The 57,671-nt window shown below is 43.7% G+C and carries 52 protein-coding genes and 1 pseudogene (1 of these 53 only partly in view); 46 read left to right on the forward strand and 7 right to left on the reverse strand.

Annotated features, from left to right (window positions below; all coding sequences use genetic code 11):
- Nucleotides 1-48 precede the first annotated feature (48 nt).
- A complete protein-coding gene (locus AC0YN7_RS12360; RefSeq protein ID WP_475810304.1) occupies nt 49-399 on the forward strand; it encodes a YmaF family protein in 351 nt (116 codons plus the stop codon).
- A 91-nt stretch (nt 400-490) separates the two neighbouring features.
- Here AC0YN7_RS12360 and AC0YN7_RS12365 read toward each other — a convergent pair whose 3' ends face one another.
- A complete protein-coding gene (locus AC0YN7_RS12365) occupies nt 491-3,832 on the reverse strand; it encodes a DEAD/DEAH box helicase (RefSeq protein WP_475810305.1) in 3,342 nt (1,113 codons plus the stop codon).
- Between the two features lie 196 nt (nt 3,833-4,028).
- Here AC0YN7_RS12365 and AC0YN7_RS12370 point away from each other — a divergent pair, with 196 nt between their 5' ends.
- From AC0YN7_RS12370 to AC0YN7_RS12385, 4 genes are all read left to right on the forward strand, one after another.
- A complete protein-coding gene (locus tag AC0YN7_RS12370; RefSeq protein WP_475810306.1) occupies nt 4,029-4,679 on the forward strand; it encodes a FusB/FusC family EF-G-binding protein in 651 nt (216 codons plus the stop codon).
- 14 nt (nt 4,680-4,693) lie between these two features.
- On the forward strand, nt 4,694-5,608 hold the full coding sequence (locus AC0YN7_RS12375; protein WP_475810307.1) for an aldo/keto reductase: 915 nt from the start codon (nt 4,694-4,696) through the stop codon (nt 5,606-5,608).
- A 107-nt stretch (nt 5,609-5,715) separates the two neighbouring features.
- On the forward strand, nt 5,716-6,162 hold the full coding sequence (locus AC0YN7_RS12380; RefSeq protein WP_475810308.1) for an Rrf2 family transcriptional regulator: 447 nt from the start codon (nt 5,716-5,718) through the stop codon (nt 6,160-6,162).
- 138 nt (nt 6,163-6,300) lie between these two features.
- Nucleotides 6,301-7,296, forward strand: a complete 996-nt coding sequence (locus AC0YN7_RS12385; protein WP_475810309.1) for an LLM class flavin-dependent oxidoreductase — start codon at nt 6,301-6,303, stop codon at nt 7,294-7,296.
- A 217-nt stretch (nt 7,297-7,513) separates the two neighbouring features.
- On the opposite strand, the gene AC0YN7_RS12390 is transcribed toward AC0YN7_RS12385, so the two are convergent.
- A complete protein-coding gene (locus AC0YN7_RS12390; protein WP_475810382.1) occupies nt 7,514-8,023 on the reverse strand; it encodes a M15 family metallopeptidase in 510 nt (169 codons plus the stop codon).
- Between the two features lie 269 nt (nt 8,024-8,292).
- Here AC0YN7_RS12390 and AC0YN7_RS12395 point away from each other — a divergent pair, with 269 nt between their 5' ends.
- Nucleotides 8,293-8,736 (forward strand): MarR family winged helix-turn-helix transcriptional regulator, encoded by a 444-nt coding sequence (locus AC0YN7_RS12395; RefSeq protein ID WP_475810310.1) that lies wholly within the window; start codon nt 8,293-8,295, stop codon nt 8,734-8,736.
- A 1,138-nt stretch (nt 8,737-9,874) separates the two neighbouring features.
- Nucleotides 9,875-10,849: a ring-cleaving dioxygenase gene (locus tag AC0YN7_RS12400; protein WP_475810311.1), complete on the forward strand. Its 975-nt coding sequence runs from the start codon at nt 9,875-9,877 to the stop codon at nt 10,847-10,849.
- A 406-nt stretch (nt 10,850-11,255) separates the two neighbouring features.
- On the opposite strand, the gene AC0YN7_RS12405 is transcribed toward AC0YN7_RS12400, so the two are convergent.
- The gene (locus AC0YN7_RS12405) at nt 11,256-12,194 is read right to left on the reverse strand and encodes an AraC family transcriptional regulator (protein WP_475810312.1); all 939 of its coding nucleotides are present in this window, start codon (nt 12,192-12,194) and stop codon (nt 11,256-11,258) included.
- A gap of 316 nt (nt 12,195-12,510) precedes the next feature.
- Between AC0YN7_RS12405 and AC0YN7_RS12410 the strand changes: the two genes are divergently transcribed.
- The 4 genes from AC0YN7_RS12410 (at nt 12,511) to AC0YN7_RS12425 (ending at nt 17,458) form a co-directional block, all read left to right on the forward strand.
- A complete protein-coding gene (locus AC0YN7_RS12410) occupies nt 12,511-13,527 on the forward strand; it encodes a Gfo/Idh/MocA family protein (protein WP_475810313.1) in 1,017 nt (338 codons plus the stop codon).
- 24 nt (nt 13,528-13,551) lie between these two features.
- Nucleotides 13,552-14,544, forward strand: a complete 993-nt coding sequence (locus AC0YN7_RS12415; RefSeq protein WP_475810314.1) for a Gfo/Idh/MocA family protein — start codon at nt 13,552-13,554, stop codon at nt 14,542-14,544.
- Nucleotides 14,545-14,824: 280 nt separating this feature from the next.
- On the forward strand, nt 14,825-16,477 hold the full coding sequence (locus tag AC0YN7_RS12420; RefSeq protein ID WP_475810315.1) for an S-layer homology domain-containing protein: 1,653 nt from the start codon (nt 14,825-14,827) through the stop codon (nt 16,475-16,477).
- A 129-nt stretch (nt 16,478-16,606) separates the two neighbouring features.
- The gene (locus AC0YN7_RS12425) at nt 16,607-17,458 is read left to right on the forward strand and encodes a pirin family protein (RefSeq protein ID WP_475810316.1); all 852 of its coding nucleotides are present in this window, start codon (nt 16,607-16,609) and stop codon (nt 17,456-17,458) included.
- Nucleotides 17,459-17,510: 52 nt separating this feature from the next.
- Here the strand turns inward: AC0YN7_RS12425 and AC0YN7_RS12430 are convergent, their stop codons facing one another.
- The gene (locus AC0YN7_RS12430) at nt 17,511-18,392 is read right to left on the reverse strand and encodes a DUF6999 family protein (protein WP_475810317.1); all 882 of its coding nucleotides are present in this window, start codon (nt 18,390-18,392) and stop codon (nt 17,511-17,513) included.
- Nucleotides 18,389-20,254, reverse strand: a complete 1,866-nt coding sequence (locus AC0YN7_RS12435; RefSeq protein ID WP_475810318.1) for a 3-oxoacyl-[acyl-carrier-protein] synthase III C-terminal domain-containing protein — start codon at nt 20,252-20,254, stop codon at nt 18,389-18,391. Before AC0YN7_RS12435 ends, AC0YN7_RS12430 begins: the two co-directional genes overlap by 4 nt.
- Nucleotides 20,255-20,362: 108 nt before the next feature.
- Between AC0YN7_RS12435 and AC0YN7_RS12440 the strand changes: the two are divergent.
- The 20 genes and pseudogenes from AC0YN7_RS12440 to AC0YN7_RS12535 all read left to right on the forward strand — a co-directional run.
- Nucleotides 20,363-20,476: pseudogene (locus AC0YN7_RS12440) on the forward strand (ATP-binding cassette domain-containing protein); the annotation flags it as partial.
- Nucleotides 20,477-21,063: 587 nt separating this feature from the next.
- Nucleotides 21,064-21,519: a tellurite resistance TerB family protein gene (locus AC0YN7_RS12445; RefSeq protein ID WP_475810319.1), complete on the forward strand. Its 456-nt coding sequence runs from the start codon at nt 21,064-21,066 to the stop codon at nt 21,517-21,519.
- Nucleotides 21,520-21,735: 216 nt separating this feature from the next.
- A complete protein-coding gene (locus tag AC0YN7_RS12450) occupies nt 21,736-22,329 on the forward strand; it encodes a TerD family protein (RefSeq protein WP_475810320.1) in 594 nt (197 codons plus the stop codon).
- Between the two features lie 28 nt (nt 22,330-22,357).
- Nucleotides 22,358-22,933, forward strand: a complete 576-nt coding sequence (locus AC0YN7_RS12455; protein WP_475810321.1) for a TerD family protein — start codon at nt 22,358-22,360, stop codon at nt 22,931-22,933.
- Between the two features lie 69 nt (nt 22,934-23,002).
- Nucleotides 23,003-23,581, forward strand: a complete 579-nt coding sequence (locus AC0YN7_RS12460) for a TerD family protein (RefSeq protein WP_475810322.1) — start codon at nt 23,003-23,005, stop codon at nt 23,579-23,581.
- A gap of 33 nt (nt 23,582-23,614) precedes the next feature.
- Nucleotides 23,615-24,193 carry a TerD family protein gene (locus AC0YN7_RS12465; RefSeq protein ID WP_475810323.1) on the forward strand — a complete coding sequence of 193 codons (579 nt, stop codon included), beginning with the start codon at nt 23,615-23,617 and terminating at the stop codon, nt 24,191-24,193.
- 84 nt (nt 24,194-24,277) lie between these two features.
- Nucleotides 24,278-25,555 carry a TerD family protein gene (locus AC0YN7_RS12470; RefSeq protein WP_475810324.1) on the forward strand — a complete coding sequence of 426 codons (1,278 nt, stop codon included), beginning with the start codon at nt 24,278-24,280 and terminating at the stop codon, nt 25,553-25,555.
- A gap of 25 nt (nt 25,556-25,580) precedes the next feature.
- Nucleotides 25,581-26,372: a TerC family protein gene (locus AC0YN7_RS12475; protein WP_475810325.1), complete on the forward strand. Its 792-nt coding sequence runs from the start codon at nt 25,581-25,583 to the stop codon at nt 26,370-26,372.
- Nucleotides 26,373-26,542: 170 nt separating this feature from the next.
- A complete protein-coding gene (locus AC0YN7_RS12480) occupies nt 26,543-27,688 on the forward strand; it encodes an HpcH/HpaI aldolase/citrate lyase family protein (RefSeq protein ID WP_475810383.1) in 1,146 nt (381 codons plus the stop codon).
- The gene (locus AC0YN7_RS12485; RefSeq protein WP_475810326.1) at nt 27,630-28,994 is read left to right on the forward strand and encodes a phosphoribosyltransferase family protein; all 1,365 of its coding nucleotides are present in this window, start codon (nt 27,630-27,632) and stop codon (nt 28,992-28,994) included. Before AC0YN7_RS12480 ends, AC0YN7_RS12485 begins: the two co-directional genes overlap by 59 nt.
- Before the next feature lie 59 nt (nt 28,995-29,053).
- Complete coding sequence (locus tag AC0YN7_RS12490) at nt 29,054-30,151, forward strand: cysteine protease StiP family protein (RefSeq protein WP_475810384.1); 1,098 nt, start codon at nt 29,054-29,056, stop codon at nt 30,149-30,151.
- Nucleotides 30,148-30,984, forward strand: a complete 837-nt coding sequence (locus AC0YN7_RS12495) for an HAD family hydrolase (RefSeq protein WP_475810327.1) — start codon at nt 30,148-30,150, stop codon at nt 30,982-30,984. The genes AC0YN7_RS12490 and AC0YN7_RS12495 overlap by 4 nt, the downstream gene beginning before the upstream one ends.
- 21 nt (nt 30,985-31,005) lie before the next feature.
- Nucleotides 31,006-32,019, forward strand: a complete 1,014-nt coding sequence (locus AC0YN7_RS12500) for an ATP-grasp domain-containing protein (protein ID WP_475810328.1) — start codon at nt 31,006-31,008, stop codon at nt 32,017-32,019.
- 131 nt (nt 32,020-32,150) lie between these two features.
- The gene (locus AC0YN7_RS12505) at nt 32,151-32,891 is read left to right on the forward strand and encodes a hypothetical protein (protein WP_475810329.1); all 741 of its coding nucleotides are present in this window, start codon (nt 32,151-32,153) and stop codon (nt 32,889-32,891) included.
- Nucleotides 32,892-32,908: 17 nt separating this feature from the next.
- On the forward strand, nt 32,909-34,003 hold the full coding sequence (locus AC0YN7_RS12510) for a toxic anion resistance protein (protein WP_475810330.1): 1,095 nt from the start codon (nt 32,909-32,911) through the stop codon (nt 34,001-34,003).
- 327 nt (nt 34,004-34,330) lie between these two features.
- Nucleotides 34,331-34,903, forward strand: a complete 573-nt coding sequence (locus tag AC0YN7_RS12515) for a hypothetical protein (RefSeq protein ID WP_475810331.1) — start codon at nt 34,331-34,333, stop codon at nt 34,901-34,903.
- 103 nt (nt 34,904-35,006) lie between these two features.
- On the forward strand, nt 35,007-35,816 hold the full coding sequence (locus AC0YN7_RS12520) for a DUF4362 domain-containing protein (RefSeq protein ID WP_475810332.1): 810 nt from the start codon (nt 35,007-35,009) through the stop codon (nt 35,814-35,816).
- A gap of 52 nt (nt 35,817-35,868) precedes the next feature.
- On the forward strand, nt 35,869-36,165 hold the full coding sequence (locus AC0YN7_RS12525; RefSeq protein ID WP_475810333.1) for a hypothetical protein: 297 nt from the start codon (nt 35,869-35,871) through the stop codon (nt 36,163-36,165).
- A 167-nt stretch (nt 36,166-36,332) separates the two neighbouring features.
- On the forward strand, nt 36,333-36,740 hold the full coding sequence (locus AC0YN7_RS12530; RefSeq protein ID WP_475810385.1) for a disulfide oxidoreductase: 408 nt from the start codon (nt 36,333-36,335) through the stop codon (nt 36,738-36,740).
- A 43-nt stretch (nt 36,741-36,783) separates the two neighbouring features.
- On the forward strand, nt 36,784-37,662 hold the full coding sequence (locus tag AC0YN7_RS12535; protein ID WP_475810334.1) for a DUF72 domain-containing protein: 879 nt from the start codon (nt 36,784-36,786) through the stop codon (nt 37,660-37,662).
- 49 nt (nt 37,663-37,711) lie between these two features.
- Here the strand turns inward: AC0YN7_RS12535 and AC0YN7_RS12540 are convergent, their stop codons facing one another.
- Nucleotides 37,712-38,716: a DUF3895 domain-containing protein gene (locus tag AC0YN7_RS12540; protein WP_475810335.1), complete on the reverse strand. Its 1,005-nt coding sequence runs from the start codon at nt 38,714-38,716 to the stop codon at nt 37,712-37,714.
- Nucleotides 38,717-38,916: 200 nt separating this feature from the next.
- On the opposite strand from AC0YN7_RS12540, the gene AC0YN7_RS12545 reads away from it, so the two are divergent.
- The 8 genes from AC0YN7_RS12545 (at nt 38,917) to pyrH (ending at nt 49,176) form a co-directional block, all read left to right on the forward strand.
- Complete coding sequence (locus AC0YN7_RS12545) at nt 38,917-39,573, forward strand: pentapeptide repeat-containing protein (RefSeq protein ID WP_475810336.1); 657 nt, start codon at nt 38,917-38,919, stop codon at nt 39,571-39,573.
- A 153-nt stretch (nt 39,574-39,726) separates the two neighbouring features.
- The gene (gene thrC, locus AC0YN7_RS12550) at nt 39,727-41,121 is read left to right on the forward strand and encodes a threonine synthase (protein ID WP_475810337.1); all 1,395 of its coding nucleotides are present in this window, start codon (nt 39,727-39,729) and stop codon (nt 41,119-41,121) included.
- Nucleotides 41,122-41,393: 272 nt separating this feature from the next.
- Complete coding sequence (hisJ, locus tag AC0YN7_RS12555; protein WP_475810338.1) at nt 41,394-42,215, forward strand: histidinol-phosphatase HisJ; 822 nt, start codon at nt 41,394-41,396, stop codon at nt 42,213-42,215.
- A 183-nt stretch (nt 42,216-42,398) separates the two neighbouring features.
- On the forward strand, nt 42,399-44,024 hold the full coding sequence (locus AC0YN7_RS12560; protein WP_475810339.1) for a glycosyl hydrolase family 18 protein: 1,626 nt from the start codon (nt 42,399-42,401) through the stop codon (nt 44,022-44,024).
- 168 nt (nt 44,025-44,192) lie between these two features.
- Nucleotides 44,193-44,684: an RNA polymerase sigma factor gene (locus AC0YN7_RS12565; protein ID WP_475810340.1), complete on the forward strand. Its 492-nt coding sequence runs from the start codon at nt 44,193-44,195 to the stop codon at nt 44,682-44,684.
- Nucleotides 44,681-45,610 carry a hypothetical protein gene (locus AC0YN7_RS12570; protein WP_475810341.1) on the forward strand — a complete coding sequence of 310 codons (930 nt, stop codon included), beginning with the start codon at nt 44,681-44,683 and terminating at the stop codon, nt 45,608-45,610. The genes AC0YN7_RS12565 and AC0YN7_RS12570 overlap by 4 nt, the downstream gene beginning before the upstream one ends.
- A gap of 212 nt (nt 45,611-45,822) precedes the next feature.
- Nucleotides 45,823-48,414, forward strand: coding sequence for a PAS domain-containing sensor histidine kinase (locus tag AC0YN7_RS12575; RefSeq protein WP_475810342.1), 2,592 nt, complete (start codon nt 45,823-45,825; stop codon nt 48,412-48,414).
- Nucleotides 48,415-48,438: 24 nt separating this feature from the next.
- Nucleotides 48,439-49,176 carry a UMP kinase gene (pyrH, locus tag AC0YN7_RS12580; protein WP_475810343.1) on the forward strand — a complete coding sequence of 246 codons (738 nt, stop codon included), beginning with the start codon at nt 48,439-48,441 and terminating at the stop codon, nt 49,174-49,176.
- Here the strand turns inward: pyrH and AC0YN7_RS12585 are convergent.
- Entirely contained in the window at nt 49,173-49,544 is a 372-nt protein-coding gene (locus AC0YN7_RS12585; protein WP_475810386.1) for an ATP-binding cassette domain-containing protein, read from the reverse strand. The two genes, pyrH and AC0YN7_RS12585, sit on opposite strands and share 4 nt — an antisense overlap.
- Nucleotides 49,545-49,706: 162 nt before the next feature.
- Between AC0YN7_RS12585 and AC0YN7_RS12590 the strand changes: the two genes are divergently transcribed.
- From AC0YN7_RS12590 to AC0YN7_RS12620, 7 genes are all read left to right on the forward strand, one after another.
- On the forward strand, nt 49,707-51,152 hold the full coding sequence (locus AC0YN7_RS12590; protein WP_475810344.1) for an FAD-dependent oxidoreductase: 1,446 nt from the start codon (nt 49,707-49,709) through the stop codon (nt 51,150-51,152).
- A gap of 14 nt (nt 51,153-51,166) precedes the next feature.
- Entirely contained in the window at nt 51,167-51,763 is a 597-nt protein-coding gene (locus tag AC0YN7_RS12595) for a TetR/AcrR family transcriptional regulator (protein WP_475810345.1), read from the forward strand.
- A 470-nt stretch (nt 51,764-52,233) separates the two neighbouring features.
- Nucleotides 52,234-52,629, forward strand: a complete 396-nt coding sequence (locus AC0YN7_RS12600) for a hypothetical protein (RefSeq protein WP_475810346.1) — start codon at nt 52,234-52,236, stop codon at nt 52,627-52,629.
- A gap of 84 nt (nt 52,630-52,713) precedes the next feature.
- The gene (locus AC0YN7_RS12605; RefSeq protein ID WP_475810347.1) at nt 52,714-54,084 is read left to right on the forward strand and encodes a VWA domain-containing protein; all 1,371 of its coding nucleotides are present in this window, start codon (nt 52,714-52,716) and stop codon (nt 54,082-54,084) included.
- A gap of 40 nt (nt 54,085-54,124) precedes the next feature.
- On the forward strand, nt 54,125-56,278 hold the full coding sequence (locus tag AC0YN7_RS12610) for a PrsW family glutamic-type intramembrane protease (RefSeq protein WP_475810348.1): 2,154 nt from the start codon (nt 54,125-54,127) through the stop codon (nt 56,276-56,278).
- Nucleotides 56,279-56,295: 17 nt separating this feature from the next.
- Nucleotides 56,296-56,556, forward strand: a complete 261-nt coding sequence (locus AC0YN7_RS12615) for a CPCC family cysteine-rich protein (protein WP_475810349.1) — start codon at nt 56,296-56,298, stop codon at nt 56,554-56,556.
- Between the two features lie 219 nt (nt 56,557-56,775).
- On the forward strand, nt 56,776-57,671 hold the 5' portion of the coding sequence (locus AC0YN7_RS12620; protein ID WP_475810350.1) for a leucine-rich repeat domain-containing protein. The gene runs 124 nt beyond the window's last position; only the first 896 of its 1,020 coding nucleotides appear in the window; the start codon lies at nt 56,776-56,778; its stop codon lies off the right edge, out of view.

A 57,671-nucleotide genomic window follows, 5' to 3' on the forward strand; every position in this document is an offset into this window, starting at 1 on the left:
ATATGATACAGAATCAAGTTTTATCTTGATCCTAGGGGAGGGATTTTTATGAGGAAAAGAGTAATGAAAAGATGCACTAAAATAAGAAGACAGACACATTTACATGAATTTGAAGGCAGCACAAAATTAGCGGAACAAGGTGCAGATAGACATAATCATCGTTTTGCAGGAGTTACTGGTCAAGTGATCCGTGTTGGTAACAGTCATGTCCATGAAATAGACCTCACTCATACTGATTTCTTGAACCATTTTCATAATCTCAAAAAAATAAGAACCGGACTTGCAATCCCTGTCGGTAATGGTAAACATGTGCACTTTGTAAAAGGAATGACTACACTAAACGATGGTCATGTGCATCAGTTCAATTTCGCTACTTTAATTCAAAAGCCTCTTGTATAACGTGTAAGTAATTAACTAAGGTTTTCTATAAAAATAACTACAAATAAGCTACCGCGATAATGCGATAGCTTATTGTAGTTTTATTGGTTCATTAATCGGTAATCATCAGAATCTCTCGAATATCCTGCTCCGATAGGGAGGAAAGCGCCTCCTGGCCAGGCTGGATCACTTCGTCGATGAGGTTCTTTTTTTTCTGTTGGAGCTCGTACATTTTATCCTCCACCGTACCTTGCGCGACGAGGCGGATAACCTGGACGACGTTCTTCTGCCCAATGCGATGTGCGCGGTCGGCTGCTTGCTGTTCAACAGCTGGATTCCACCAAAGATCATAGAGGATAACGGTGTCCGCACCAGTTAGGTTTAATCCGGTTCCGCCAGCCTTTAATGAAATGAGAAACAGATCTCGTTCGCCGTCGTTAAATCGGTTGCATAGCTCTACTCGTTTGGAGCCTGGTGTTTGGCCGTCTAAGTAAAAATGTGAGACACCTTGATAACCGAGCTCCTTGCTGATTAAGCCTAGCATCTGGGTAAACTGCGAGAATACGAGCATCCGTTTTCCAGCGCTGCGGCACTCCTCTACAAGCTCCATCAACTGCTCGAATTTAGCTGAGCTGCCTGTATAGCCTTCGACAAACAGAGATGGATGACAGCAAAGCTGGCGTAGCCTTGTTAGACCGGCTAATATGCGAATGCGATTTTTCTGGAAGTCCTTCGCGTGTAAATGCTTGACTGCTTCGGCTTGAAGCTCAGCTAAATAGGACACGTACAGCTTCTTCTGATCGGGCAGTAGCTCGGAGGCTTGAAGCGATTCGATCTTATCCGGCAGCTCCTTCAGTACATCCTTTTTCAAGCGGCGCAGTAGAAATGGACGAATTCGTTTTGCCACGGTTTCTCTGGAAAGCTCGCCAAATTCCTTTCTTCCAGGGAACAATGCTGGGAATACGGCGTCAAATATCGACCATAGCTCCTCCAGCCGATTCTCAACCGGAGTTCCAGTAAGGGCAAAATGGTAACGAGCTTGAAGCCGTTTGACGGCTTGCGCTGTCTGAGTCGTATGGTTCTTGAAAGTCTGTGCTTCATCCAAAATAAGCGTATGGAAGGATTGCTGCTCATATTGCGCAATATCTCTTCGCAGCAGCGGGTAGGATGTAATAATAACGTCTACTTCTGATCCTCCCTTTAGGACACTGCTGCGTTCTTCTTTACTTCCGTCGGCGATGACAGCCCGGACCTCAGGCGCGAACCGCTTCAACTCATTCAGCCAGTTATAAACGAGTGAAGCAGGGGAAACGATAATAACCGGCAGCTCCTGACTTCTAATCTCAGGCAACACAGACACGATAAACGCGATGCTTTGAATCGTTTTTCCAAGCCCCATGTCATCTGCCAAAATGCCGCCAAATCGGTAATGAGCGAGCGTCTTCATCCATTGGAATCCATATTGCTGGTAATCCCGAAGTACGGTGGCAAGATGCTCCGGCACGGCAAAGTCCAGATTGTCTGGGTTGCGCATGTTTTCCAATAGTCGACGGAACGACTTTCCTAAAGTAACAGCATGACCTTGTCTTTGGGAATCCATCAAGTGAAGTCCGCGAACGACAGGAATGCTGATTTCCGCTCCTTTTATATCCCCTTTACGTATGCCTACCTCGTTTATGAATCGAATGATCTCCTGAAATTCCGCGCTTTCCAGCGGCATTAACGCGCCATTAGGCAGCTTATAATATTTTCGCTTTTCCTCAAGTGATTTAAGCACAGCGCGGACATCCGTATCTGGAATGCCAGCCATATCAAATTTGAATTCGAGCCAATCGGTGCGCTCGTCCACATTTACTGTTATTTGTGGTGGCGCATGTTCGGTGAAAATTCTTATTTTCACGGCTGATGTGGCGTAGACGTCGAGCAGCTTTTCCAACTGCGGAATGACATGGTACAAAAAATCATATTCGCTGTCCTCGTCCTCCATGAAATAGCCGCTCTCTGTTTTGGCGAAGGGGCTTAGCTCCATTAGCTCTAAAATCCGACGTTCCTGCTCCCCATCCCGCATAAGGATACGATCGGAGCCGCGCTTCTGACCGCTTCCTTCTAATGGATTTATAATAATATCACCGTATTGAAAATCTAGACTGGCAAGCAGGCGGTCCTTCAAGCGGTCCAAGTACAGCTTCGCTTTTAAAGGCGTATGCGTAATACGTTCAGAGACGGTCTGGGCAATACGTACACTGCCGAGCTTCATTAAGCCGGGCACGACCTTTTCCATAAAAGGCTCCATTTGCTCTGGCGAGATTTTGATTTGCTGCTTGTTGGTAGCATCGAGCATATACTTCAGCTCGGAGAGGCGCTTGCATTGCTCAGTTTGCAGTTTTAGCAGCCTGCCACCTGAGAGGACAACACCGTATGCTTCCAATATAATTAGATTTTCTATCCCCTCAACTTCTAACTGGTAGCCCTCACTATCTGCTTGGTTGAACTCAAATTGGAGCGGGATCTGTTCATCGGATAATTCTATGCCTGTAAAGCTGCTGTTGTTGTAATCGAGAAATGCGGAAGACGCTGCAGATAGTAAAGGCTGCAAAATCTCCCAAGAGGCCGGAGGAACAAGTAACATACGATCTCCGCTCAAATTTTTGTTGTGATTCTCATATGCGCTGGTCGTTTCACGGTACATTTTTTCATTGTGATAGATGTGAATAAGCTGCCGAATTATGGCGTCATCCTGTACGGAGAAGCTATGCAGCGCGGGATCGAAAGTGAAATGCTTGGAGAAAACATAGCTTTGCCGACGATCGATCCGGTCGAGAAATTCTCTTAGCTTCTGTACGATATATGGTCGTTTCGGTCCGACCTTGAGCTCAATGCCGAACATATATTTCCGATCGCCATAATGAAATGGTTTGCAGGTAAACGCGACATCAAGGACAGTCCTTGTATCAAAAAAAGGCGTAGCATTACTTGGGCGCAGCGGTTTTTCGCTGAATAGTCCCAGCATGCTGCTCGTTAACATAGCGTCATCATCAGAAGAGTTAGAAGAAGACCTTGTCCTCAACGTGCTGGTCCTTGTCTGAAGCTGACCTATTTCCCCTAGAAATGGATCCTCCGGATAAAGGATGGAATTATAGAAACGTGTCGGTTCATTCCCGCCGTCTTGCTTCATATGTTGTATATGCAGCAGCGCGGCAGCAACATGCTTGCAGAGCTTGTCAGATGTATAAAAAGCGAGGCAGGTGCATTCTGCATCCACATCACCGTTATAATCAATTTCGATTGAAATATCGTAATTTTTATCGTCTTTGACGATGGCTTTATAAATAGAAGTTTCGGGATCATTATTGGTAAGAGTCACTTTGTTGTCCAGGAAGTAAGCTTCCCCTCTCTCGTAAGAGAGCTCGCCGCACAGCAGCTTAATGACCCGTTTAGTCAACTGAAAGCTCATGTTTATGATCCTTCCTTATTAACGTAGTGATGAAGAAATGTTTGTCCTTCTATGATACCAGAAATTTAATAATAAATTTGGGAGAGCTGATTATAATTGACTTGTATTTTGCCAAAAAAGGTGACCTTGTGTATGCTTGAATGAAGCTGGAAAAAATGAAGCTGTTACGTGGAGTTATGGAGGTGTTCTTGTTTCTATGATTGAACCTTTTATTTATAACCATCAATTTAATGGGGTCAAGCGTCATACCGATTTCTTGCAGCGTGAATACAATTCTGCTACTGACCGTAAAGTGCTTAATGCTGTCATCCATTCAGCGGAGAGTCATGTGGCTGAGCTTTTTGGCCATTTGACAGAGGAGCAGCATGTATTAATGACGCCGCTTTTCAAGCGTATGAGTAAGGTGGAGTATGAGAACGAGCTTAATGCGCTGTCTCCATATAAGATATCTTTTCCAACGGTGACTGAGGCTGCGATTAAAAAGCTGTTTCCGAAGGCTAAGAAGCTCAAGCTGCCCGATTTATCTGCTGTTGACGTGAATTCGTTAACTTATTTAGGCTGGATTGATATAGCTACAACTAAACTGTATATGGTTTATGTAAGGAATGATAAGCTTGTCGGCATAGAATGTCGGTATACGATAACGAATAAGAAAAGCATATGCTCGCTATGCAACAGCTATGGGAATGTTGCGCTCGTTACAGCAATTGCTAAAACCAAGGGAAGCAGCTCGCCTGATTATTATAAAGCAGTAGGCAATTATATGTGCGTGGATAGTGCACATTGTAATAAACAGATTACGGATATAACGAATTTAGAAGCATTTATCGGACAGATTATTGGCTAAATGGAGGGGTTAAAATGAAATTAAACCGTTTGGGTCAATCCGAGCTTTATGTCAGTGAGATTGGTCTAGGATGTATGTCGCTAGGGACGGATAGGGCGAAGGCCGAAGCACTTATTCATGAAGCATTGGAGCGCGGTGTGAATTTTCTTGATACAGCTGATCTCTATAACGAGGGACTTAATGAGGAGATTATTGGCAGAGCGATTCGCGGCCGCCGCGCTGATATAGTACTGGCGACGAAGGTCGGAAATCGTTGGGAAACGGGCAAGGAAGGCTGGACTTGGGATCCATCAAAAGCTTACATTAAAGAAGCGGTAAAAGATAGCCTTCGCAGACTGCAGACCGATTATATCGATTTATACCAGCTGCATGGCGGTACTCTTGACGATCCGATCGATGAGACAATCGAGGCTTTTGAGGAGCTTAAGCAGGAAGGGTATATTCGTTATTATGGGATATCCTCCATACGTCCGAATGTCATTAGGGAATTTGCGGAGCGTTCTAATATTGTGAGTGTAATGAGCCAGTACAGCATTTTGGATAGACGACCAGAGGAGAGTGTGCTGCCGCTGCTTGCTGATAAAGGAATTAGTCTAATAGCTAGAGGTCCCGTAGCCATAGGGATTTTGACGAATAACGGGCAAGAAAAATCGGCTAAAGGTTACTTGGATTACAGTATGGAGGAACTATTGGCGCTGCGAGAAGGCTTGATGACGCTGGGCGGAGCAAGCGATTCTCGCGAGCTCACGCATTTAGCAATGCGTTATGTGTTGTCTAATCCTGTTGTCGCAACAACGATTCCTGGAGCAAGCTCATTAGAGCAGCTGCTGAGCAATGTTCAGACAGCAGAAGTAGAGGTATTATCGGCGTCAGAGTGTGAAGAAATTCGCAGGATAAGCAAGCTAAGCCGATATGAGCAGCATCGTTAGTTTCGAAAAAACCAAAGGTTCGAAAATGACAAATCTATGAATTGGATTTGACATTATTAACTGTATCTAATAAAATTACAGTAAGCTTCTCGAAAGGGAGTGGAATATTGAATAGTGAATTTACGGTTGCGGTTCATAGTCTAGTGCTGCTCGCTTATACGCCTGATCATATGGCAAGCAGCGAAACGATCGCGCGTAACGTAGCAACCAATCCTACGCGAATACGAAAAATTATGAGCGGCCTTCGAAAGCATGGTTTCGTGAAAACGAAGGAGGGTATCGGCGGCGGATATATTTTGAACTGTGATCCGCAGGAAGTTACGCTTGCTCAAATCTATCGCGCTCTTTCCGGCGGGACGTTAAAGCCGCATTGGTGTTCGGGAAACCCGGATGAGTCTTGTCTTATTTCTGCGAATATCCAAGGTGTGATGGATCATTTCTTCCATGAAGCGGAGCTTTATTATGAAGCTTACTTAGAGCAGAATACGATTCAGACCGTATTGGATAGAATAAAGCAGCAGTGTCAGCAGAAAATGCAGCCGAAACAGCTCTAACGAAATAGAAGTTCGCCTTCTATTTTTGGTTTTAATGTATTTGAAAATCATACAGTTAGAAACAGATACGAACAGAGCGTTTATATTTTTGCAAATATTATAAAGTAGGTGAACGTTATTACAGCGAATACGAAATATATGAATGCATTTAATATTCCTATGTCCGTGCTTGATGTCTCCCCCATCGTCGAAGGCGGATCTGTCTCTGAATCACTAAGCAATACGCTAGACCTAGCTCAGCATGCAGAAAAATGGGGCTACAATCGCTACTGGCTTGCGGAGCATCATAATGCGCCGAGCATTGCGAGCTCAGCAACCTCTATCGTCATTGGTCATGTTGCGGCAGGAACAATATCGATACGAGTGGGCTCAGGCGGCATAATGCTGCCAAACCATGCACCGCTTGTTATTGCGGAGCAATTTGGGACGCTGGAATCGTTGTTCCCAGGCCGCATAGATTTAGGGCTTGGCCGAGCGCCAGGTACAGATGGCCTTACGGCTGCAGCGCTCAGAGGCAGTCGCCATAGCAACGGACAGGATTTTCCGGAGAAGCTAGAGGAATTGCGCGCATTTTTAGACCCGGAAAGATCATCAGTCGGCATTCCTGTTAGAGCTATTCCAGGAGAGGGCTTGAACATCCCGATTTGGCTGCTGGGATCAAGTGATTTCAGTGCGATGCTAGCTGCTAAGCTGGGCCTACCGTTTGCTTTTGCTGGTCATTTCTCGCCCAACTTTACCGTACCGGCTATGAATTTGTATCGCAACAACTTTCAGCCATCAGAGGTGCTGGATAAACCTTATGGCATGGTAGCAGTCAATGTAGTTGCAGCAGATACGGATGGGCAAGCGGCATACTTAGCGACGTCGATGCAGCAGCAATTCCTGTCATTTATTCGCAATAAACGCAGCCCGTTAGCCCCGCCAGTAGATGATATGGACAGAATTTGGAATGAACAGGAAAAAGTTGCTCTACAGCAGCAGTTAGGCTCTACTATTATAGGTGGACCTGAAACGGTGAAAGCTAAGTTGGAGCAATATATAGAAGCTACGCAAGCGGACGAGATTATGGTAGCCGCTCATATTTTTGAGCATAAGGCGCGTTTGCGGTCCTATGAAATTATTGCGGGTTTATAAGGAAGAGAAGGTTACTTAGTATTAAAGCTTCGAATGAAAGCATCGAAAGACAGCATCGAAAGTTGACTTAGAAGGTTGATTTTACACAAATGCTAGTTACGCTGAAGTGCTACAAAGCGCTCGAGTAGTTTAAATAAAAAAACGGGTTTTTCCTAAAAGGTCCATTCGAACCTATTGGAGAAACCCGTTTTTATTTTACTTATTTTACACGTGATAGCTATTCCGTAGGGGGTCTGGCCCCTCTCTGAAGCTGACGGATTGAATAACCAAAATCCATTTGCAGATGCGGATAATCTTTGAAATTTTCCCAGTCGCCTCCCCAAGAGAAGCCAAGCTCCTTCGCTATTGCTACGACTTCCATCCAGTCCGGCTTTCCATTTTTGTTTCCGTCATATTCCATATCCCATATTACCTTGCCCTTAGACGTTCTCAGCGCAAAATCAATCGCAAGCCCGTAATTATGATAGGATTGTCCGCCGCGAGCATGAGTTACCACTGATCCTTCTGCAGTGCGACCTTTTGCGTGCAAAACATCCTGTTCCTCGCTCGATCGAAAGCCGTCCGTAATCAGAATTGTAATACCTATTTTGCTAGTAGCAGTAATTAACTCGGCTTGCTTGGTGGATACGATGGGGTGGAGCTCAGTAACAGGAGGTACAGGATCACTATTAATGTAAGGGATGAATCGATTATCGATAGGGTACACTTTCCATATAATTGCTGCCATAAAAGCAAGGATGATCAGCACAAGCCATCTATTTCGTTTGCGCTTCTTTTGCGTGTTAAAGTTCGGATTTATCCTTCCGACAGGCGGTTGATTCGTCGATAACGAATTGCGCTCGAGCATGCAGGTTCTCCTCTTCCAAGTTATCCGCTTATCTTATCATACTGTGGGCAAGGTTACCCTAGCCTCTGGTAGGGGATTAGTGGAAGACGGTTGACTTTATATTAGTTTATATCTAAACTGATGATATATCGAAGCTGTGAGGTGAATGTATGGAGCATAACGAAACAGATTCCTTCTCAAAAATCCGTGATAAACGATTAGGCTTAAATATATGGTATCGGCTATCACGGGTTTATAATCAAAGCGTTCGCGAGACACATCAACATTTGAAAAGATGGGATCTGACCGTAGCGCAATTTGACCTGCTGGCTCAAATCGGCACGAATGATCGTCTGACGCAGCAGCAGCTGGCTGATAAGCTTTTAGTTACAAAAGGAAATATAACACAGCTGTTGGGTAAACTGGAGGAGCTGGGCTTTGTGAAACGGGAGCAGGAATGGAAAACGAAATTCGTTTCCCTCACAGACAAAGGTAAAGCGTTATTTCACGACGTCGTTCCTGTACAGGAGTATTTTCAGGCGTCGCAATTTAAAGGGCTGAACGAGGAAGAGAAAAAGCAGCTTATCGGTTTGCTAAAAAAAATTCAAAATTAATTTTGGTCTAACCTGAAAGTCAGCGCTTGACAGAAAGTGAGAAAAGCCTATTCTTCATTAGTCGTATTTGACTGTAATTCATATAATCAGCTATGCATCAAAGACGATGTGTTTGTCCCTTTGTCCCAGACTGTATTTCATCCAACCTAATCGTCCGTTCCGCAGAAAAAGAGCTTCAAACTACCAATTTGATTGGATCTTTTCCATTCAAACACATATGGGGATGAAGTATTAGGTGATTGAATGGACAATATCCATTCTAATTGCCGATAACCTTACGATAGTCGAAATAGAACGATAGTAACCGGATGTCCTGACTTGCCCTGCACTGCACTGCCAGATCTGCACTACCAGTTCTGCGCTACCAGTTCTGCACTGCCAGTTCCGCACTGCCAGTTCCGCACTGCCAGACCTACACTGCCAGTTCCGCACTGCCAGTTCCGCACTGCCAGTTCCGCACTGCCAGACCTGCACTGCCAGTTCTGCACTACCAGATCTGCACTGCCAGATCTGCACTGCCAGTTCTGCACTGCCAGTTCTGCGCTGCCGGTTCTGCACTGCCAGTGAAACTCCTTATTATGTGAGACAAATCTCAATAAGTTTAAATTAGTGAGGACATTCATTTATTAGTGAGGTAAATCTCAATAATAGAAGTAATTTGGGACGACTTGGTCGAAACAGTGAGGAAAAGCTCATTCCCCGTGAGGTTAGGTTCATCGCTAGTGAGGTTTTCCTCACTAATTGGTAATAGGTGGTTAAGCTGCTACGAAATTAGTGAGTCTGGTCTCATAATTGGTGAGGTTCCCTCACTAATTGGAAATAGGTGGTTTAGCTGCTACGAAATTAGTGAGTTCGACTTCATAATTGGTGAGGTTTCCTCACTAATAGGATACAGGTGGTTTAGCTGCATCGAGATTAGTGAATCTGAACTCATACTTATTGAGGTTCTCCTAACAATCAGGCGACTATAGGTTCAAAGTTCAGGTTTACGGTTATTGGTCTAGGCTTTTAGGTTCACAGCTATTGGTTTAAGCCTCTAGGCTCAATGCTTAGGTTCATGCCTTTAAGTTGAAACCTCAATTTCACCCATGCAATTAACGAGTTCAGTTACAATAAAACTTTTTAGGAGGTTGTTCATATGCAATTAAAAGGAATTCATCACGTATCAGCCATTACGGGCACAGCATCAGAAAATTTCAGCTTTTACACGCAAATATTAGGCCTTCGCTTGGTCAAGAAAACAGTCAATCAAGATGAAACATCTGTCTATCATCTGTTTTATGGGGACGAGAAAGGTAATCCAGGAACAGAGCTGACCTTCTTCGAATTCCCAATGACCGGAAAAAACCGTGAGGGAACAAGCAGTATTTCCTCTTTGTCGCTTCGCGTGGCCAATGATGATGCGCTTCGCTATTGGAAGGAAAGATTTGTGCAGTTCAGTGTCGATCATGATGATATTATCGAGCGGGCTGGCAGAAACACAATCGCTTTTAGAGACTTCGAGGGACAGCGACTAGTATTGGTATCGGATGAGCATAACGAAGGGGTTAAGGGCGGTAATCCTTGGGATAAAAGTACTGTGCCAACGGAATATGGCATTCTCGGGCTTGGGCCCGTTCAGTTGACCGTGAAAAATCCAGAGCCGACTGTAGTTGTGTTAACGCAGCTAATGGGCTTCCGGCAGAAGGGTCAATACCCATCTACAATATCGGGTCAACCAGATATCGTTGTATTTGAAACAGGCGAAGGCGGAAGTGGAGCAGAGGTTCATATCGAGGAGCGGAATGATCTTCCGCGTGAACAGCAAGGTCACGGCGGGGTTCACCACGTAGCGTTCCGTGTCGATAACGATGAAGAGCTTCATGAATGGATTGAACATATTCGCGGAGTTAGAATTCCGAACTCAGGTTTTGTTGATCGCTACTATTTCCGTTCCCTTTACTTCCGCGAACCGAATGGTATTCTCTTCGAATTGGCAACGGATGGGCCTGGCTTCGATACAGATGAGCATATCGATCACTTAGGCGAGTCGCTCGCTTTGCCTCCATTCCTTGAGTCCCAAAGAGCCCAAATCGAGTCTAGATTGAAACCGCTCAATACTGAGTCGTTATAAAAACTTAAACGTCTGCAATAATGTAACACTAATTGTGTTGCGATAATATCACCCTAATTGTGCTAACAAAATGTCACTGGTTAGAATAGAGGCCTACTTACCAGGAGGTCTCAGCAAAGACGTTTTTGAAATCAGAGGGTGTCTTGGTACGGATTCTATTTTGTGCTAAGGTTGGTGCTTATATGTTCATACGTGGTTTTCCACGGGTGATCGTTGGCGGGTTTGCGCGGCTGCGTATAGCCCGCCTTTTTTGTTTGGCGCTGCTTTTCATTTAGGTAGCATCTGCAGCTCTGGTATGTCTATTTCGAGCAATATACACCAAATTCTTGATTTTGTTTTGAGCCATTTTTGAGTCCGCTAAGCTCTGGTTTTAGTTTTGAGCCACTTTTGAATAATAGGTGAATGGTTACTTTTTGTTAATCAGCTTATGGTTGATCAAAAGTCGCGCTTTAATTGTTTTGGAGTATTCGGACGGTGTCATACCCGTGGCTATTTTGAAGTGGCGGGAGAAGTAATGGACACTGCTGTATCCGAGCAATTCCGCGATCTCAGTGAAATTGTAAATCTCCTCGCGGATATAGGCTTTGGCCTTCTCAATTTTCATTTGGTTCATATATTCAATAATAGCGAGGCCTGTAGCTTCTTTGAATAAAATGTTGATCTGCGTCCGTCCGATTCCGAATTCGGAGCATAACTGCTTCAGCGTCCACCTTTTATCCAAATTGGCAGTTATATAAGCGGCTATCTTCTCAGATAGGAGATTGGCTTGGTTGTTCCGTGTTGACGAAGCGGATGAGCGATCTTCTTTGTTATGTTTGTTGCGAATCAATTGGATTAAAAGCAATTCAATATAGATTTTGACTAATTGCTCGCTAGCGAAAGTGGATGGATTGTCATGAAGCAAGGGGGAATGATGACCTGAATTCAACTCAGGACCAGACTCTGAATTCGATCCTGAACCGAAGACATACAGTCCTTCTTTCATAAGAAGAGCAAGGATTGAGCGTTCGTATTCGGTGAGGCGGAACATTTTATTTTTAGTGAAAAATGACATGACATCCGAGTTGCAGACGAACGTTACAATGAATATGTCCGGCGCGATCTTCCCATTGCTAACCAGGTTGTGGAATTCGTTGGGCTCATGGAAAAGTAAATCGCCCTGCTTGAGTGAATAGGTTTGGGAATCCGTCTGGGCCTCAACTTCCCCCTTGTCCACGTATACGATCTCCCAAAAATCATGCTTCTCACCGTCGTAGCGAAATGTTTTGGACAACTCGAAATAATAGCAGGTGACAAGACTGAGAACGCTAATTTTTTCCTCTAAATGATAACGCTTCCAGTCCATTCTTTATCATCCTTCTTCCTTTTCCACTAGCTTCAGGTGTGAGGGTCAGCCAGTCGTTTGCGATTGAGCTGTAATATCAGTGTAAATTTTCCGGCCTAAAATGTAAATAGAAGTGCAAAAAGAACGTTTCGTAATCTAAATTCTAATTCCTTCATAAGAATTATAATAATCTATGTGAACCATGAATCTAGAGAAATTGCGGCAATATTTAGTAGGCGAGAATTACAATTATCAGAGGAGAGAAAGCGATTAGGGATGGGCAGACAGGGAAAAGCTGGAGCAAGATCGAGAAAACCTTCTTAAGGAGGAGCCAAACATGGGAATTTTACGGTTTGTTGTAGTGGGAACAGGTTGGGTAGCTGGAGAATATTTGAAAGCGATTGCAGAAAGGCCGGATGCCGAGGTTGTCACAGTGGTGAGCCGGAATATCGAGCATGCCAGAAGCAAGCTGGCTGAACTTGGTATTCAAGCAAACGTAACTGAAAATTATGAGGAAGCAATCAAAGCATCGAATGTAGATGCCGTTGTATTATGCTCCACACCCGATCTTCGTCCTGAGCAAGCGGTACTTGCAGCACGATATGGCAAGCATCTGGTACTCGAAAAGCCGCTGGCAATGGATAGAGCAGGGCTGCTCAATATGGCTGAGTCGCTAGAAAAGAATCCAGTTCGCACTGCTGTTAGCTTCGTCTTACGTTGGAATCCTTCAATGATTAATACGAAGGCTTTGATTGATGACGATGCGATCGGCCGAATCTATATGGCACAAATCGATTACTGGCACCATGTTGGTCCCAAATACGGTCAATACCGCTGGAGCAAGACTAAGGCTCGCGGTGGCAGCAGTATGCTGTCCGCAGGCTGTCACGCGCTTGATGCGGTCCGCTATTTTGCTGGCGAGGTAACAGAAGTTACTGCATATAGCTGTAGTACATGGTCCGACTCCGAATACGAGTTCGATCCGAATGTGATAGCGATCCTTAAGCTGAAGAATGGAGGCATCGGTAAGGTGTCGTCCTCTCTGGAATGCAAAACCCCCTATAGGTTCAATGTGCATTTACTCGGAGAAAAGGGGGCGATTATGAATAATCAGCTCTTTACGCACAAGCTGCCCGGACAAACGGATTACGCTGTGATTCCGACTATTTTGCCCGATAGCGGCGATGTGTCCCATCATCCTTTTGTAGAAGAGATCGATGACTTCATACAGGCTGTACAAACGGGTTCAGCCACTCGATGTGAGTTTCTGGATGCGTACAAATCAATGGAAGTCAGCTTCGCGATTGACGAATCGATTGCTTCAGGGAAGAGTATATCCCTTTTGAATAGTTAGAAAAAGTAGATCAGGAAGGCAGGAATGAATGAGATGACAGTTAAAATTGGTATGATTGGTGCTGGAGGCATAGCCCGTCATCATTTATCAGGGCTGCAGAAGATCTCATTGGCAGAGATCGTAAGCGTCTATGACGTTAACAACGAGGCTGCTAAGTCAATGGCGGATATAGTCGGCGCGAGAGTTGCGGCTAGCGTGGAGGATTTGCTTAATCCAGAGGAAATCGACGCGGTATTTATCTGTTCCCCGCAGTTCGCCAGAGAAAACCTGGAGGAGCAGGCAGCAAGCAAAGGGATTCATCTGTTCGTGGAGAAACCGCTGGGGCTGGAGCTTCCGTCTGTTAAGCGCAAGGAGCAGGCTATTCGTGATGCTGGAGTGATCCACTCCGTTGGCTATTGTCTGCGTTATTTTGATACGGTACAGCAAGCAAAGTCATATTTAGATGGGAAAACGATTCATCTGATTCAAGCATACCGCTTCGGAGGCGCTCATCCTGCCCCTTGGTGGAGGCAACAACAGATGTCTGGCGGGCATTTGGCCGATGCAGTGACTCATCAAGTGGACTTGATACGTTACATAGCTGGCGAATATCGCAGCGTCTCAGCGATGTTTGGCCATAATTCCATTCAGGGCGTGTACCCGGATTCTACAATTCCGGATGGTGGTGCCGTATCCTTCACACTTGACTCGGGTGCTGTCGGCACCATTACTGAATCCTGCGTATCGCCCCATCACAGCTTATCTGAGATCAAATTTTTTGGTTCCGATTTTTTTGTTGAGCTCGGCGGCAATGGCCAAGTTCTCACTATTATAGACAAAGACCAGAAGATCACCATTACTTCCCGAAAAGATCCAACTTTTGAGCAGGATAAAGCTTTTGTAGAAGCTGTAGCCGCCTTTTCCAAAAATAGCATTTTATGCCCGTATGATGACGGAATGAAGACTCTTGCATTTACACTAGCTGCTTATCAGTCGGCGGAGGAGCGCAAGATGGTTGAGCTTTGCAGTTTGGACTAAAACTGAACGATTGCAACTTGTTATGGAAAAGCCATTCGGAAGAAATAACAACGCAAAAGGTATTATCCGTAAAATAAAGCTGTCGAGAAAGTCCATGATACTGCGGGCTTTCTTTTTTATTGTATAGGAGACTTCCTAAGAAAAACCGCTGTATTTCCAACTCACTAAAGATTCCTCAGATGAACCGAACTATACTAAATCGAAACTACCAATATTTTTACGGTGAATGATAGGAGGAAGTTTGATAAAATTTTAAGATTCGTATTTTAGGGGGATCCTCGTGAATCACAGATTAAGTAGAGTGGTTGTTGCCGCAATCGCTTGGATATGCGCAATAAGTGTAGGCATTCAGCCTGCTGCCGCTATGAGTACACAGCCTTTTGGAGATATATCCAATAGTTACACAAAAAGTCGATTGCCTTTTGACGATATATCCGATAGCTATGCTAAAAATGAAATCATAGATTTGTATAATAGAAATATTTTGAAGGGGACATCAGCTCGAAGCTTTTCTCCTGCTCTAGCGATTACACGTGCGGAATTTGTTACCGTACTGGATCGCTTACTTGTGCTTGAGCCGACAGCGAGTCCAGTCTCTCCATTTACTGATGTAGCGAGGAACGCTTGGTATTACGGCTGGATTCAGGCGGCGGTACAGCTAGGCTTGGCGGATGGTAATACAGTAAGTACCTTTGCTCCAGAAAAGCCGATTACAAGGCAGGAGGCGGCTGTGTTAATGTCGCGTGCATTGAAGCAATCAGGGGCTGCAAGCGGTGCTGTTCTCAGCTTTAATGACGCAAACCTAATAGCAGACTGGGCCAAACCTTCCGTCGTTATTATTAATAAGCTGGGTCTTATGAAGGGCGACAATTACTTGAATTTTCGTCCAGGAGACCCCATAACGAGACAAGAGACCGCCGTATTGATTGGGCGAGTGCTGCAAAACGAAAGCTGGGCCGCTGAGCTTGAGGCCGAATCGAAGGACCTGATTTATTTAGGCTGGCAGTACGGACAAACGACAGCGCAGTACACAAGCAATGTTTTGCAATCGAATGTAAATACATTATCTCCTCGGTGGTACTACTTAGCAGAGACTGGTGCTATAACGGATTACACCGATAAGTCGCTCGTATCGTGGGCGAAGAACAATAACAAAAAGATTTGGGCTATGGTCGGTAATCGTTCCGATCAAGAAGCTACTCATCAAATGTTGTCCAATTCCACAGCAAGAAATACTAGCATTAATCAATTAACAGCTATAGTAAAGAAATACGACTTAGATGGACTTAATATCGACTTTGAAAATGTAGCTCCGGCGGATCGTGCAGGCTTGACTGCGTTTATTACCGGTCTAGCAAAGAGTCTTCATGAATGGAATGCGGTGCTTTCAATAGATGTATCCCCAGACCGGGGAACAGATTGGACGGAGGCTTTCGATTATGCGGCGCTGGGCAAGCAAGTAGATTATGTGGTAATGATGGGCTACGATGAGCACTATGGAGGCAGCAAGCAGCCTGGCTCCGTAGCTTCACAGCCTTATGTTGAGACTGCTCTTAATCATCTCATGGAGGTTGTTCCTAGTAGAAAGGTTATTTTAGCTCTTCCTTTTTATAACCGGGATTGGACGCTGAACAAGGATGGAACCGTCTCCTCATCGGCATTTCTTTCATTTTCAGAGCAAAATCAGCTGCTTAAAACGTATTCCCTTCTGCCGCGATGGGAACAGGCTGTAGGACAGTATACGGTCAGTTACATGAAGAATGGGCTGCGGCATAAAATTTGGTTAGAGGATGGACGCTCGTTAGCGGCGAAATACAAATCAGCTGCAAATCTGAATGCAGCAGGCTTCGCCTACTGGTATATGGGAGGCGAAAGCCCCGATATTTGGACGAGCCTACGTAATGCTGAGAAATTTTATAATTATTCTTTTTAATTTAGCGGAGTTGTTAGCTCGAAATCAGGAGTCTTAACATTGTATATATACTTTATTTAAGTTAGTGAAGATGTTATACTTAAGATGTAATTCTATCTAAAAAGTTGGCATCACTAGGAGGGTATTACAATGAGCGAACAATCAAAGATATATAGCCGCAGCATTAAAAGGATTCGTACTGCAGAAATTAATTACATTAGCGATAAACATAAAAATAGCTTTATTTTGGAAAACGGCCGCTATGAGGAGCATGATCCGTTTCTTATACTGGCAGAAGATTGGTTTCAGAAGGGCGCGTTCGATAACCATCCCCACAGAGGGATGGAGACCGTTACGTATGTAATCGATGGCAAGCTTGAGCATTACGACAATTCGAGCGAGCAGAAGGGTGAGCTGCACCCAGGCGATGCGCAGTGGATGACTGCGGGTCGAGGTGTCATACATAATGAGGAGCCGGCAGAAGGCGAAACGGTCCATTTGCTGCAGCTGTGGGTGAACCTTCCGGCAGCCGACAAAATGACGGAGCCTCGTTATCAAAACTTGCGAAGCGCAGATATGCCGACTCGTTTGGAAGAAGGCGCAGTAATCCGGGTTTATTCCGGCTCGTCAGGCGGTGTTCAATCGAATACTAAAAATTATGTGCCCATTACAATGGTCGAATTCACGATCGAGCCCGGTGTTACTGTGAAGCAGGATTTGCCGAGCTCCTATAATGGCTTCCTCTATGTTATTGAAGGTGAAGGGCAATTCGGCAGTGAGCATACGCAGGCTGGACAAAGACAAGTGTTATTCCTTAGTCGTGAGGAAGAAGGCAGTGAGTCAAGTGAGGTGGAGATTACAGCAATAACGAAGCTGAGAGTGCTGTTATATGCGGGTCAACCGCTGCATGAGCCAATTGTCGCCCGCGGACCATTTGTTATGAACACCGAACGACAAATTGTAGAAGCCTACTCCGATTATCGGAATGGCAAGTTTGTGTAATTGCTAACTTACATGTTGAATAGAGATGCCCGCTAAAAGGGGCAGGCCTTTATTAAGAGGCCTGCCCCTTTTTTTGTTTCAATTCAACGAGCAGCGCATGGAGCTGTTCGGTCGCGAGCCCGTGCAGCACAAGTCGAAATCCGGCTTTAAGTGTAGTCAGTGGCACCATCGGGTGCTTGTTGTTAATGAGCGCGAGCCGCTCGTTATTACCGATTACTTTGGAAGCGAGTATGCCGATTGTTTCATCCAGCTGTAAGGAATTGGTAGCGCGCCAAAAGTCGTTATCCGTCAAAAAAAGCTGGTAAATAGGCGTAAAGCATTCAATTGCCGTTGTCAGGTCAAGAAAGTTGGTCCAACGCCGCGGCATTTGTTCAATTGGCAGAGGAGTTGCTGTTATGGCATCGAAATTCAACTGCTCTTGCTTCGTTATCTCAATTTGTTTGACTCGAATCTCACGATTTAGATTAATAACGAAATTATACAAATTAAGATCATGTATGAGAAATAAGTCGTTCTTCACCGGCTCGAGGTTAGTCGGTTTCAGCGGATTCATCTCGATTTCTACACCGTTCACATTATCGCGAATGAATTGCAATACTTCGGAGCCCAAATAGAAGTGTCGCAAAATCATAAAGTTAGCACTCGGGCTAACAAATGTCTTCATTCCCCAATACAACACTCGGTGCAATAGTTTGGATGAAGTGAAGGCTTTAGGGATGATGATTTTATAAATCTGAAACAGGATGATCATCATACGTGCGAACGGTCTTAGTATCGGAAGCAGAAATTGCCGAGATTTGCTGGAGCAGTCCTTGAGGTAAGCTGCCTTCGCCTCCTCGTTAAAGGGAATGCTCTGATCCATAAAAATCGCGAGGAATGGATTAGGGTCGTTTTTGTCATGCCTCATATTTTCAAAATATTCAGCTTCACTCATACGTTACCCAGCTCCTCTAATTGCAGAAGGTACAGCCTTGCTGTTGTTTTGGCTGTTTTTACGATTCGTGAGGCGATGTCTGCTGTGAGCATCGGATGCTGAATGACCGCTTCTAGCCGTTCGAAATGCTTTTCGTCGGATTCACTATGATAGAGCAGGAAGGATACCTGTTCATCATTGAGCCCAAGCTGGTCTCGAATCATTTCTCCCCAATATCGTGCCATACGGCATCCAAGACCTTCAATAATCCACATGGCACCGATTAAATCGACAGGATTATCTCGGCTCGCTCGCTGGAACAAGTAGGACGAGAGCGCTTCACTGCCAATATTTTTATCGCCGGATTGAATCGTTGAAAGATCTCCGCCGACAGCGACGTAATTCCGCTCAAGCATTTGATAATCGCGATGCTCATCACGAGCATGCGAGATGAATGCTGATCGAAGATCAATATGCTCGATTGCAATGTAGGAGGCTGCACGTGCAATCCATTGTGAGCCGTCGATGACCTGCTGTCGAATGTTCTCCATTAGAGCTTTATAATCGTCTAGTGTAAATTTGTTCCGATAAAGGTTGTGAATGACTGGAACATGAGCGAGCTTTTGCTCAAAATCAATCCATATCTGGACGAGCTGCCTCACAAGCAGGGCTTGCACCGCATCCTCTTTATTATATTCCAAATGAGGCGCTTCAGGGTCCCTCTCTTCAATTAACTGTATCGACTCCTTCTCCTCTTCGCCGACTACGGTGAGCAGCATATAGGAGGTTTGAAATCTGCCGCTTTCCGGCACCATACATAACACTTGTTCACCAGGGGAAAGTTGGCCTTCGTTCAAGAGCTCCTCCAGCATAATGTAGATAGAAGCAGCACCGGTATTGCCTTTCGTGTACAAATTAGTGAACCATTTATCTTCAGGAATTGATAGACCCCCGAGCTGTAAGAGACGGAAGATTTCACTGCGGAAAAAATGAGACGAATAATGGCATACCATCCAATCGATAGCCGCAGGATCGACTTTCCCTTCATCCACTAGCTCAAAGAATCGATTCACGCCCACCCTAGGCATTTCATTTACGAGTCTAATGTCCTGTTTTAGATTAACTGCACCGTCGTCTGCCGCCTCGTGAATGGAGCTGTAGTCCAGCCAGCTGGAAGGGCTGCCTTCAGCTTTATTTAGACCGGCATACATACAGACATCGTATTTATTAGCGTACGATTTATTGTCGATCCACTCGATGCGGAGTGACAAGCCTCTTGAGGCCGGCTTGTTCTGAAGTACCGCAGCACCAGCCCCATCGGAGAGCATAAACCGCAGGAAATCAGTTTCAAATGAGATAGGACGATCAGCAAAAGCGGCTTGCGCTTCGAAGCGTGTATGCTTGAATACGCGGCTCGGAAATTCGCTGGCGCAAGAGACTGCTGTATCGTTCTCACCGGATTGAACATGCAGATAAGCATTTTTAAGGGCTTGCATGCCGCTTGCGCATACGCCATGATGAGTTGCAATCTCCATGACAGGCAAGCCGGTTTCAGCATGCACCATACTGGCGAAACCTGGCACAAGCAGATCGCCCTGAGTCGTTCCTGCCGCGAGAAACTCAACCTTATCCTCCAGCGCGTCTTGATTGCGATCTAGTGCTTCACGAATAGCGAGGCTTGCCATTTCTGCATTCGAATATAAGCTATTTTGTTCTTTGTCGATCGCGTAGTGACGGTAAAGGATTTTGTTTTGTTCGAGAATGCGGCGCATCGATTTTGAATGCTTCCCCCCGATTTTACCGAGGTAATCTTCTATTTCATCGTTGCCAACAGCCGATCCAGGGAGAAACTTACCTATGCTTGTTATGTAGACAGATTTCATGAAGTACCTCCAAAAAGAGAATTGTATACATGAAATGATAGTTGGTGCTGGGGTTCATGCCTAGTACTAATATTTATTGGTACCGGAAAATGGAAATAGAGGATGTTTAAGCGTATTGGGGTTTTGAGTATGGGTGAAAAATGCAGAGTAGCTTTTTTGAAGCTCTTTTTCGGGAAAGCCAATTTGCTGGTACTCGATGAGCCGACTAATTATTTGGATGTCATTACGTAAGAGCGGGTTGAGGAGGCTGGGGACGTATATTGAATACGACTTGAAAAACCGCAGTCGCTCACTTACGCCAGAGGAACAGACGGGCGAGAATGAACGGGATATGATAAAGGGGATATTATAGTATCATGTGGAGGAATAGCGGGCATCACGCAGGCTCGCTTCATCTATTCTTTTGTAATGAGGATGATGAGTAAAAAAAGCGCGTTAATAATAATTAATAATCCAAAGATTAGAATCGTTTTATTTTCTCTGATGAACCTCATATTACCACCTCATAGGCTTGTATTTAACGTATTCTTTTTTTAAAACAAAGGTGCTCTCCAAGTTTCACTTCTACTTATAATTATCAAGGTTTTGCTTTAATATTTCTACTTATTTTTTTGCTGATGTTATTTTTTAAAATGCATGACTATTTACCTGTAATTCGTGTCAACCAGAAAGGCGCATAAAAACGAAGTATATGTTGAAATTTGTAATTAGGGCCAATTTTGATATAGAATTAAGTCGAGAGAAGTTTAAGTTATAGTTTAAGGCTTATAAAGCATTGAACTTACAAATGACACGGGAGGTTTTATAAGATGAGCACACTGAACAAATTTCAATCTTGGCTTTCTAGTACCAGCTCTAACCTAAAGGACCAAGTTAAAAAGTACAAAAACAAAGACCTTATGGACGCGATTGTAGCTGGCTGCGCTGTAGTTTCAGTTGCGGATGGAACGGTTAGTGCGGAAGAAAAGCAAAAGATGGCTGGATTTCTTGGCAGATCTGAGGATTTAAAGGTCTTCAATATGACAGAGGTCATCGATCGTTTTAACCATTTTTCAGGTAACATGGATTTTGACATTATGGTTGGCAAGCAAGAGGCGCTTCGTGCGATTTCGAAGTTCAATGGTAAGCCGGAAATCGGCCGTGTAATCGTTGGGGTGTGCTGCGCTGTAGCATCATCTGACAACAACTTTGACGAGCAGGAAAAATCGGTTGTTCGTGATATTTGCAACGTGCTCGGTTTAAGTCCAAGTGAGTTCTCACTGTAAAATTGATTAGCAATAAGAGCGGAACATCCTTATTTTCAGGCTAAGCTGTGCCCAAATAAGAGGTGTTCCGCGTTTTTTGTTGAATATTGTATCGATTACAAATTTTCTTGGAACTTGCGAGACATTTAGACGTATTGCTCAGTAGAACTTATGCAAGTTACCTTCAAACACTTCTTACTTAATAGTTAATCCCATTGAAAGGGGGTGCAAAATACTATGGCTATCTCTCTCGTAAAAGGTCAAAAAGTTGATTTAACAAAAGGAAACGCAGGCCTCAGCAAAGTTATTGTTGGTTTGGGATGGGATCCTTTGCAAGCGAAAAGCGGTTTCTTCGGCATGAAGAAATCAGCTAACGTGGACTGCGATGCTTCAGCGCTTCTATTAGATGCGAATGGCAAACTAAGCGGCGAGAAAAGTCTCGTCTGCTTCTATAATAAGCAAAGTGGTTGTAATACTGTCATTCATTCTGGTGACAATATTACAGGGGAAGGCGATGGCGATGACGAACAAATCATTGTTGAGCTTAATCGCGTACCGGCTGATGTTCAAAAAATTCTTTGTGTAGTAAACATTTACGAATGTGAATCTCGCAAACAAGATTTTGGAATGATCAAATCGGCGTATATTCGCATCGTAAATCCGACTAACAATCAGGAGCTAATCCGTTTCAACCTGTCAGATGATTATTCAGGTAAAACGGCACTGGTTGTCGGAGAGCTTTACCGTCATAACGGAGAATGGAAATTTAACGCGATTGGCGAAGGCACTCATGCTGCCCATGTAGACATTTTTGCTCGTCAGTACAAATAATTCAAAATAAGAAAGAGGGCATTCCATAATGGCTATTAGTTTATCCAAAGGTCAAAAAATCGATCTCACGAAAACAAACCCAGGTCTAACAAAAATTACAGTTGGTCTTGGCTGGGACACTAATAAATATGATGGCGGTAAAGACTTTGACCTTGATGCATCGATCTTCTGCTTGAATGCACAAGGAAAAGCGAATTCCGAAGCTGATTTCATTTTCTACAACAACCCTAAAAACGCTAACGGTTCCGTTGCACATACTGGTGACAACCGTACGGGCGAGGGTGACGGAGATGATGAGCAAGTTAAAGTAGACCTGTCTTCTGTTCCTGCTGAGACAGAAAAAATCGCATTCTGCATTACGATCCATGAAGGCAAAGAACGCAGCCAAAACTTTGGACAAGTATCCAATGCGTTCGTTCGTATCGTTGATGAGCAAAGCGGTACTGAATTGATTCGTTATGACCTTGGAGAAGACTTCTCTGTAGAAACGGCTGTTGTCGTTGGAGAACTTTACCGTCATTCAGGCGAATGGAAATTTAGTGCAGTCGGCAGCGGATTCCAAGACGGATTATCGGGTCTTGTTCGCGACTACGGTCTTGCTTAAGCGAATTAGCTAAGGGTCGCCTTTGGCGGCCCTTTTTATAGACAACCTACCCTATAAGGAGGCATTAATATGCCAGTAAATTTATCTAAAGGTCAGAAGGTCGATCTTACGAAGTCCAATCCGGGTATGTCCAAGATTACAGTAGGACTTGGCTGGGACGTTAATAAATATGATGGCGGCAGCGGCTTTGACCTCGATGCAACGGCTTTCTGCTTGAATGCTTCAGGGAAGGTCAACAGCGAGAAGGAATTTATTTTTTATAATAATAAATCCAATTCTAACGGTTCAATCGTCTCATCTGGCGACAATCAGAGCGGAGAAGGAACAGGCGATGACGAGAGTATCAAAATCAACCTGCCTGCTGTCCCTGCCGATATTCAGAAAGTCGCGTTTTGTATTACAATCCATGACGCAGCAGCTCGCAATCAGAATTTTGGACAAGTAGCAAATGCTTATGTCCGTGTCCTGAACGAGGATACTGGCGAAGAATTGATCCGTTATGATCTTGGGGAAGACTTCTCTGTGGAGACAGCAGTTGTTGTCGGAGAGCTTTATCGCCATAATACCGAATGGAAATTCAGCGCGGTTGGCAGCGGCTATCAAAATGGATTAGAAGGTCTATGTAATGATTTTGGTGTTTCTACGTAATTTCAACTTTTTTTAAGAAGGAGATTACCAACCATGTCGATTAACCTTTCCAAGGGGCAGCGTATTGATCTTACCAAAACCAATCCGGGTCTTACAAAAGTCGTTCTCGGCTTGGGCTGGGACACGAATAAATATACCGGCGGCGGAGAAATTGACCTCGATGCCAGCGCGTTCCTCTTAGATCAGAACGGCAAGGCGCAGGACGAGAAGGATTTCGTGTTTTATAACAACCTCATTGCTTATAATGGGGCTGTAGAGCATACAGGCGATAACCGTACCGGAGAAGGTGACGGAGACGACGAGCAAATTAAAATTGATTTCTCGAAGATTCCAGCACAAATTTCACGTGTGGGGATTACGGTCACCATTCATGATGGAGAAGGTCGTCAGCAAAACTTCGGACAAGTTTCTAATGCTTTTGTAAGATTAGTAGATGAAATGACGGGTAAAGAGATTCTTCGATATGACCTTGGAGAAGATTTTTCAGTCGAGACGGCTATCGTATTTTGCGAGTTATATAGGCATGGAGCGGATTGGAAGTTTCAAGCGGTTGGATCTGGCTTCTCTGGCGGACTTGCCGCGCTTTGCCGGAATTATGGACTTTCTGTGTAATACAGAATTATCGGGGATGGCATTATCTAGAAGCTAATGTCATCTCATCCTAACCTACGACTAAGAAGGGCGGGCGGTTAACGCATGGAGTTGTCTTTAACGAAAGGGCAAAAAGCAGATATAACGAAAAACAATCCTTCATTCAAGAGCCTTCTTGTTGGTATGGGCTGGCGAAGCGGAGCAGGCATCGACGTTGATTTCTCAGCATTTCTATTGCGTGCGAACGGCAAAGTAGTCGGTGATAATGATTTGATTTTTTATGGGAATCCTAAAGAAGCTCGCGGTTCAATTGAACTGTCTGGGGCGAACAAACGAAATATCGCAGGGAAAACCGATCAAGAGCAAGTACTGATCCGTCTGAACGAAGTACCCAATGAGATTGAACGTATTTCTTTTACTTTGACTATTTATGAGGGAGAAGTTAGAAAACAAAGTTTTTCTAGTGTTGATGATACGTATATACGGATTATTGATGAAGGAACTGGACGTGAAATAGTGCGTTATGACCTTGGAAAAAACTTCTCCATAGAGACTGCTATAGTTGTCGGAGATTTATATAGATACAATGGCGAATGGAAGTTTAACGCTATTGGATCAGGATATTCCGGTGGACTTGGCGCTCTTTGTATGAGCTTTGGCGTTGAGGTAAAGGCAGATACTCCGTCACCAAGTGCACCGCCTGCTCCAACCCCGCCGCCAGTGCCACCGGTACCAAAAGCGCAACCAGTACCGCCAGCACCTCCGGCGCCGAGCGCGCCGCCGATCAATCTTAGCAAGATTTCTCTGAAGAAGCGCGGAGATGTTATTAATCTCCAAAAAGGAAGCGGGTCGCTCGGTGAAATTTTAGTTAATCTAAACTGGACCCAAAAAAAGTCAACTGGCTTTTTTGGACGCTCGAATAGCGTGGATCTGGATATCGGCTGTTTATTTGAACTAAAGAACGGTATGAAGGGCTCTGTACAATCACTTGGGAACAGCTTTGGAGATTTCTCGAGAGCTCCTTATGTGTCACTAGACGGAGACGATCGAACGGGCTCCATTACGACAGGTGAAAACCTTCGTATTAATGGAAATAAGCTTACAGAATTTAAACGCGTGGTCGTATACGCGTATATTTATGAAGGTGCGACTAACTGGGCGGAAGCTGCTGGCGTTGTTACTATTAAACAAACTGGCGGTCCTGAAATTGAAGTAAGAATGGACGAGCATAATAACCGTATGGGCATGTGCGCAATCGCAATGGTTGAAAACGTGAACGATGAGACGTTCAGCATTAAGCGATTGGTTCAATATTTCTCAGGACACAAACAGTTGGACGAGGCGTATGGATGGGGCCTCAAATGGGTTCAGGGCAGCAAATAATAGTCACACGTGGAGGTTTACTTGAATGGTTGATTTTTTTCAGAACATAATTGCCAATTTCGCAAGTTTTTTCAGTTGGGAGAACTTATCAGCTGTACTTACCAGTCCGACTAACTGGGGAATTATTTTAACCCTTGTTCTCTTGGAAGGCTTGCTATCGGCAGATAACGCACTAGTGCTCGCTGTTATGGTTAAGCATTTGCCTAAAGAGCAGCAGAAACGGGCTTTGTTCTACGGTATTATCGGAGCCTATGTTTTCCGTTTTATCGCGATTGGCGTAGGTGTATATCTCGTAAAAATTACGTGGATCAAAGTTGCGGGAGGTTTGTATCTCCTTTGGATTGCTTTAAGCAATCTCTTCCATCTCGAGTTTAAGCTTGCTCGAGTGGGCAATATTCCGCTAATTCCTTATATCGGTAAAAAAGGCTCGGAAGAAGATGGAGAGGTTCAAAACAAAGGTCTAGGCTTCTGGCGTACAGTTTTGGCTGTAGAAGTTATGGATATCGCGTTCAGTATCGATAGCGTTCTAGCTGCCTTTGGTGTAAGTGAAGAAGTTTGGGTTCTATTCTTAGGCGGTATGTTGGGCGTACTGATGATGCGTGGAGTTGCCCAAGTGTTCCTTGCTCTAATCGATAAGTTCCCTGAGCTTGAGAAAGCAGCGTTTATTTTGATCATCATCATTGGTGCGAAAATGATTGCTGCCGCATTTGGTGCACATATCCCTCACACATTGTTCTTCGGTTTAATAATCGCTGTGTTTGGCGGTACGATCATATTTAGTACTCTTCGTAGAAAACGCGAGAATAAAGCAGCTTAAGATATCGCGCATAAACAGTTTGACGAAATATCCCTCATTTGACCGTGAGGGGTATTTTTTACTCTCATATCATGACGATTCATTATCGCCATAACAAGGAGGAATGACCTTTGAGGTATTTCAACTACATTACCCATGAAGAAGAACAGTCCTTCTTTTACACACTTCCAATGCATTTTAATAACTATTCGGAAAAAGAAGAAATTGCTCATGCCATTGGCGCCGCACTGTATATGCCGGCAACCAAGGATAACATAGCCAATGATTTAGTAGCGTCAAAACACGAAGGACTCGTGTCTATGGTAATAGACCTCGAAGATGCTATAGGCGATAATCAAATTATGCAAGCGGAAGAAACACTAAAGCAAACACTGCTAAAGATCAGTCAGTATATCGCGGGAGGCTTACTGAACGCGGATAGTATTCCACTCATGTTCATTCGTGTGCGTTCCATTGAACAACTAAAACGATTACTGTCCTTTTTCGGCGAAGAAATTCAATATATTACCGGAATCGTTTTTCCGAAATTCAACATGAACACAGGCGGACAATATTTGAGTCTTATTTCTGAGTACAATAAGCGGAAGATGGCAGCAAGCCCAACGCTTTACTGCATGCCGATTCTCGAAAGCGCCGAGGTCATTTATCGTGAGACGAGAATGGACACGCTGCTTGGACTATCGAAGCTGCTGAACAAGTACAAGGAATATGTTCTAAATGTACGTATCGGCGCAACAGACTTTTCCAGCTTGTTTGGACTAAGAAGGAGTCCGGATAATACGATCTATGATATTGGAGTTATAAGGGATTGTATAGCTGATATTGTTAATGTTTTTGGACGGATGGATAATAACTATGTGATCTCGGGCCCGGTGTGGGAATATTTCAAAAGTGATCGTGTATTCAAACCGCAGCTTAGGCAAACGCCTTTCGAGGAAAGCATGGGACGTCATGGACGGCTCCTGCGGATGTCTTACATTGACAAGTATGTAGATGGTCTAATTCGTGAAGTGGCGATGGATAAGGAAAACGGCATTCATGGCAAGACGATCATACATCCAACGCATATTAAGCCGGTACAAGCGATGTTTGTTGTTACGCATGAAGAGTATATGGACGCGTTGCACATCCTAGAAAATAGCAAGGGTGACCTCGGCGTTATGAAGAGTCAATATTCCAATAAGATGAATGAGTTCAAACCGCATATGACTTGGGCAAAACGAATTATGATGCGATCGAAAATTTATGGGGTGCTAAATGAAAACCAAAACTTCACCTGTCTTCTCTCAGAAGAACGAGAATCTGCAATCGTATAATATTATAGGCGACCTAAACATTACTATAGAAGTTACGAATAACCCCTTCCGTATTCCGCTTGATTCACTCTTCAATATGGCGGCTAGAATGAATAAAAAACGCAGCTTTCTCTTTGTCAGCAAGGTTTTAGGCAAGCATATTCCTGTAAAACCACATGTATCGTTATTAGCAGGAGCGGCGCTAGGTTTATTGTATCAGCAATTCAGAGACGAACCCCTTCCCCTTCGCATGGAACAGCTTTTAAAAGCCTTCGAAGAACCAGAAGCAGCGAGTGAAATTTTTGATTATTTGAAACAAAATAAAATGATGATACAAGATAAAACATTATTTATAGGCTTCGCAGAAACAGCGACGGCGCTCGGACACAGCATGTTTGATTTCTTTGAGGGCAATGCTTCATTTCTCCATACAACAAGGGAGAGTATCGATTATATGAGCTCTTGTATTGATTTCGAAGAGGAGCATTCGCACGCGACAACTCATCGTTGTTATGCGGACGACCCCTCAATTTTTCAGGATGCGGAAACCATTATTTTAATCGATGACGAAATGACTACCGGTAAAACTACGCTTAATATTATTAGTGATCTGCATGCCAGATATGGTAAAAAAAGCTATGTGGTAGCAAGCCTTTTAGATTGGCGCTCCAAAGCGGATATTGAACAATTTCATAGCAAGGAAAACGAGCTCGGTGTAAGCATTCAATGCTTATCCCTAGTATCCGGACAAATTACTTTGACGGGAACACCTATTGAAACAACTAATCTTGAAGATAAACATGAAAAGCCTGCTGCACAAACAAATATTTCTTCTATTCGTTTAAATCCCTATTTTACACAACATCCTACTGCGGATGAAAGAGCAGCTTATGTTGAACGCACAGGACGCTTCGGAATAACGGCCGAAGAAAATAATATTTTAAACGATGAAGTGAATCAAGCAGCAGCTTTTCTAAGTTCATATAGAACCGGCGGTAAATTGCTTTGCATGGGTACAGGTGAGTTTATGTTTATTCCGATGCTTATAGCTGCAAAGCTGGCAGGAGATGTGTCCTATCAATCAAGTACTCGCAGTCCGATACATCCCCATACTAATCCAAAGTATGCCGTTCGCTCTGCCTATAAATATGAGTCGCCTGAGCATATGGATGTTATGAATTTTATGTATAATATTCCACCAGGACATTATGACCAGATGTTTCTATTCATGGAACGAGAAGTTGCTTCTGATCGATTAGAGCAGCTGCAGCAAGCTCTTATAGCTTTGGAAATTCCGAATATTCATATCGTTTATTGCAGCACTTAAAGGAGGAGCGTATATTGAATGCTAACCGTAACGCCGAACAAATAGCCGCTCCTACACTCATGGGAAGCTACAAGCAGGATGATGTTATTTTCCTTCTAAAGGATCTCAGTGACATTCCGCTGGAGCAGCCAACTGAAGACAGAGAAGAGTCGATGCAATCCGGAGGACATTACTCGGAGAGCTTACCCATTGAATATCAGCCTACTGCCGAATATCTGGAGTTGTTTCATCAAACACTGGGTGACTATGCCGAACGAATCGCAAGAGCAGTTGGCATCGTGTCTGAGCTGATCGTTCAGAAAAAAGGGTTCAACATTGTGCTTGCATCCTTGGCTAGAGCAGGCACTCCTGTAGGTGTATTGATAAAACGTTATATAAAGCAGGTTTATCATTACGATCTTCCCCACTACAGCATTTCTATTATTCGGGGGAAGGGTATCGACGAGAACGCACTTCTCTATATGACCCAGAATCACCCGCGAGCGAGTATACAATTTGTAGACGGCTGGACGGGGAAGGGAGCTATTCGAAAGGTTCTTATAGACGGATGTGCCAAGTTTGAGAAAGAATACGGTGTTCCTTTGAATGATGACCTTGCTGTGCTCGCGGATCCGGGATATTGTTCGAGCACTTTCGGAACGAGAGAGGATTTTCTAATACCAAGCGCCTGCTTGAATTCAACCGTATCCGGGCTAATAAGCCGAACCGTATTAAGGGACGACCTCATTTTAGCTAATGACTTCCATGGCGCCAAATTTTATAGAGATTGGATTAAATCCGATGTATCTAATTTATTCGTAGATACGATTTGCTCGCATTTTGAGCGGATCGTAATAAGTGCTAAGGCTGAAGCGAATAAGCTGCTTTCGGATGAGGAGGAAACTCGAATTACATGGCAAGGGATGCAGGATATTCAGCGTATTCAAACAGACTTTCAAATTTCCAACGTTAATTTGGTTAAGCCGGGAGTTGGAGAAACGACACGCGTGCTGCTGCGTAGAGTCCCTTGGAAAATACTTGTGAATCGTCTCGATAACCCGAACCTGAAGCATATTCTCCTATTAGCCAATGAACGGGGTGTGCCTGTAGTAGAATATCCGCAAATGAGCTATACCTGCTGCGGTATTATACAACCCCTTAAGGGGGAGAAGGAATGATTTTTGCAAGTGATTTAGATCAAACATTGATTTACTCTGAAAGGTCCAAAGGAGACATTTCTTTGAAGGATATGGTGCTGGTTGAGTTATATGAAGGCAGATATATATCCTATATGACAAAGCCAGCGATTGCGAAAATGGAGCAGCTGCAGCAGCTTGTTGAGTTTGTTCCTGTTACGACGCGAATACCGTCGCAATATAATCGGATTTTCATAATCAGAGAGCATTTTCGGCCACAATATGCCATCGTAAGCAATGGCGGTACTGTACTTATGAATGATCAAATTGATGAAGAGTGGAATGCGGTAGTACGTGATGCGGTGCAAACGCATTGTGCCGGGCACACTGAGATTATTAGCTTATTTAATAAAATTGCAACATCACAATGGGTGAAATCGTCAACGTTATGTGATGATTTGTTTTACTCCATTGTAGTGGAGAGGGATCAGCTGCCGCTGGAATCGCTGGAGGAGCTGAGGCTGCAGGTCGCGAAGCTAGGCTGGAGCTATTCGCTTCAAGGCAGGAAGATTTATTTGGTGCCTGAGAAGGTGAGCAAAGGCGCTGCCATAGCGTACGTCAACGAGAAGCTTGGATCAAAGTATATCTATGCCGCAGGTGATAGTCTGCTGGATGAGAGCTTGTTGCTTGCAGCCGATTATGCCATCTCCCCCTCGCACGGTGAGCTCGGACGGACATATACTACTCATCCGCATATTCATTTCACTAAGAATAAGGGCGCGTGGGCTTCGGAAGAATTGCTCGATATTATTTTGGAGCATGCTCAGAATAGACGTCCGAATTCATCGGATATTAAAATAGAGGATTTTAAATAGAATGGAAGAAGGTCATAATAGATGACACGTATTTATTTGAATCGCTGGTTCTCGGTAGCCTACCACTATATTAATATGATCCGAAATAATGCGGATGGTGAGAAGTTTGAGTTTTATGGTACACATCCTGATATTAACCATATGTCGCTGCAGGCAGCTGACCATGCTGAGACGGAACCAGCGCTTGAAGGATTGGAATATGTCCAGTTCTGTGTAGACTTCTGCAAGAGAAATCTCATTGATGTATTTATCCCGCGCTTGCATATGGAGGAAATATCTCGTTATGCGCATTTATTTGATGAGATCGGCACGAAGGTAATGGTTTGTCGGGATATTCCGCTGCTTGATTCCATGGTGGAGAAGGATAAGTTCTACGCATCGCTGGCAGATAAGAATTTAGTAACTATTCCGGATTATCGTGTCGTGAATACAGCGGCTGAATTTAAGCAGGCCTATGAAGAACTAACGGCCGCAGGACATAAGGTTTGCTTCAAACCAACGAAATCAGAAGGCGGCATGGGCTTTCGAATTATCGATAATGATCGTGATCCGCTTAAGGAGCTTTACGGGTATGTATCGTTATCGACAACATTCTTGCAAGCTTATGAGACGTTATCTCAAACAGATCGATGTGACACGTTAATGGTCATGGAGATGCTTGAAGAATCAGAGTACAGTATTGATTGCGTCGCAACGGAAGAGGGCGAGCTGATTACCGCTATACCGCGCAGAAAATCAACTGGACGAGTTTATCTGCTCGAAGCAGTGCCTGAGCTTCTTGAAATTTCTCAGCGAATTGCCATGGAGCTGCGAATTCCATACGCCTTTAATATCCAGGTGAAATATAATAAGGGGGTTCCTAAGCTGCTAGAGATTAACCCGCGAATGTCAGGGGGGCTTTTTATTACTTGTCTCTCCGGAATAAATATGCCTTATCTCGCAATTCAAGCCGCTTTAGGAAAACCAATCGCAACTCCAGTTCCCGAATTCGGTATAAAATCTGGTTATATTGAGCAAGCAGTAATAATGAATTGACTTAAGTGTACCAAAAACGAGATAATTGATAGTGATGGATGATAACGTGAGTGAAATGCAAATGAATGCAAGTGAATGAAACGACAGCATGATACTGCATAAATTCACGATGGAGGTGTCACGTCAACGAGATGAATAAATCGATTATCATTACCGTAGTCAGTTATGTACTCGCGATCGTCGCTTATTGGTTTACATCAGCTTATATAGCTATTGCCATACCGGCGATCGCCCTATTCGTATCTCTTGTATTGAGACAACGAAGTGTGAAACGATTGCAGGACTTTAGGCGGGAATCGGAAGCACTGCAACAGCAGACAAGCAATCTGCAAAACCAATTGCCGCGAGATCAACAGCAGCAACAGTTTCAGTACCAGCAACAGCAACAGCAACAGCAACAGCAGCAGCAGTCTGCTGTCCCTCAAAGCACGGCTGCAGTAGTTGGAGCGCCTGCTCAATCTGGCCAAATAATCGATCCGGAGCTCGCGTCAGCGCTTGAATACATTGGAGTCATAGAAGATATGATTCTTTTGGAGGGCGAGCATAATAATCTGGATGATGAGATCGTACAGAAGACATTAGCGCTGTTAACACGTCTTAACCGATTAGTGCCGGATTTGGTCGCTTTAGGTGATGCCAGCATTAATCACAATATCGTTCGGCTGGTAAGGAAGGATTTGAACTCTACCATCAATCCTTTCCTAAGACTCAGCGGCGAAGCGAAGCGCCAGAACCGTCGGCTGCTGCTGGATGGAATTAAGGATATTGATTCGAAACTGACATTTTACACCAAGACAATTGAGCAAAAGGATCTAATGGAGCTGCATACCAAAGCAGAGCTAATTCAGCAGCGCTATAGACTTAATGATTAATAGAGGGGGAAATGTTCATGTCACAGCAGTTGGTTCAAATAAAAAATGAAGATATTTCAAAGCTCGAACAAGAAGTACAGATTACGATGCAAAAGGTCGCGGAAACCGATGTTATGAATCTGGATACCTTGATGGATGAAATTACAAAAAAAGGACAGAAAACATTGGAGCGCTCCGGACAGACGCTAACGATGCTGGAGAGACCGCTATCGGATTTGATGTCCGGAAAACGGACAGAAGTAGCGGACAATATGTTGAAGCTGCGTACCGAGGTTGAAGACCTAAGCAAAAGCAAGCAGCTTTCTCTGGTGCAAAAGATGATGCGTAAAACACCAATGAAGAACTATATTTATAAATACCAGTCAGCTAAAACAAATGTTCAAGTTATTGTAAAGTCACTTCGTGACGGCCGTGACAATCTCGAAGAGAATGTCGTTCATATGCGCAATTTGAAGCGTAGCAGCTTGGACAATGTGTATGATCTTCAATTGCTGGTCGAGTATGGAAATCGTCTTAGACAAATGTTTGAAGAAGAAATTGCCAAGCCTGAAAACGAGCATCGGAAGACACACTTAGAGCGCGGACTACGGAAGGTAGTAACTAAAATTCAAACCTATACGGAAATGATTATGTTATACCAGCAAGCGATCGCAGCTACTGATATTATAAATGATACGAATGACAAGCTGATGGATGCGTTGGACAGCTCTATCGATAAGACGCAGCATTTGATGTCCGTATCGGTGCTCATTGCAAGTGCGATTGATGATCAGATGAAAGCAATTGAAGCGGTCAATTCAACAAATGAAATGCTAGGCAACCAGTTCGCTGAAAATGCTCGCTTATTGAATGAGACAAGCGAGAAAGCGAACCAAGCACTTACTAAGCCTGCCATGAGCATGGAACTAATAGAACGAGCTATGACGGACCTTTTCTCAGCTATGGATAAATACGAAAATTCAAACCGACTCATTATTCAAACGGCAACGCAGCAAACCGAGAAGATGACTCAAATTAATCAGCAGGTTGGACAACGATTAGGTATTCAAGCCGGTTCAAGCTCCAAGCAGAATGAGCTTCCTGCGTCTGCGACCAAAGGCTTTTTGGAATAATTATGAAAAATAATGCTATGACGAAAACGAGCCTTTGCGGGGCTCGTTTTTTTCATTTTATAAGTCCTAATAGGTTATCACTGACAGCCGTTCACGATTGATTCATAACGGGATGCTTACCTGCATAAATTGATAGAAACAAATCAAGAGGTGATCATTCTGTGATTGGAGGATTAGCTCTAGCTGGATTAATTATAGTTTTGATCGTTGTCGCGAGCTCGGAAAGAACAGAAGCCATTATGGAACAATGCAACTAACTCTTTAAGTACACCCCTGTCATTTGGTATGATGAGTGTAAATCATACCAAATGACAGGGGTGCTTTTATTTGGAATTTACCTTTGAGATTATTTCAGAGACTAACATTAACATACGATACAATTATGGCGGAGAGTGGTTTACATTCAACCTTTTCAATCGAGATAGCAATTGGGTTCTTCACCCGTTTGATTCAACGCTTATTCGCAATAAGGATATGAGTCGTTTGGTAGTGGCTGATCTTCTTCAGCACAAGCCTTTTCAAGTTATGCTGGCCAAAGAGGGAATTATTCTCTCAGAGCTGAGTACTTCCGTTCCTTTAAACGATCAAGAATATGAAGAAGCCCCTCGTTTTGAAGAGCTTCCTCGCTTCGATCGAAACTCAGACATTATTTTGGATGATCCTTATATCGTGAATAACGGAAGCGTGGATATTGAGCAATTAATTAATGACAATGATTTGGAAGACCTCGTTGAAATGGAGACGAAAATCATTGCAGCTCGTCAGGACTTATACAATCAAATTTTAAAACGAATGTTTATGGCAGATTTGGGCCCAAGCGATGCTGAGTTTCAACAAATCCAACAAATTGTTAGAGCCTATGGGGAAGCTAAAGCCCGGCTTCAAGACATAATAAAATAATTAATGAAACATAAATAGAACTGCTAACGTCATAATGGTTATGGAAAAAAATGTGATAAGAAGGTCGTTGACGTTAGGGAATAAACTTGTCTGGATTTTTATCGTGTTATTTGTGATAGCTGGTTGTAAAAGCTCAGCTGAAGAGGGAGGAACAAAAGAGCGCCCGTCCGATAATAAGATTAATGAAGCGGAAGACATTATCAATATCCATGGAAGAGTGAGCAATTACGAGAAAATGGATGACTTCATAAATGGGTTATCCGATAGACAGCGAGTTGTGGTGTACACAATAGAGGGAAATCCGATTTATCGTGATCTAATACGTAGAAATGATAGTATTGAGCTGCGTTACGATACAACGAAGGATAAGTTCGGAACACCGAAGGTGTATACTTACATGTGTGAAAACCTGCAAAAAGAAGAGACGGATGTTTTGTTATCCTACACATTGACCGGATGTAATGGCGAGGCCAAGCAAATGGATGTGCTAAACATTTCATACGATGTAGAGGCGCAGGATGTGTTCGAGTTTGCACTACAATATGGCGTGAACAAAGTGAATGAGATCGATACATTCAATCAGAAGCTCGTGAAGGATCTCCAGAATGGAACGGCAGCAGAGGTTAGTGATTTTCAATTTACAAAGGAAGAGCGTGCTCTTATATACAAGAAGCTGGTACTCGCTAATTACTTGACGGAGAAGAAGCTGTCAACTGTGTGTAACCAAAAGCCCCATGATAGCTACCATATGAAGGTTCAAATAAATGGAGGCAGCATTGATTATGATTGGGCGGAATGTGATAAAAGCCAGGATGGCCAAGTCATGACGAAAGTAGTTAATGAGATTATCGCGATCGTTCAAGCTAAGGAAGAGTATAAAGCTTTGCCAACTGCTAAGGGTGCATATAAGTAAAACTTATTTTCTTAAATTAGTTTGTACCTATAGAACAGGGAGAGTAGTTGGAATGAAGAACAAAAAGAAGAAGCTTCTTATATTCGGAGCCATAGCTGTATTTATGCTATGGGCAGCAAGCTTTCTGTCACCTGAATGGACAATTCGCAGACATATTTTGGAGCATTTGCAGCCAATCAACAGCTTGAAAGCAGACATCACCAATTTGGGGAAAGTAGATGAGCGATATGGTCATTTATATAATGTGACTGACTTAATGGATCGGGCGACAGACGGTGAGCTTGGATTCATCTATTTGAAAAAAGCAGGTATATTCTGGTACGTGGCGAGTGCGGGGACGGGACCGTGATTTGTTGTACATAAGAGAGGGGTGCTGTCGATAAGACAGCATCTCTTTACTTCTTTTATAGCCCTTTCGAGTCATGGCGAGTGCCGTTCGGATAGGGGAGAATAAGAGAGTGGGTATATGCTAATAGTGAAGGTGAGGAGAAAGTTCTGGAGGAATTAGAGAAGAAAATTTCGTTTTGGCTGTTTGTAGCATGGGCAACCGCTGTTTTGGCAACAGCAGGTAGTTTATATTTAAGTGAGGTCATGCATTTTGCACCGTGCAGCTTATGCTGGTTTCAGCGTATATTTATGTACCCGTTAGCGTTGCTGCTCGGAATTGCATACGCGAAAGGTGACACGGGGATCGTTTCGTACACGCTTCCTCTAGTCGTTATTGGTGGTGGATTCTCGCTTTATCACACCGTGCTGCAAAAGCTTCCGCATGATTCGGCCTTAGCTGCTTGTGGTCCGGTATCCTGTCAGGGTGATTATTTGAATTGGTTTGGTTTTATTACGATACCGATGTTGGCATTAGCTGCATTCCTAATTATGGTAACTGCTCTGCTTCGCATTCGGTCGTTGAATAAACAAAAATAACGCTTACGATTAATGTTTATGAAAGTAGGAACGGAGGGACGAAATGCCGATACATGTCGGACTAGCAGGTTGGGGCGATCATGATCGGCTTTACGCTCCCGGCTCGAAGGCTAATCAAAAGCTGAAGCTGTATGCGAATCATTTTCCAATTGTCGAAGTGGACAGCAGTTTCTATGCCATACAATCAAGGGATCGTTTTGCAAAATGGGTGGACGATACGCCTAGCTCGCTGCGATTTATAGTAAAGGCGTTTCAAGGAATGACGGGACACCAGCGTGGAGCAGTGCTGCAAGCTAGTGATACAAGCAAGATGTTCACCGCATTCCGTGAATCGCTGAAGCCGGTAATCGAAGCGGACAGATTGACGGCAGCACTATTCCAATATCCGCCTTGGTTTGATTGCACGTATGAGAATGTACGACTGCTGCGTGAAACGAAGCAGCGAATGGCAGGTATTCCTTGCGCATTGGAATTTCGGCATCAAAGCTGGTTTTATGCGGAGTTTCAGGAAAAAACGCTTGCTTTCATGCAGCAAGAGGGATGGATACATAGTGTGTGCGACGAACCGCAGGCAGGCCTCGGTTCAGTGCCCACTATACTGAAGGTGACAGATGCTAACGCAACAATTGTAAGGATGCACGGGCGCAATATGGCGGGTTGGAATCAGAGCAGCGCGCCAAACTGGCGTGAGGTTCGGTATTTGTATCACTACAGCAAGGAAGAGCTGGAAGAGTGGGTTGAGCGGCTCAGGAAGTTTGAGGCAGAAAGTGAGAACATTTACGTGATCTTTAACAACAATTCTGGCGGCGACGCTGCGGACAACGCGAAGGAGCTAATGCTAATGCTCGGTTATTTGCGTCCAGACGGGGAAAGTCCTGCATGGACGCAAATGCCGATTATTAAGCAGTTGGATTTGTTTTAGAGAGATGTTGAGGCTTCAAATACTTTGATATAGTCTCTCAGCAGCCCGATTACTGTGCCGTATAAACACGATCCTCCGCGCTTGTTTCTACAAGCATGCAGCGTCCTGTGGCGGTTAGCTTGTCTAGGTATGCGGCTACAGCGATGTAAATATCCGGTTTGCCGGTCGCCATCCGTTTACTTGAAACAAGCTTCTGCTTCACTAGAAATTCCGATACGGCTAAGCAGCTGATTCGTCCCAGCGGGATAGCATCATCAATGATGCGTTTCGCGGAGGACGGCAGATGGAACAGATCGCTGCTCGATTCGATTGGAACGGGAGCTTGCTTCTCGTCTATGTCTACTTCTTCAAAGACGAAGAAGCCTTGATTATCGTCAAGTACCATAAAGGCCGCTTGCGTTTCTTGCGAGGGGACATACTCCGAATCGGATTGAGTTTCCGCTGCAGTCACGACAGGCGGCTTCTGTCTGTTTACCTTCTCCAAGTCACGAAGCTTATTGCGCAGCTTAGCAAGCTGACGATCGAGAAGTGGTAGTCCGGCATTCAAGTGCTCTTGTACGTCATGCGGAACTTCGAATTCGGGTGGGAACGGTTGGTACAGATGCTGACTAAGCTTCCAGCCGCTCTGATACTTGCTTAACATTTCGTTCATCTCGCTATCAAGTACGTCGAAGCCCTTCATAATATCGTTAATCGTCTTCGCATCGATGCCTGTATGCAATTGCAGATGGTCGATCCCAAAGTAACGCATTTTATTGGTCGGCAGATGGAGCACTTGGTGCTGGTAACGAAGTGATCTGCCGCATTCACATTTTGTATGGGGAGAGACCTCTCCGCTGTCGGTAAATCCGATGTAGTCCCACTCATTAATATGCGACTCGATTTCCTCAAGCTCAGCATCCTCCGGTATGAATTGGCATTTTACTCGCGCAAGATGGCGCGCAAACATCGTCCTCCTGCCTCGTACAAGAACATGATGAATGAAATGCCGTTGCTCCTCTGTTAATTGTCCCATAATATGATCACGCTGCTCCATCGTAAGTTCGTATGGCATGCTGCACCTCCAAGGTTTCAGAAATGTATCGTATATTATTGCAACGTTAAAATTTAGTTTGATATGAAGGGAAATGGTCACTATTATTGTACCATAACTCTATTTTTTTATATGGCTGTTCAAATGAGTTATAATGATTAGCAACGACAGCGACAGCCGTTTACGTTTGGGAACGACTGTATTAGGAGGTTATTGCATATATGTCTAGCAAAAAAGAAAAAATAGATGCGCCGAAAATTCCGAGCGTGCTAGAGCCTCTAGTCATTTCTGACTACGAGATAGTCGATGAGCATGAAATAAGTGACTCCATAATCGAGGATTCTTCTGTTCATAATCAATCTGCCTATAAAGCATGCTTCGACAGAGTACTTTTTAAAAATGTCCTGTTTCGAGGGACGAGCTTGAGGAAAGCTGAGTTTACTGATGCTCGGTTTGAAAACTGCGACTTATCGAATATTGATTTAAGTGAATCGGTTTTCCACAGAGTTTCTTTTCATAACTGCAAGCTTATTGGAATGGATATTACGGGGGCGACCATTCGGAATGTACGCTTCGAGCAATGTATGGCGGACTATTCCGTATTGCGATTCTCTAATGTGAAGGGTGCGAAATTTGACAAGTGTTCGATGGCGAAGGCAGATATGTCCAATATGACGTTATCACAAGTTTATTTTGATGAAACGAACCTCGATCAGGTGCAGTTTTCGCAAACGAAGTTAAGCGGGATCGACATCAGCAGCTGCGAATTTAATGGTCTGGGCGTTGCAATTGAAGATCTGAGACGGTGTATCATCTCACCCTCGCAGGCGGTAGTATTCGCTACAATATTCGGCCTGGTCGTAAATGAGGAGCTTTAATTGAAATAAATGAATGAAATAAAGGAAATGACTTGAGATTAAGGGCATCCTTTTCATATAATGGTAGGAGTAAATAAATTTTCGGAATAATATCGTCAGCTAGGTTGTCCGCAATCAGCTGTTATAAGCATTATATTGTAGGAGGATATACAGATGGAGTATGTTAGCACACGCGGTAATGTCGGTAAAATAGGTTTTATCGACGCGTTTATGATGGGGTTAGCGGATGATGGCGGCCTCTTGGTTCCAAATGAAATTCCGGTTATTACAGCAGCAACGCTGAAGGAATGGCAAGGGCTTAGCTATCAAGAGCTGGTTCTCGCAATTTTCTCCTATTATACGAACGGTGAAATACCGGACGAAGATCTCAAAACGATGGTTAACGCAAGCTACTCAACCTTTCGGGACCCGCAGGTAACGCCGGTTCGTAAATTAAATGATAGCTTGTATTTGCTTGAGCTTTTCCATGGTCCTACGTTTGCATTCAAAGACATTGCCCTGCAATTCATGGGTCAGCTTTATACGTATGTATCCAAGAAACAAAATAAAAAAATTCATATCCTTGGCGCAACATCCGGCGATACTGGAGCATCGGCTATTGAAGGTGTTAAAGGCAAAGAAGGCATTAAAATTTGTATTTTGCATCCGCATGGTAAAGTCAGCAAAGTGCAGGAGCTGCAAATGACGACGGTTCAAGATGACAACGTGCTTAACTTGTCGGTTGAAGGCAACTTCGACGATTGTCAGAGAATGATCAAGGACTTGTTCGCGGATCTAGACTTTAAAGCGACCAATCAGCTTGCAGCGATCAACTCGATTAACTTCGTACGTATTTTGGCTCAAACGGTTTATTATTTTTACGCGTATTTCCAAGTAGCGAAGCAAGTTGACGTGAAGCAGGTTAACTTCAGCGTTCCTACTGGCAACTTCGGTGATATTTTTGCAGGATACCTTGCTAAACGGATGGGTCTTCCAGTAAATAAACTCTTTCTAGCTACGAACGAAAACAATATTTTGGAGCGCTTCATTCATGAAGGTGTTTATAAGCCGGGAGACTTCCGCAGCACGTATAGCCCTTCGATGGACATTCAAGTGGCGAGCAATTTTGAACGCTACCTTTATTATGTACTAGGCGAAAATCCGGAACAGATTCGGACGCTGATGGAAAAGTTCAAGGCGGAAGGACAAATTGTTATTTCCGAGGAAGCTTTAAGCAAAGTACATGCAGAGTTTGCAGCACACGGGGTAGAAGGACAAGAGTGTCTGGCTACCATTTCAACCTATAAAGCAGAAACAGACTACTTGCTTGATCCACATTCGGCTTGCGGTGTTGCTGCGACTGACAAATGCAGTGGTGACAACGAAATTACAATATCGCTAGCAACGGCTCATCCAGCTAAGTTCGACGAAGCGATCAAGCTTTGCAACATTGAGCAGCATTTTCCAGAGCAAATTTCATCGTTATTCAACAAGCCGCAGCGTCAGACACGTATCGATGGTAAGCTGACAGAGGTTGTCCGCGAAATAGAGAAATTTTATAACAATTAATTATATAGATGAAGTAGGGCTGTCTCTAAAGGTTTAATGCCTTTCGGGACAGTCCTTTTAATTAGAAAGATGAGGTGAAGCATTCAAGGGAGTCCCGCGAGCGATGAGGTATTATAGTGTTAGGATTAAATGAGTGAGTATTTTTTTGTATTGTTAAGATATTATGAAGATCCATATAACCACCATTTTTCTGGTAAACTTAAAAATATAACGTAGGAAAGAAACGAGAGAGTAACGATTATGATCTAGTAACCAGTAGAGGGGTAGTAATCATGGAGATAAAATGGGATGGGCATACGCACACTAAATATTGTTATCATGGGAGCTCCGCAGCTCAAGAATTGTATATTGATCGTGCAATCGCATTAGGTTTTGACAGATATACGATCAGCGAGCATCCTCCTTTGCCAAAGGGTTGGATTGACGATATTACTTTAACAGACGAACTGGCTATGCCGGATGAAGAATTACCCGAGTACATGGCGTATGCAAAGCAGATGAAGCAACAATATGAAGGCCAAGTAGAGATAGCAGTTGGTTTGGAGCTTGATTATTTACCAGGGCAGCTTAGCTTCACTGAGAAAATAGTCGACGAATGGCAGAAAGATTTAGAGGATGTTGTGTATTCGGTGCATTATTTGCCAGGTGTTGGCGGTATGCGCTGCATTGATTTTAAACCGGATGATTTCAAAACGAATCTTCTAGCACATTACGGGACGATGGAAAAAGTAGTGGACGAGTACTACAATCACGTAGAGGCAGCTATCGAGTTTGCATCAAAACTCCCTATGCGTAAACGAATTGGACATATCAATTTAATTGAAAAGTTTTCTCTTGCATTACCTCCAATTGATGATGCGCAAATAAGAAGAAGACTTGAAGGAATTATTCCTTTACTCGTAAAAGCGGACGTAGGAATCGATGTGAATACAGCGGGGCTAAGAGTTGCAACATGCGGCAAGCCTTATGTACCGGAATGGTTTTTGGCAGCGTGCAGAAAACAAGGGATTGCATGTGTTTATGGTTCAGATGCTCATAATCCTGAGCATTTGGGTACAGGCTGGGATTGGTACTCTGAGCAGATAAGCCTATAGTTTAAAGGTAGTTATAGCAATTTGCAGATAAAGGCTGTCGGTTTATAAACCGATGGTCTTTTGATGATGTGCGGAAGTCTACTAAAAAACGGAACCTTTTCCAGTTAAGAAACGTCTAACTAATGGTAGACTAGCAGGAATGAATAGAAGCAAGTCGGTTAGCAATAAAGAGGAGGATTTCATATGTTTAAAAGAATACTAGCGTTATCCTTATTAATTATAATAGGGACGGCAGGCCATGTCTTTGCGTATGACTCGCAATTGAAGCCTTATGAGGACGTGAAGGAGAAGGATTATGCCCTTGAATCGGTCTATTTTCTGTCTGCTCTCGGAATTATTCAAGGCTTTCCGGATATGACCTTTAAACCAGAGGCTTCCATGTCGAGAGAAGCTTTTGTCAAATTACTCGTTTCTACTGCAAAAATAAATATAGAAAAGCCCTCCGGCATCAAGCTAGCTGATGTTAGTGTTGGCAGCTGGTCTTATCCCTATATAGCGGCAGCCTATGAAAGAAAATGGATCGATTTTTTGATAGACAAAGATGGAGCTTTTCATCCAACACAAACGATAACACGCGAGGAAGTCGCTGCATTAATGGGCAGATTTTTGTTGGAGTCTCAACCTGCTGATTATAGTAAACAATGGCTTTCTGCGGATTGGGAGACAGAACGGGATCAAACGGCGTTTAAGGATCAGTCTAAATTAAATGCAACGCTTCAGCCTTATATTTACTATACCGTAAACCAAGGTATTATGATGGGAGATCCGACCGGTTTTTCACCAAATAAACCATTAACACGCAAGCAAGCCGCTGCTGTTCTCTATCGATTAATTGATTCGAAATTGACAGAGCATAGTCTCGATATCACCGGTTATTATGCTATTTCATCTTATTCTGCCGTACAGCATATACCATCTTTGACTAATGTAGCTTTTGGCTGGTCGCATATGGAATACAAATCGGCAGGAACTGCGCAGTTAGATACGGCAACAACCGAATATCGGATACCAAACGGATACTCCGAGGTATTAGATGCAGCAGATCAAGCACAAACCGGAAAAGAACTGATGATTTATTATACAGACAATAATTTGAAGGATTTTATAAAAGATCAACCGGCGCGGAAATCTTTTATTGATTCTGTTATGGTGACGCTGGAAGATTCTAAATATGGTTTTACGGGCATTAACCTTGATTTTGAAGGCTTGAGGGAAGTGGCAAGTCGTGCTGATTTTCTCTCATTCGTTAAGGAGCTAAAGGGAAGAATGGGTGATATGACCCTGGCAGTTACCGTTCCGCCTGCCAATTACTTTAAAGGCTATGATCTGAAAGGGATAGGCGAAGTAGCAGATACAGTTATTCTAATGGCGTATGATTTTACGCATGAGGATAGTAATCTGCCTTCAGCTCCTTTGCCGCTTGTTAATGAGACTGTAGTGGATGTGCTGAAATCTGTTCCCAAACACAAGCTGATGCTCGGTATATCGAAGCAAGCTAATCAATGGATTACTGCAGACGGCGAAACAGAGTTGTTTAAACCGAAAATCATCGATGTAGAAAATCGCTTGAAACAGCTGGGTGTTACACAATCGGTAATGATGCCATTTTTCCTCAATCAAATCAAATTTCAGGACGAACGCGGAAGCCATGAAATTTTTTACGAGGATACAAATAGTATTGCAAAAAAAATAGCGCTCGCTAAGTTTTATGGTCTAAAAGGTATTTCATTGTGGCATATGGGTAATTTTACAGCATCCGATTGGGATTTGATCGCTAAAGAAAAAGCATCAATGACAGCTAATCAGTAGCACGCATATAAAGAAGTTCACCTTTAATTAGAGTGAGCTTCTTTGCTGATTAAATGAAAAGAAATTTCTTCAATGATGTGACCAAAGTGGCCAGTGAGGTGTGTTTATAGTAAGAAGGTGATCAGATCAGCTTGTGAAATGTGTTTATTGCAAAGGGGGGTTAGAGCTTTGATATCGAATGTTCTGCCTAGGCCAGGCGAGCAATTTTCGGAGAAGTATGGATTATATGGCAGTTTGCTGTTTAAAGTCGCTATGATTCACCTGGGCAACAACAACGATGCGGAGGAAGCAGTACAGGAGACATTTATCAAGCTTCTGTACAAGGCGCCTAGCTTTCATGATCAAGAGCATGAGAAGGCATGGCTAATTCGGGTAATGACGAACCACTGCAAAAATATGCAGCGCAGCATATGGCGCAGGCGGGTCGTAAGAATGGAGGATATAGAAAGCTGCTTTCAATCTCCGAAGGATTTGCAATTGTTTGAAGAGGTGCTCGGACTGCCGTTCAAATATAAAGCAGTCATACATCTCTTCTACTATGAGGATTACGCAGTAAGTAAAATTGCGGAAACGCTCAGCCTCAGCGAGTCTGCGGTCAAGATGCGCTTGCAGCGCGGCCGTCAGCTTCTGAAGCTGGAATTGGAAGGGGGGGTATTATGAAGAGTAGTGATTATAAGCGTGTAGTGGATCAGATTAAACCGGATTCGTCATTAGAAGCTAGGCTTGCAAAGAAGCTGCAAAGTAAGCCACCGCGAAGTAGATTCAGACCATCGGCAATTGTTGCGGCATGTATGGTGCTGGCTCTATTTTTGAGTGTTTGGGTTATTCGATCGAATGAGGAGAATCGTATTCTGGAGAATATCGTGGCTGAAGAAGGTACAGTGGTTATTCCTCAAATCAAGCTGCCTAATAAAATGAACGGCTCTGCTGATATGATTGGGCTTATCGTGTATCAGGGTAGAATTTATACTCAGAGCGGCACTTCAATTGCAGCAGAAGATGCGAAGCCATTGCTAGACACAAAAATAGGGCGAACCAAGCCAAGTATTAACGAGTGGAGCAAGCAGAGCGATTATGCGGAAGAGCTGGCTTCATCCGTTGGAAATAGAGAGGTATACTCGGTCAAGGGCTACGACAGCAGCTTCAGAATTATGACGTATGATGAAGAAAATGGTGAAGTTTGGGCAGAGATTTATGAATGTATTAACGGCATAACGCTGCACAGCGGGGCAGATTTATTCGGACATTTAAAGCTGACCGATCAACTAGCTTCCGCAACATGGGAAAGGTTCGGCAACTGGGATCAAAATACAAAGGAACATAATGTGCTTGCCCTAAATGAAACGCTGCAGTCGTTTCTTCTGGCTATGTATAATTCCAAACCGATTGCCCAGCAAACGCTTCAGAGTCAAGGGATATTCGAAAACGGCGAACAGACACAAAAGTTTATTTACCTTAAGCTTAAGGATAAAAGTATCGTTGAATTGCGTTTGTTTAAGGAAGGCTATGTGATGTACAGCTTCTCCCACGTATTTTTTAAGATGGAGGATGCTGCTTTTAATGCACTGTGGAGTGAACTGGAGTAAGAAGAGAGACACTAAAGCATTTATTGCATTAGTGTCTTTTTTGTACGGCCAGAAAGGGGCGAGGGAAGAGCGTTGTAAAGGAATTGTAAAGATTACCACGTTTGGTATAGATGAGGATTTATTTTTGGTAATGTTTTGAACACAATTGCAGGACTAATTAATCCTTTTGTCGAATACCACAGCAAAATGCTTTACTACAAGTGAGGGATATTATGACCTGTAAAACGAGAAGCATCGGATGGAAGCTGGATTTAATCGATGACGAGCAATGGAAAACAGCAATGCAGTTATCTAGTGAAGATGTATTCCATAACGCATTTGAATATTCAACTATCGGTGTAGCCGTTGTTGCGCCAAACGGGCGCTGGCTAAAAGTTAACCGTTCACTTTGCAATATAACCGGCTATTCTGAAGAAGAGCTACTTTCTATAGATTTTCTTACTATTACCCATCCTGATGATCATGAACTCAGTAGAAAATATGTCATAGAAATGATGAACGAACAGATCCCTTTCTTACAATTAGAGAAACGATATATACATAAACTTGGACATACTGTGTGGGTTATGCTAAGCAGTAATCTATATTTTGATGACGCGAACAGACCCCTCTACTTTATTTCACATATTGTAGATATTAGTGAGTATAAATGTACGACGAATGCTTTGTACCTGACACGGCAGGAGCTGAAAGATACCGTTCGTATGCAGCAGGGAATGACTTTCAAAATAAAGAAAATTAACGATTGTTTCATTCATACGTTATGCGATGGTGAGCTGCTGTATCGATTGGGTTTGACACCGGAACAAGTCGTGGGTAAACAATTGCAACAATTTTGGCCTTCATCTACTGCTGAGCAAAAAGAAAATTACTATCGGCGTGCTTGGGAAGGTGAGGAAAACGTCATTTACGAGGGAAAGATCGGAGGTATTACATATTTGGCATCGTTACGTCCGGTGAAACGGGATGGCGAAGTAAAAGAAGTAATTGCGTCCTGTGTTGATATTACTGAAAGGAAAGTAATTGAACAGCAATACAGGTCACTTTTTGAATACCATCCAGATGCGATTATTTCCTGTGATCTAAGTGGTCGTATCCTTAGCTGCAATCAGGCATGTGAAAAAATAACAGGTTATTTTAAGGAAGAGCTTCATCATCAATTTGTTAGTAACTTTTTTGCAAAGGACGAATGGGATATATCGGCTGCGCATTTTCGAGACATGACGGATGTAAAACCGAGGCAATTTGATATCGGAGTTATCCATAAGTCAGGGGATCGAATTGAACTAAACACGACAAGGGTACCCCTTGTTGTGAATAATGAAATTGTTGGTCACCATTTGATCATAAAAGATATAACGGAGCAAAAAAGAATTCAAGATGAGCTTACATCAACAAAAGAATTGCTTGAATCCTTTTTCAGAAATATGGATGAGGCAATAGCTATTTTTGAACCAAGTGGCAATATTTTGCAAATCAATCATGCATTCGAAAAAATTTATGGCTGGAAGTCGGACGAGATTGTCGGGTGCGAATTATCGGAGACGCTTGTTGAATTTACGGGAAGCCTGGTAGAAATGTCTCAGAAGATTAAAGTCGGTGAACTAGTCAATGGTCATGAGACGATCCATAGAGATAAAAAAGGAAGGTTGATTCATATCAGTCTTACTCTCTCGTCAATTCGGGGTGTTGACGGGGGGATCGTTGCTTTTGCAAGCATTATAAGAGATATTACAAAACAGAAACAAGCTGAAAAGGAGCTTCGTGAAAACGATCACCGTTATCGTCAGCTCATTAAGCTGTTGCCTGAGCCCATAGTAGTACATAGTGATGGGATACTCGTCTATTTAAATGATGCGGCAATTACACTTATTGGAGCGATAAGTCAGGATGAGATTGTTGGACAAACCATATTTAATTTTATTCATCCCGACTTTCTTAATGATGTAAAAGATAACATCAAGGAAGTTGCGACGGGAAGTACAATGGATTTTTCAGGATGTAAGTTAGTTCGTATAAACGGGGAAGTAATAGAGGTTGAAGCCTGCAGTACGAAGGTAAACGAATATATGGGAAGGTCCGTTATTCAAACCGCAATAAGAGATATTACAAATCGCAAGCGAACGGAAGAACTGCTGAGAAAATCAGATAAGCTATCCGCTGTTGGTCAACTTGCAGCTGGAGTGGCACATGAAATTCGAAATCCATTGACGGCACTAAAAGGGTTTATTCAATTGCTGCAATCTCGAACAATTGAAAATAAAGATTATTTTGACATTATGATGTCGGAGATTGAACGAATTAACTACATCGTTAGTGAGTTTATGCTCTTAGCTAAACCACCCCAGGTTATCCATTTTGAACAAAGAGATATCCGAAAGCTGACTCATAATATATTATCGCTTCTGGATACCCAAGCAATTATGAATAACGTCCAAATTCAAACGGAATTCGATCCGGAGATTCAGTGGATCAATTGTGAAGAAAATCAACTTAAGCAAGTATTTGTGAATGTGATTAAAAATGCAATCGAAGCGATGCCTGATGGCGGGCAACTCGTCATCCAAGTTAAGCACAAAAATAAGAATAATATATTGATCCGCTTTATAGACCAAGGATGCGGCATTCCAAAAGAAAAGCTTCCGAAGCTGGGCGAACCCTTTTACAGCACAAAAGAAAAAGGCACCGGACTTGGACTTATGATGTGTTATAAGATCGTAGAAGCTCATCATGGCCATATGCACATTAAGAGTAAGCCTGGCAAGGGAACGACGATTGATGTTATTCTACCTGCAAGCAGGTAGGCTTTCAAAATGGAGGTGTGGTCGATGAACAGGTACAAGAGAGTTCTTATCAAACTAAGCGGGGGTGCAGTTGCTGGGAGCAGTGAATTCGGATTTGAGCCAGAAAGGCTGAACCATATCGCGCGTGAAATTATGTCCGTTGTGAACATGGGTGTAGAGGTGGCCCTCGTTATTGGCGGCGGTAATATTTTTCGCGGAAATATGGCGGAAAGCTGGGGTATTGAGAGAGCTGAGGCTGATAATATTGGCACGCTGGCTACTGTCATCAACAGCTTGATGCTTAGAGGAGTTCTTAAAGCGAATACGGACAAAGAAGTCCGCGTTATGACTGCTTTGCCGGTTACATCAGTTGCTGAGCCTTATATTCGTTTGAGAGCCATCCACCACTTGGAAAAAGGGTATATCGTTATTTTCGCAGGGGGTAACGGACAGCCCTATGTTACAACCGACTACCCATCCGTTCAACGGGCGATTGAGGTGAACTGTGAGGCGCTATTAGTGGCAAAGCAAGGCGTAGACGGTGTGCTCGAAGCGGATCCTAAGCTCAATAAAAATGCTAGACGGTTTAAGTCACTGCATTACAATGATGTCATTCAGCAGGATCTGAAGGTTATGGACCAGGCTGCGTTTATTCTGGCAAGAGATTATAATTTGCCTATCCATGTCTTCAACTTCGACAAGCCTGGTTCAATGAAGGAAATTTGTGAAGGCGCTAATAATGGTACAATCATTAGCGCTCAATCTGTATTGGAGCTTGACTAGAGCTCCTGATAAATGCTCGGCCGCTCCATTAACTCTGCGTGAGCACCTCTTTCGACCAGACGACCCTCATTGAATACCAAAACCTCGTCTGATCTTAAAGCGACATCGAGTCGATTAGTAATGAAGATTAGCGTGGTCGTACTTTGCATTTGCCGAATCAACCGATCCAGCAGCCTGCGTTCGGTTCCTTGGTCTAGCGATGAGGTCGCCTCATCTAGAATGAGAATAGATGGCTTACGCAGAAGAGCCCGTGCAATGCTAATTCGCTGCCTTTCCCCGCCGGATAGCTGCAGCGCTTGTTCTCCTACACGAGTAAGCAATCCTTCAGGCAGTCTGGAAATCCACTCCGTCAACTCTGCAGTTCGTATAGCTTCCTTGCTTTGTCCTGTTAAAAAAAGGGATTTAGCTTATTGACTTACGGAAAATAATCGTCTATTCTACAATTGACTGATTGAGTCAATCAAAACTAGAATGCATTTTTTAGTGAAAAATTGGCTGATTAAGTCAATCGAAAATTAGGGGTGAATCATATGAAAAATATACAAAAAGAAGGCAAGGCTATCGTGATCGGTGGCAGCATCACAGGTTTGATGACGGCAAGGGTCCTCTCGTCGTATTACGAAGAGGTAATTGTTATCGACAAGGACGAATTTCCGCATCACCCCGCAGATCGGAATGGTGCTCCGCATGGCTTTCATCCCCATAGGTTCACACAGCGTGGTAAAATGATTACGGAGCAGCTTTTTCCTGGCTACGAGGAAGAACTGGTGGCTCTTGGTTCACCAAGTTCACTAAATAAAACCGTTCATATGATGAATCAATATGGAACGGTAGCCGGACCTTATCAACGGAACGATATAAAGTTCAGCCGTGCTGTATTGGAGTGGGTGATTCGTGGACGTGTAAAGGAGATTCCCAATGTACGGCTGCTAGCGGAGCACGATGTCATTGGGCTTCATACAACTCCGAATCATACGGCCGTTACGGGAGTCCAAGTACGTAGGCGGGGAACAAGCAAGAAGAGCGAATTCTTGGCGGATCTTGTTGTGGATGCCAGCGGCCGCGCCTCCAAACTGACGCAATGGTTGAAGGAGTTTGGATATGATATACCTCGCTCTGATCGGATGAAAGCATCTATCGGATACAGTACGCGTCGATATAACGTACCAGCGCATTTGAGGCACCTGATTGAGAAATGGGATGTGATCAACATCATGGGCCAACCGGTCAAGGGAACATTTACGGGTGTATTTTCCTTTATAGAGAATCAGGTGGCTGAAATGCTGCTGTATCGTCCAGGTGGGCACCATCCACCAACGAATGCGGAAGATTTCGAACAAGAGGTCGCTCAGCTTCCTACCCCCATGATTGCAGAAATCTTGTGTGAGCTCGAACCTATCACCCCGCCTAAGGGTTTTCGTGTACCAGAACTGTACCGTCACCACTATGAGGAAATGGAAAGATGGCCGGACGGATTGTTAGTGTTGGGCGATGCATTCTGTATCTATGACCCGATTTTTGGTCAAGGGATGACGGTTGCTGCCATAGAAGTGGATTTGCTAAATACCTTGTTGAAGGAGCGACAGAACAACCCTGAGCCTCAATTCGAACAAAAGGTGCTCCGTAGGATACAAGAGAAGGTCATTACCCCTGCCTGGTGGTTAAATTGCGCAGCGGATTTGCAGTGGGATGGCGTCGAATATGAGGCAGGCACAGAACCACTCAAGGGGATTTCTTTTGGCAGCAGGTATATGAATTTGATCCTCAAAGAGGGGACTGCGAATCATAATTTCAAGTTATTCGGTTTATACTGGGGCGTTAATTCGCTATCATTACCGCTGCATGAGTTATTTAATCCACAGATGGTCAAGTCGGTGCTTGAGGCATCGGAGGAAGGACAGCAACTACTCGCGGACCTGCTGAAAGAATACGAGCTGCCGTTAGAAGAAACATTAACTAAAATGATTCCAGGTTAGGAGTGAAAGACGTATTGTCTCCGTTGAATGAAGAACAACAGCATCACATTCGAGATGAACGCAGGGAGCAAATTATAAGCGCTGCGCTTAAAGTTTTTGCAAGGCGGGGGATTATTGGGACGAAAATGAGCATGATTGCCGCTGAAGCCGAGATTAGTCATGGGCTGCTTTATCATTACTTTGCGTCTAAAGAAGAGCTTTTCACAACACTTGTTGAAAGAGCAATGATTGCATCGGATGAGGCTATGCAAAGTGTTTATGAGCTGCCGGGTTCGCCGATCGATAAAATCAGAGCGTTAACGCAAGATATGTTGGATGAAGGTGGTACGGACTACTTTCTGCTGATCCATCAGGCACGAACATCCGATGGAGTGCCTGAAAAGGTGTTGGAGTTGATGAAGCATTACTCGATGGACAATTACGTCAAGCAACTGCATTCATTATTCCGGGAAGGACAAGAGCTCGGAGAGCTTGTGGTTGGAGATTTGGACGAAATGATTTCGTCTTACCTATCGGTCCTCTCTGGTCTGATGGTGCTCAATGTGCAGAAGATTGGTGGGTACCAGCTTCCGAGAGTTGACGTACTGCTGAGGATGATTGCTCCTTTATAGCGAAGAGCGACATGGCAAGTAAGGGCTGTTTTCAAGTAGATAAATCTACTTCGAGACAGCCCGTTTTTAAATTCAATGTTGCTATCATGCATGCACATGATGGCATGCAGTTCTGAAGATTACATAAAAACATTAGAGTTTCTCTATAGCTTAATATACATTCTTTTTGGACAAAGAAAGCTCACCTCCAAGTCGCAGTTTATTTATTTAACCTGTCTACTTTAAGGGGAGCATATCAGAACCGGCAGCCATATCTTATCCCGGAAATGTTTCAAGATACCCTGCCGGGTGTAAGTATCTCAAAAGGCTATTTTTTTGGAACGAATAACCATTCAGAACCGATCGTTTATATTCTTACACAAGTATAAAGCCATTTAAGCATATAACGTTATAACGGCATTTCCCTCTGGTAGTTATGGATCTTCTTCGTTTTATTGTTCAATGGAATTAAAATGCAATGGAGGTTATTGATGAAAAGTACAGTAGTTGGAACGATTGCTGCATTATTTGCCGTTTCCTTGCTGGTTGGGTGTAATGATGCAAAAAAAACGGAAGCCGAAGATTTGAAAATAGAGGGGGACTGGAAGCTTGCAGCCGGTTCCCAATCGTCAGCCTGTTTTGCCGAGATGAAATTTCTTGAAAATCCATTTTCAGATAGAGACCCTTTTTCCGTTCATGAAACGACGGGCAACGTTACCCATATATGGATCGGGGAATACGAGAAGAAAGGAAACGATATTCGGGTTGTTTTGCACGAGCCCAAAGCGGAGCCTTTCATTATGGCCGCAGACCGCAGCGGCGACGAATTAAAGCTTCGATACGAATGGAAATCGGCAGATTTAGTCTGCTCGTATCAGCCTGATTAACAGCTATATTCTCGGAACCGCGGTTATCAAATAAAAGCTTAAAAATACTAAAAAGAAACCAAATTCTGCAGTGGAGGTAAGTTGATGATACGAAGATCTATCTTCATATTTATAACGTTAATCGTAATCCTTGCTGGTTGTAGTAATGAAACAGATAAGAATGCTTTAAAAAATCAGGACTCATCGGATTCTACGCAAAGTGATGAACCAGAAAAGAACAATTCAAAAATTCAGAGCCTACCGGACTCTAATCAAAGTGAACCTCATACTTCCTTAACAGATGAAGAAATATTAGTGAAACCTCCAGGACGCTTTGCTGGGTCTAACTATGATGAACAGAAAGTTCAAGCGGCTCTGGATGAATTACCAAGTAACCTGACAGCTGATCAATATAAGGAAGAACTCCTCCTCCTATTGGCTGAAGATTATCGCTCTTATGTGACCACTTTCAATAATATTGAAACAGAAGTCATAGTGAATAATGAGCGACCTAATGGTAACATCACATTACCCACAAGTAAGAAGTTACACATTTCGATCCTACTTGATGCCAGTGGCAGCATGAAAGCGCAGATCAATGGCAAATCAAAAATGGACTCTGCCAAAGAAGCTATTCAGATCTTCGCAGATAAATTACCCGAAAATGCAGAGATATCTTTGCGGGTATATGGACATAAAGGAACAGGAAGTCAGAAAGATAAACAAGTATCATGTAACAGTACAGAAGAAATATTTCATGGTCAAGGTGACCAGACAAATCAAATGAAAACGGCACTTCAAGGCGTAAAACCAGCTGGATGGACACCCATTGCAAATGCTCTGAAATCTGTAGAAAAAGACATTAATCCTGAGACAACCGATTCGGTCGTATATGTGGTTAGTGATGGAATTGAAACATGTGGAGGTAATCCCGTACAGATTGCTAAAGAACTCAACCAATCCAAAGTGAAGACAGTTGTAAATATTATTGGCTTTGATGTGGATAACGATGGACAGAAATTGCTTCGACAAGTTGCTACATCTGGTGGTGGAGAGTTCACTTCTGTAGATAATGACGAATCACTAAAAAATTATCTCAATAAAGCGTATGCCAAATTACAAGGCGAGTGGACGACATGGAAAGAAAAAGGAGAAGGTCAGGCAAATATACAAAAAGAACAGAAACAGGGAACAATCAATAGAACACAAGAAACGATGCAAATTCTAGCGAACAAAGAATATGATAATCTGCTAGCAGCCCTTAAGTATCTAGAATCTAAAAACGGAAATGCTATCCCTCACGGTGAGGTCAGGATACAGATTACAGAACGTAGAAATTTCGCAAGGACTTATGCACGTGATACAGGGAGCCGTTTGTATCACGAAGTCACGAAAAGTGGAAATCAGGTTTATAACGATATCAAGGATGAAGGAGATAAGAATATCGATGATTTGAAGAATAAGAAAAATAATTAGCGGCTGAGGCTTAAACCTCCGCTCCGATCGATTGGTAACCATGGTGTTTAGGAATTCATTTATTTACTCATGGTCGGCCGGCGTCAAGGGGGACGTCCCGCTCGCACAAGGTCGGCTTTTAAAGGAGGCAACCGTAATAAATACGATCTGGTCCATTCGAACCGGAATTCGGGATTTCCTTGAGGCCATCTATCGAACTTGTCAATCATGGATTGAGAAATATCCGTTTATTAAAACGGCGTATACGACTTTTTCATGGTTGTCGCTCATCATGTTTGTTTTAAGCTTGTTTTTCGTTAAAGAATCGCGTACCATGATGGTTCAATATTTATGGTCGTTTTATGTGCTGCTGCAGTTTTGGTTTCTGTGCCGAAGCAAAACGATGCCGTGGAAGCAGATCGTTCTGTTCGTTCTGGCAGGCGTTTCTCTTGTCGTACCGTTCACGACACTTACGGTCAATGCTTTCCACGTGCTTTTCGGCGGAAAAACTTCCGACACTTGGTCCATTGCCGTGATCACGCCAATTTTCGAAGAATTGTGGAAGCTCCTTCCGCTAGGCGTATTTCTGTTGTTCTCACGTCGAGCTTCCGCCTTGAGTTTAAGCGATTACACGCTCATCGGCGCGGCAACCGGCGTCGGCTTCCAACTGATGGAGGAGTTGTCCCGAAGGTGGCTGAGTTCCGGCGCTCTTGCGGAAAAGTTCGGCTACGGCTTTACATGGCTGGGCGGCGAAACGATCCATTGGGACTTTTTCTCGCTGTTTCCCGGGCGTCTTGAAGAAAGTGTGTTCCCGACGCTAATGACCGTCGGTCATCCCGTACATACCGCCATGATCGCGCTTGCGTGCGGAATTGCCTATCGGCTGCGGACAACACTGACGAAATGGGTTATTCTGTTCCCGGTAATCATTTTGCTTTGGTCCATCCTAGATCACGCGGCATATAACGGTCAGCACCGGCTGCCGGATTGGGTGTTCCGGCTTCATGATTGGACCGGCAGCGGTTATAAAACTCAGCCGGCCTTCCTGCTGATGCTGGCCGCATCGATTTTTGCCGACTACTGGTCGCTGAACAAGATACGAATCCGCCTTCCGTCACTGCCGAATGAGCCGTTTCTTAATCCATTTACCGAGCTGTGGAATATGACCCGCTCTTTTTGTTTGGACCGAGGAAAATTCATCTATTGGCTCGGATTTTACCGGGAGCGCAGGGAGCTTGGATTTCATATCCTTTATGGAAATGACGAAGCGGCTGGCAGACAGGAGCCTATCGATGCTCGGGTAAAAGCTCTTTGCCAAGCGTTAACCGGACTCGCTATAATTCTGCTCGTGGCCGGTATGTTCGCAGGTATCGGGGCACACACGAGCGGAGGAGAACCGGCATGTTTCACCTGTATGTTCGACTCGTTGCAAGATTGGTGGGATCGGCTCGATTGGTATGAACAGGGCGCGATCCTGCTCGGAGCCCTTGCCTTGTCACTGCTGTTCGTCGGATTCTGGCCGGCTTTTGGCATCGTAATGACGGGGATGGAAATCGCCGGGAGCGGGCATGAGATTGCCGGCTATATCCGCGATCCGAAGAAGCTGTTTACTCCCGAAAAAGCGCTTTCCTTCGCTATAGGCATTATACTAAACCGTATCCCATTCGGTAAAGCGCTAAGTTGGGTGGGAATGAAAGGAAGCCGGTATGTGCGCAAGCTTCTGGATAAGCTCGGTTCCCGGAAGCCGGATATCGACGTCCCGGTTCATCCGAAACCTCCGAAAAATGACGGCAACAGCCCGGGCAAGAGCACGGACGATCCCCAGAAGGCGGATGATGATACGCCGAATAAGGATAAAGCCGATGAGGGGACGGATTATCCTGCTAAGCTTTATACAGGTACAAGGAATGCCGCTTCTGATTTTACAAGAGGCAAAGGTAGGAGTACTCTGACAAGACACTTTACCGATCATAAAGATGACTTTGGTTATACGACTGAAACTCAATATCTAGATGGTGCAAGAGATTTTCTTGAAAAGTCCCCGACTTCAACAACAAAATCTTTTGAATCAGAACAAGGCACATATTTTAGATATGATACAGCTACTAACGAATTTGGAATAATAAATAAATATGGCGGGATTTCAACTTATTATAAACCAACAGATGGGCTTGAATATTGGGAAGAGCAAAAAAAACTATATGGCCCTGAGTGAGGGAGGAAGAGGAAAAAATGAAGAGATTACAATGTCCTTGTTGTGATAATTTCACTATAGAAAGCGATGATGAGGTTGTTGTAGAAATCTGTGATGTATGTTTTTGGCAGTTTGATGCTGTGGCTCATGCTAAGCCCGATAAAAGCATAGGAGCAAACCATATCTCATTGAATCAAGCAAGGGAGAATTACAAACTATTCGGTGTTTGCAAGCTTCAATACAAAAATATGGTTAGAGAACCGCTAGATGAAGAATTGCCCCAAAATAATATAAAGTAGTTTTCATTCAGAACCTTGAAGGGCTTAATGCCTTTCAAGGTTTTGCTTTAGGTGGGGCTACCGAGTGCCGAACGAACCCATCATTCAACATATAATCCATGTAATACGTACACCAAATTTTTCTGAAATCAGGTGTACGCACATAATGGGAATTGATTCTTGAACTAGGACTAGTTAGAAGTATAATAGATGGGTAAATTTCATTGCGAGGTGGAGTGAATGAAAAAGTTTATTGCAAATCCGCGGGGAAAAGCATATGAGCAGCTTATCGATTATGTAATCGAACGTACCGCTTTTTTTGTAGTAGCAGATAGATATCAATTAACTAAGAGAAGCGAGTATTGCGCCGCTCTATTAGCGCGGTTGAAGCCGTTCCTTGTTGCTGAGCGAAGCTATGCGGAACTTCAGGGACGTAACGCAATTGCATACAGCGAAGGGACTTATTATGTTTATAAATGCAGCAAGCAGGCTGGAGATCTATTGAAAGAGGTCAATGATAGTCTGTATGGCTGGAATCTTCCTTTTACGCTTGAGGATTTATGTTTTCTGGATGCGGAGGGCAAAGACTTTCTCGTCAACATTGCACATGAGGAAATTGGCCGGATAGACATTGATGAGGCGGAAGCGGAGCTATTGTCACAGAATATACCAGGGCTTTTTATAAAGCTTGAGGCGCACAGTCAGTTTGATCGTTTCCTGGATGACGCAATTAGACATCAGGCGGATAAACTAAGAATCACTTCGTTCGGAATTACAGAAATCCCGGATCGCATTCGTGAAATGCAGCAACTGAAGCATCTTGTAATTTTCGACCAACATATTAGGTTGCTGCCGCTAGGACTTTTCGACATTCATACATTGGAAAGCTTAAGCATAATGACCGCAGACCTCGAGTCCATTCCGAAGGGAATTGGCAAGCTTACCAATTTGAAAAGCTTGACGATTTATTGCGGAAGCTATGACCAACCAGCTATTGGACGAAAAGTGATTGCCAAATCGGATGTGTCGATAGACAGCCTGCCCCCGGAAATTGGCGAGCTGCAACAGCTCGAGCATCTAAGTATTTGTTATACCAGAATTAAAAAGCTGCCAGAGGAAATAGCTAAGCTGCAGCA

The organism is Paenibacillus sp. J31R122 (assembly GCF_056269185.1).

Bases quoted from the DNA above. Each gene is read 5' to 3' on its own strand.
- AC0YN7_RS12360 (WP_475810304.1), top strand. From the start codon at position 49: ATGAGGAAAAGAGTAATGAAAAGATGCACTAAAATAAGAAGACAGACA.
- AC0YN7_RS12365 (WP_475810305.1), bottom strand. From the start codon at position 3,832: ATGAGCTTTCAGTTGACTAAACGGGTCATTAAGCTGCTGTGCGGCGAG.
- AC0YN7_RS12370 (WP_475810306.1), top strand. From the start codon at position 4,029: ATGATTGAACCTTTTATTTATAACCATCAATTTAATGGGGTCAAGCGT.
- AC0YN7_RS12375 (WP_475810307.1), top strand. From the start codon at position 4,694: ATGAAATTAAACCGTTTGGGTCAATCCGAGCTTTATGTCAGTGAGATT.
- AC0YN7_RS12385 (WP_475810309.1), top strand. From the start codon at position 6,301: ATGAATGCATTTAATATTCCTATGTCCGTGCTTGATGTCTCCCCCATC.
- AC0YN7_RS12390 (WP_475810382.1), bottom strand. From the start codon at position 8,023: ATGGCAGCAATTATATGGAAAGTGTACCCTATCGATAATCGATTCATC.
- AC0YN7_RS12395 (WP_475810310.1), top strand. From the start codon at position 8,293: ATGGAGCATAACGAAACAGATTCCTTCTCAAAAATCCGTGATAAACGA.
- AC0YN7_RS12400 (WP_475810311.1), top strand. From the start codon at position 9,875: ATGCAATTAAAAGGAATTCATCACGTATCAGCCATTACGGGCACAGCA.
- AC0YN7_RS12405 (WP_475810312.1), bottom strand. From the start codon at position 12,194: ATGGACTGGAAGCGTTATCATTTAGAGGAAAAAATTAGCGTTCTCAGT.
- AC0YN7_RS12410 (WP_475810313.1), top strand. From the start codon at position 12,511: ATGGGAATTTTACGGTTTGTTGTAGTGGGAACAGGTTGGGTAGCTGGA.
- AC0YN7_RS12415 (WP_475810314.1), top strand. From the start codon at position 13,552: ATGAATGAGATGACAGTTAAAATTGGTATGATTGGTGCTGGAGGCATA.
- AC0YN7_RS12425 (WP_475810316.1), top strand. From the start codon at position 16,607: ATGAGCGAACAATCAAAGATATATAGCCGCAGCATTAAAAGGATTCGT.
- AC0YN7_RS12430 (WP_475810317.1), bottom strand. From the start codon at position 18,392: ATGAGTGAAGCTGAATATTTTGAAAATATGAGGCATGACAAAAACGAC.
- AC0YN7_RS12435 (WP_475810318.1), bottom strand. From the start codon at position 20,254: ATGAAATCTGTCTACATAACAAGCATAGGTAAGTTTCTCCCTGGATCG.
- AC0YN7_RS12445 (WP_475810319.1), top strand. From the start codon at position 21,064: ATGAGCACACTGAACAAATTTCAATCTTGGCTTTCTAGTACCAGCTCT.
- AC0YN7_RS12450 (WP_475810320.1), top strand. From the start codon at position 21,736: ATGGCTATCTCTCTCGTAAAAGGTCAAAAAGTTGATTTAACAAAAGGA.
- AC0YN7_RS12455 (WP_475810321.1), top strand. From the start codon at position 22,358: ATGGCTATTAGTTTATCCAAAGGTCAAAAAATCGATCTCACGAAAACA.
- AC0YN7_RS12460 (WP_475810322.1), top strand. From the start codon at position 23,003: ATGCCAGTAAATTTATCTAAAGGTCAGAAGGTCGATCTTACGAAGTCC.
- AC0YN7_RS12465 (WP_475810323.1), top strand. From the start codon at position 23,615: ATGTCGATTAACCTTTCCAAGGGGCAGCGTATTGATCTTACCAAAACC.
- AC0YN7_RS12470 (WP_475810324.1), top strand. From the start codon at position 24,278: ATGGAGTTGTCTTTAACGAAAGGGCAAAAAGCAGATATAACGAAAAAC.
- AC0YN7_RS12475 (WP_475810325.1), top strand. From the start codon at position 25,581: ATGGTTGATTTTTTTCAGAACATAATTGCCAATTTCGCAAGTTTTTTC.
- AC0YN7_RS12480 (WP_475810383.1), top strand. From the start codon at position 26,543: ATGCATTTTAATAACTATTCGGAAAAAGAAGAAATTGCTCATGCCATT.
- AC0YN7_RS12485 (WP_475810326.1), top strand. From the start codon at position 27,630: ATGAAAACCAAAACTTCACCTGTCTTCTCTCAGAAGAACGAGAATCTG.
- AC0YN7_RS12490 (WP_475810384.1), top strand. From the start codon at position 29,054: ATGGGAAGCTACAAGCAGGATGATGTTATTTTCCTTCTAAAGGATCTC.
- AC0YN7_RS12495 (WP_475810327.1), top strand. From the start codon at position 30,148: ATGATTTTTGCAAGTGATTTAGATCAAACATTGATTTACTCTGAAAGG.
- AC0YN7_RS12500 (WP_475810328.1), top strand. From the start codon at position 31,006: ATGACACGTATTTATTTGAATCGCTGGTTCTCGGTAGCCTACCACTAT.
- AC0YN7_RS12505 (WP_475810329.1), top strand. From the start codon at position 32,151: ATGAATAAATCGATTATCATTACCGTAGTCAGTTATGTACTCGCGATC.
- AC0YN7_RS12510 (WP_475810330.1), top strand. From the start codon at position 32,909: ATGTCACAGCAGTTGGTTCAAATAAAAAATGAAGATATTTCAAAGCTC.
- AC0YN7_RS12525 (WP_475810333.1), top strand. From the start codon at position 35,869: ATGAAGAACAAAAAGAAGAAGCTTCTTATATTCGGAGCCATAGCTGTA.
- AC0YN7_RS12535 (WP_475810334.1), top strand. From the start codon at position 36,784: ATGCCGATACATGTCGGACTAGCAGGTTGGGGCGATCATGATCGGCTT.
- AC0YN7_RS12540 (WP_475810335.1), bottom strand. From the start codon at position 38,716: ATGCCATACGAACTTACGATGGAGCAGCGTGATCATATTATGGGACAA.
- AC0YN7_RS12545 (WP_475810336.1), top strand. From the start codon at position 38,917: ATGTCTAGCAAAAAAGAAAAAATAGATGCGCCGAAAATTCCGAGCGTG.
- thrC (WP_475810337.1), top strand. From the start codon at position 39,727: ATGGAGTATGTTAGCACACGCGGTAATGTCGGTAAAATAGGTTTTATC.
- hisJ (WP_475810338.1), top strand. From the start codon at position 41,394: ATGGAGATAAAATGGGATGGGCATACGCACACTAAATATTGTTATCAT.
- AC0YN7_RS12560 (WP_475810339.1), top strand. From the start codon at position 42,399: ATGTTTAAAAGAATACTAGCGTTATCCTTATTAATTATAATAGGGACG.
- AC0YN7_RS12570 (WP_475810341.1), top strand. From the start codon at position 44,681: ATGAAGAGTAGTGATTATAAGCGTGTAGTGGATCAGATTAAACCGGAT.
- AC0YN7_RS12575 (WP_475810342.1), top strand. From the start codon at position 45,823: ATGACCTGTAAAACGAGAAGCATCGGATGGAAGCTGGATTTAATCGAT.
- pyrH (WP_475810343.1), top strand. From the start codon at position 48,439: ATGAACAGGTACAAGAGAGTTCTTATCAAACTAAGCGGGGGTGCAGTT.
- AC0YN7_RS12590 (WP_475810344.1), top strand. From the start codon at position 49,707: ATGAAAAATATACAAAAAGAAGGCAAGGCTATCGTGATCGGTGGCAGC.
- AC0YN7_RS12600 (WP_475810346.1), top strand. From the start codon at position 52,234: ATGAAAAGTACAGTAGTTGGAACGATTGCTGCATTATTTGCCGTTTCC.
- AC0YN7_RS12605 (WP_475810347.1), top strand. From the start codon at position 52,714: ATGATACGAAGATCTATCTTCATATTTATAACGTTAATCGTAATCCTT.
- AC0YN7_RS12610 (WP_475810348.1), top strand. From the start codon at position 54,125: ATGGTGTTTAGGAATTCATTTATTTACTCATGGTCGGCCGGCGTCAAG.
- AC0YN7_RS12615 (WP_475810349.1), top strand. From the start codon at position 56,296: ATGAAGAGATTACAATGTCCTTGTTGTGATAATTTCACTATAGAAAGC.